The sequence below is a fragment of the Streptomyces sp. NBC_00012 genome (assembly GCF_045040875.1).
Lineage (GTDB): Bacteria > Actinomycetota > Actinomycetes > Streptomycetales > Streptomycetaceae > Streptomyces.
This window is the reverse complement of sequence record NZ_CP108309.1, coordinates 8,074,494-8,131,889: the sequence shown is the minus strand read 5'-3', so window position 1 is coordinate 8,131,889 and position 57,396 is coordinate 8,074,494. Positions and strand designations below refer to the sequence as shown.

The following is a 57,396-nucleotide window of genomic DNA, read 5'->3' as shown; positions in this document are numbered from 1 at the left end:
AGGGTGTGTCCACGGATCTCGGCGGTCACCGGACGCGTCGCCAGGCTGTACGCGAGCACGACGGCGGTCGCGATTCCGGCCGCGACGGGAACCAGCAGACGGCGCCGGGCATGCAGCGGGGCTGCGCACAGCACCCCCAGCGGGAGCCACAACGGCAGAACCGGCAGGGCGATGACGGCCCAGGCGAGAGTGGCGGGGCCGGTACCGCCGCCCGAGCGCCAGATCACCGCCTCGATGATCTGGTGGGCGCCGAGCAGCAGCGGCAGCGCCGCGAGCGGCAGATCACGCACGCGGCGCACCCTTGCGACGCACACCACCCCGATGGCTGCGATGCCCGTGCCCGCGACAAGGTCTGCGGTCGCACTCCACCACATGGTGTCCCCCATGGACCCGGCAGTACGGCATCGGCCACTTCCGTGGCAACGCTACGGGACACCCCTCGGGACTCCGGGCGGTCAACGGTTGTGACACGTGCGGCACAGTCCACCGCAGCGGCAGCGCCGGGCGAGCAGCACGGCGAGTACGGCCTCGTCGGCGGCCCGCGCGGCGCGCCCGGCCACCGGTCCGCACGCCGCACGCCGCACGCCGATCGACTCGGCCTCGCCCGACGGTGTCACCGTCGAACTCCGCCACGGCCGCGCCCGGCATGCGGTGCGCGACGCGTTCGATGTCGGGCAGGGCCCCACCAGTCCTCGTCGACCGGGACGGGCACGATCGGCGAGTTCCGCAGCCGCACGGTCCGCTCCTCGCATGAATCACACCGGTCACGAGGAAGGCCCCGGGCAGGCCGGGTCCGGGGCACGGCGGTGGATCGCCCCGGCCGTGTCCGTGAGCGGGCTGCCCGTGCCGCCCCAGCGCAGGGCCACGATCTCCGCGGCGATCGAGACGGCCACCTCCTCGGGGGTACGTGCCCCGAGATCGAGGCCGACGGGGGAACGCAGTCGGGCCAGTTCCGCTTCGCCCAGACCCGCCTCGCGCAGCCGGGCCAACCGGTCCTCGTGGGTCCGGCGGCTGCCCATGGCGCCGATGTAGGCGGCCGGGATGCGCAGCGCCACCTCCAGCAGCGGGACGTCGAACTTGGGGTCGTGGGTCAGTACGCACATCACGGTCCGCCCGTCGGTCTCCGTGGAGCTCAGATACCGGTGCGGCCAGTCGACGACGACCTCCGCACCGGCGGGGAAGCGCCGGGCGTCGGCGAAGGCGGGGCGGGCGTCGCAGACGGTGACCCGGTATCCGAGGAACGCGCCGATCCGGGCCACCGCCGCCGCGAAGTCGATCGCGCCGAAGACCAGCATCCGGGGCGGCGGGGCGAACGACTGGAGGAACACGGCGACATCGTCCTCGCGCCGTTCACCGTTCGGGCCGTAGTGCCTCAACCCCGTTGCCCCCTGGGCGAGTTCACCGCGTGCGTCGGCGGTCACGGCGGCGTCGAGGCCGCTCGCGCCCAGCGACCCCGACACGGTGTCCGGCCGGACCGCGAGGGTGGCACCGCGAGGTGCGGGTCCATCGGTCACGGTGGCGACCACCACCGGGCGGTGCCCGGCGACCGCCTCGGCGACCTCGCCGAAGGTGGGGTCGGCCGCCGCAGTCACCGGGCGTACGAGGAGCGTGATCTCACCGCCGCAGGTGAGCCCGACGGCGAAGGCGTCCTCGTCGCTGTACCCGAAGGTCTCCAGCCGGGCCCGGCCGCTCTCCACGACTTCCCCGGCGAGTTCGAAGACCGCTCCCTCGACGCAGCCGCCGGATACGCTGCCCACGACCTCGTCGTCCGGTCCCACCGCCATCGCCGCGCCGGGGCCGCGCGGCGCGCTGCGGCTGACCGCGACGACGGTCGCGAGCCCGAACGGCTCCCCCGCCGCGTACCAGCGGCCGAGGACCGGCAGGATCTCACGCATCGGACATCACCCCCCGCACCACCGCGGCCAGTTGTTCCGGGGCCACTTGTTCCGGGGCCGCTGGTTCCGGGGCCGCCAGGCTGTGTCCTTCGACGAACGCGTCCACGTGCGGCAGCACCGCCGCCATGCCCGCCGCGAGCGGTTCACGACCGGGCCGCGGCACTGGTCCGGGGGTGTGGTCGCGGGCCGTGGTCGAAGCGAACGGCGAACATCCGGTCGTACTGTTCCCGCCGTCCTGGCAGCCACACAGGATGAACCGGCCCGCCCGGTACAGGTGACCGAGATGCCGGTCATGGGTGCTCAAGGGGCTCAGGCCGTGCTGTCGGTCCATGCGTAGGGCGGGGCCACCGGGCCGCTCGCGGGTCCGGCGCCCACGGTCTCGAGGTCCGCGTCGGCGGCCTTCATCAGCTGCACGGCCACGTCCTTCATGGCGCGGCTCGCCGCGAGCTCGTCGCCAATGGCGGGTACGTCCACGTCCTGCGGGTTGCAGCGGGCGACCCCGTGCCCGGTGAGCTTCGTGGAGCCGGTGTCCAAAATCGCCTCCGCCCTGGTCGTCCCGTCGTCCTCGGTCAGACCGAGGCGGAGTCTCCACTCCAGCGTGCGGGTCATCGCGCACCTCCTGCGACCGCGTCCGGTCGCGATGCGCCGCCTCGACGCGGTCCTGCCACCAGGATCCACCCGGCCGGGCGGGTTCGCGCGTTCCGGCTCGTCCTGCGGGGAGCACACCGCCGAAATAGGATGCGGGGTGTCGAATTCCACCGGCGGCGGGCGATGGCCCGCCGCCGGCCGGGATCCGGTCCGTCGGCACCCCGGCCGGCCCCGCCGCGGCAGGCCCCATGTCGTGCCGCGCGGACGATGCAGTGCGGAGCGGCCCATGAACCGGCGTCGTCCTCCCCGTTCGGCGAGCGCCGAGGAGTTGCTCACCACGCTGCAGAAGCTCACCTCCCGGGCGCGCCGCGAGGTGGAGCAGCACCAGGCGCGGATGGAACTGGCCGAGGTGCTCCAGCGCGAGATGCTCCCGGCGGCACTGCCCGCACGACCGGGGCTCCAGACCGCTGCCCGGTACATGCCCGCCCGCAGCGGGCTGGACATCGGTGGTGACTGGTACGACGGTTTCGTGCTGCCGGACGGCGCGCTGGCCTTCGCCATCGGGGACGTGCAGGGCCACGACGTCGAAGCCGCCGCGTTCATGGGGCAGGTCCGTATCGCCATGCGGGCGATAGCCGCCACCGCCGCGGACCCCGGCGAGATCGTGGGCCGGACCAACGACCTGCTGGTCTCTGCGGGCTCAGGCCTCTTCGCGACCTGTACGTTCGTCCGCCTCGACCCGGTGTCCCGGGAGCTGCAGAGCGCCCGCGCCGGGCATGTCGCCGCGGTGTGGGCCACGGCCGACGGGCGGTCCGGCGTGACCAGTGACGAGGGCGGGCTGCCGCTGGGCATCCAGGCGCGTGAGCACTATCCGGTCACCCGGCGGCGGCTGACCGCCCCGGGCGCGTTCGTCCTGGTCACGGACGGGGTGGTGGAGGGCCCCTCGTTCCCGATCGACCGGGGTCTGGCCGCGGTGACCCGGCTGGTGCACGCAGGGGTCGGCGCCGACGCCGGCGAGCTGGCCGATGTGGTGCTGCGGGCGGCGGAGCAGACCGGTCATCAGGACGACGCCGCCGTGCTCGTGGTACGGCACGGGACCGTCCCCGGCCGGTACTGAACCGGGGACCTTCCGGGCCGAGCGTGTCAAACAGCCGCCACCCGTCCGTGGCGGTGTCTGATGAGATGCGTGATCCGCAGCGAGAGAACCAGACGTGCGGCCACGGCCGCACCACGCGTCCTGGCCGTCACCGCTGCCTACTACGCGGCCGGGGGGCTCGGCCTCATCCAGGAGGTGTCCGTCCACGGCGCGGTCGTCACACCGCTCTGGCCGCCGACGGGCATCGCGCTGGGTGCCCTGATCTACCTGGGCCTGAGCGCCTGGCCGGGGATCGCACTGGGCTCGCTCCTCGTCGTCGCCACGCTCAGCGGCTCGGTCACGCCCTCCACCTTCGCCGTCGTGGCGGGCAACACCGCGGCCCCGGTCTGCTCGTACCTGATACTCCGCAGGGCCGGCTTCCGCACCGAGCTGGACAGGCTGCGCGACGGGGTCGTGCTGGTCTTCCTCGGCGCGCTGGCCGGGATGCTCATCAGCGCGACCGTGGGCACGGGCATGCTGGCACTGAACGGGAAGCTGCCCCTGAGCGGGTTCTGGCCGGTCTGGGCGGCGTGGTGGTCGGGGGACGCGATGGGGGTGCTCGTGGTCACTCCCGTGCTGCTCGTGCTGCTCAGGCTGCGGATGCCCCGGGCCACCGACCGGTGGATGGAGGCGAGCGCGCTGCTGATCGTCTCCGTCGTGGTCTCACTGGTGGCGACCCAGAGCTCACTGGCGATGATCTACCTGGTCTTTCCCCTGCTCATCTGGGCGGCTCTGCGCTTCCAGCTGGCGGGGAGCGCGCCCTGCGCCCTGCTGGTGTCGGTCCTGGCGGCAATCGCGGGAACGGAGGGGGTGGGTCCGTTCGAGGGCCGGCCGATCCTTCATGTGATGGTCCACCTCGCCGTGCTCAACGGCTGCGTGGCGCTGACCGCGCTGCTGCTCGCGGCGGTCGTGACCGAGCAGAGCAATATCCGGCACAGGATCGAACGCGCCTGCGAGGAGCTGGCCGAAGTGGTCGATCATCTGGCGCCGGGAAGGGCGGCGGCCGCGTGGCCGTCCCGGCCCGAGGACGAACTCGAATAGCCGCTGAGCACCACACGCCCCCGGCACCACAGCACGGCACACTTCCACGCCCCCACACCCCCGCACTGCCGCACCGACGCACCGACGCACCGACGCACCGAGCGAAACAATCCGGCCAGTCGCCGTCACCACATGCGCCCTCGCTCGTTTGTTGGCCGGGGAAGGTCTCCCGACAGCGTGCTGCCGCGGACGAACCTTGTGGACACGCCGAGCAGTTGAGCGGCATACATGTCCGCACACAACCCGATTCAGGTGCATTCCAAATGCCAACACTTACTCACAGACCAAGAGATCCGGCGCGGAACGGGACGAGACCCGAGTCAGTGTGCATGTCTGAACTTCACGAGAACTCCAGCGAAATGGCACGTCTGTGGATATCGTGCACCAAGCGAGGGCGCATCCGTCAGACCATCAGATCGACGGATGCGCCGCGTTTGTGACGATGCGACTGTGACTGGGGGGTTCATGGGGCATGTCGAGCTACCCGATTCGGACAGATCAGAACCCGTGGGACTGGCGGGGGCGCCACGTCCACGCACCGTCTCGAATCGGCCTCGCGGCAACGGACTCGACGAATTATGGAGGGCACCGGCCGCACCGCGCGAGCGGTCCGGGCCGGCCGCCGCGAAGAGCAGGGCGACCCGGCGCATACCGGTGGTCGTCTGCGCCGAACTCCTCGGCCTCGGGGTTCCGGCCCTGCTCGTGCTGCGTACCGGCGGACAGTCCCGGGCCGTGGTGGCCGCGGCCGTGGCCGCCCTGGCGTGGTCCGGCCTGCGGGCCGTACGCGGCAGGTACGCCGAACGTTCCCCGGGCGGACCGCCGGGGACACTGACCACGACCGGCGACTGGCTGCTGCTCATAGGCGTGCTCGCCGTGCTGCGCACGGCGAGCGGCGATGCGCTCGACCCCGTGACGGCGGTGGTGGCGCTGGTGCCCGGCCTGCCGGCGGGCATCGCGGCGCAGGCCCTGCGGCGACTGCCATGGCCGGGGCGCCGCCCACGGATGGTCCGGCGGGTACTGGTGGTGGGCGAGGCTCCGGGCGTGGACCGCGCCGTCCGGCTGCTGGCATCCCGTGCGGGCCATCCGTACACGGTCGTGGCCGCGGTCCCGGTGGGGACCGCACCGCTGGAGTGCGGGGTTCCGGTGCCGGGCCGGCTCGCACCGGCGCCGGCCGACGACGACGTGTCGACCGTACTGGGCGGGGCGTTCGCGCAGGATGCGGACCTGGCGCTGGTGGTTCCCGGGCCCCAGCTCTCCGAGGAACGGCTGTGCCGGCTCTCCTGGGGACTGCACGACGGCGGACTCGCGCTGTCCGTACTCCCGGGGCTCTCGGGCATCGCGGCCGGCCGGGTACGAGCCACCGCCGCCGCCGGGCTCACCCTGCTGCACATCGCGCCACCGCTGCGGCGTGGGCCGCAATCGGCGCTGAAGGCCGTGATGGACCGCGTCGGTGCCGCCCTCGGCCTGCTGGTGCTGACACCCCTGCTGGTCCTGATCGGGGCGGCGGTGCGGTGCGGCTCCGACGGGCCGGTGTTCCACCGCCAGATCCGGCACGGGCAGCACAACCGGCCATTCACAATGTGGAAGTTCCGCACCATGGTGGCCGACGCAGAGAGCCACAAGGAGCGGCTTCTCGCCACGAACGAGATCGACGGACCGATGTTCAAGATGCGCCGCGATCCCCGGGTGACCGGAATCGGCCGTCTGCTGCGCCGGACGTCCCTCGACGAGCTCCCGCAGCTGCTCAATGTGCTCCGCGGCGACATGTCGCTGGTCGGCCCACGGCCTCCACTGCCGGAGGAGGTGTCCCACTACGACGAGCGCGAGTTCCGGCGGCTCGCGGTAAAACCGGGACTGACCGGTCTGTGGCAGGTCAGCGGCCGCTCGGACCTGTCCTGGCAGGAGACGGTCTCGCTCGATCTGTGGTACGTCGACAACTGGTCGGTGGCCACGGACATGGGACTCATGGCCCGTACGCTGCGCGCCGTCACCGACGGCCGCGGGGCGTACTGAGGGCGGCGGCCGCCGATGCGAGGAGCGCCGCGTGCCGGTCCTTGCACGGCCGTTCGGCCGGCACCCCGTGCCCGCTCAGAGCTGCGCGGGCTGTCGTTCCAGCCACCACGCGTAGGTCTGGGCGATCCCATCGCGCAGCGAGACCCTCGGCGCGAAGCCGAGCGACGCCAGCCGGGAGACATCGAGGAGTTTGCGCGGGGTACCGTCGGGCTTCGTCGTGTCCCATTCGACTTTGCCCTGATACCTCGTCACATCCTGGACAGTGGAAGCGAGTTCACGGATCGCCAGATCGTCCCCGCAGCCGATGTTGACCGGTTCGTCGCCGTCGTAACGCTCCAGCAGCAGCAGGCATGCGGCGGCCAGATCGTCCACATGCAGGAACTCCCGGCGCGGGCTGCCGGAGCCCCAGAGCGTGACCGTGGGCGCACCGTCCCGGCGCGCCTCGTGGAAGCGGCGGATCAGCGCGGGCAGTACGTGCGAGGACTCCAGGTCGAAGTTGTCGCCCGGACCGTAGAGGTTGGTGGGCATGGCGCTGATGTACGAGGCGCCGTACTGTCGGCGATAGGAACGGATCTGCACGATTCCGGCGATCTTGGCCAGTGCGTACGCCTCGTTGGTCGGCTCCAACGGGCCGGTGAGCAGGGCGCTTTCGGGGATCGGCTGCGGCGCGAGCCTGGGGTAGATGCAGGACGAGCCGAGGAAGAGCAGCCGCTCGGCCCCGGCGGCGTGCGCCCCGGCGACGACGCTCAGCTGGATGCGCAGATTGTCCTCCAGGAACTGCACCGGGTACGTACTGTTCGCCATGATCCCGCCGACCCTGGCGGCGGCCAGCACCACGGCATCCGGACGGACCTCGCGGAGGAAAGCCTCGGTCCGTGCGGCGTCGCGCAGATCGAGTCGGTCGCGATCGCGGGTGATCACCTCGTGCCCCTCGGCGGTGAGTCGGCGCGCCACGGCAGAACCGACCAGGCCGCGGTGGCCCGCCACGAACACGCGAGCACCGGATCGTAGGAGGGAACGGACGGATTCCTGGGGAGGGCCGGGGAGATCAGTCGTCATGGCCCGGATTCTGCCAGCACCCGCAGTCTGCGGTGATGTTTGGCCGCAGAACGCTCAATCCCGATATTTCGGCGGGAAATATTCGGTGCGGAACAACAGCCGCTGAGGCGACCAGAGAAGGGGGAGTCGTGGCGAAGACCGCGCTCATCACCGGTGTGACCGGACAGGACGGCTCGTACCTGTCCGAGCTGCTGCTCGACAAGGGGTACACGGTGCATGGCCTGATACGCCGCTCGTCGAGTTTCAACACCGAGCGCATAGACCACATCTACCAGGGACCGGAGGAGGAGAACCGCTCGTTCGTCCTGCACCACGCCGACCTCGCCGACGGGGTCGCGCTGGTGAATCTGCTGCGTGACATCCGGCCGGACGAGGTCTACAACCTGGGCGCGCAATCGCATGTCCGCGTCTCGTTCGACGCACCGCTGTACACGGGTGACATCACTGGTCTCGGCACCATCCGGCTGCTGGAGGCGGTCCGTGCGAGCGGGATCGACACCCGTGTCTATCAGGCCTCCTCGTCCGAGATGTTCGGCGCCACCCCGCCGCCTCAGAACGAGCGAACTCCGTTCCATCCGCGGAGCCCGTACAGCGTCGCCAAGGTCTACTCGTACTGGGCCACGGTCAACTACCGTGAGGCGTACGGCATGTTCGCGGTCAACGGGATCCTCTTCAACCACGAATCCCCGCGCCGCGGCGAGACCTTCGTGACCCGGAAGATCACTCGCGGGGTGGCCAGGATCAAGGCGGGCCTGCAGACCCACCTCCACCTGGGTAATCTCGATGCCGTACGCGACTGGGGGTACGCGCCCGAGTACGTCGAGGCGATGTGGCGGATGCTCCAGTGCGACGTCCCGGACGACTATGTGGTGGCCACCGGCGAGGGCGTCAGTGTGCGGCAGTTCCTGGAGTACGCCTTCGCGCACGCGGGCCTGGACTGGCGCGAGCACGTCCGCTACGACGCCAAGTACGAACGCCCCAGCGAGGTCGACGCCCTGATCGGGGACGCCGCCAAGGCCGAGGAGCTCCTCGGCTGGAAACCGGTCGTGCGGTCACGGGAGCTCGCCAGGATCATGGTCGAGGCGGACATCCGCCAGCTCTCCGACCAACTGGCCGGAGCTGCCGTGCGGGTGGACCGATGAGATCCCCCGGCACCGGTACGACCGCCAGGGCCACCGCGTTCCCGGTGGATCCGGGTGCGACCACCGGAGCCGGGTGCCCGGACCACGCCCCCACCCGCACCCGTTGCGGGACGCACCGTCCCGGCCGCCGGCCGGGCGGCACAGGAACCGCGGCGGTCCTGCCGCGGCCCGTTCTCACCTTCGGAGCTGAATGATGAACGCAACCACGGGCCGCAGACCCGTAGGCCGTGGCCGGGTACGCGCCGCTGCCGCCGCGCTCTGCCTGCTCGCCGGAGCGCTGTCCGCCGCCGCGTCCGGGGGCTCCCCGGCCGCGGCCCTCACGCCGCCGGTCTCGCTGACCGCGGACGACCTCACCACCTGGCAGACCAACGGCATCGTCTGGTCGATGGCCGCGTCGGACGCCGGTGTCGTCTACACCGGCGGCACCTTCTCCACCGTACGGCCGCCGGACGCGGCGGCCGGCACCTCGGAGCAGCCGGCGGTGAACTTCGCCGCCTTCGACGCCGCGACCGGTGCGCCGACCGGTTGCAGCCTGTCGTTCACACTCTCGTCCGGCACGGCGACCGTGAGGGCGCTGGCACTGTCACCGGACCAGAAGACCCTGTACGTGGGAGGGCGGTTCGGGTCGGTGAGCGGTGTCGGCGTGAGCAACATCGCCGCGATCGACACCGCCAGCTGCACCCCGCGCCAGGACTTCAAGGTCTCCGTCTCCGCGATGGTGCGGGCCCTCGCCGTCACCGCCGACACCGTGTACCTGGGCGGTGACTTCAACATGGTGGCCGGACAGACCAGGAACAAGTTCGCCGCGGTCACCACGGGCGCCGCGCTGAAGCCGTGGAAGGCCGACGCGGACGAGATCGGCCGGGCCGTCGAGCTGACCCCCGACCGCAAGCACGTGCTGCTCGGCGGAAACTTCTTCAAGGTCAACGGCGCCACGTCGCACGCGCTGGCGGTCGTGGACGCCACGACCGGGGCGGTGGCCAAGAGCTATCCGGCCGGGTTCATTCCCAACACCTCCACGGTGCAGGACCTCACCACGGACGCCACCGGCTTCTACACCGCCAACGAGGGCACCGGAGGCGGTGTCTTCGACGGCCGGATCGCACTGGACCTGAGCGACTTCGAGCAGCGCTGGCGGGACACCTGCCTCGGCGCGACCCAGGCCGTCCTGGTGCACAAGGGCGTGCTGTACAGCGGGAGTCACGCCCATGACTGCGCCACCATGGGCGAGTTCCCCGACCAGCCGCGCAAGCATCTGCTGGCCCAGTCCGTCGACGACCCGAAGCTGCTGCCCTGGTTCCCGGACACCAACGACGGCATCGGGGAGCCGGTCGGGCCCCGCGTGATGGCCCAGACCGACAAGGGCGGACATCACTACCTGTGGGTCGGCGGCGAGTTCACCACCGTCAACGGCTCCGCGCAGCAGGGTCTGACCCGGTTCGCCGACGGTCCCGACACCGGGGCCCCGTGGGTGCCCAACGTCACCCTGTCCACGCTCACCCCGGGGAAGGTGGTGGTCGACTGGCAGACCAGCTTCGACACCGACGACGGGGAACTCACCTACCGGATCTACAAGGACGGTGCGAGCACCCCGGTGCACACCACGACGGGCTACTCGCTGTTCTGGGACCGGCCGCAGCTGAGCTGGACCGACACGGACGTCGCGGCGGGCGAGACCCACTCGTACCGGATCAGTGCGAGCGACGGCACCAACACCAGCGCCAAGTCGACCGCCGTGTCCGCCACCGTGGCATCCGCGGCCGGGAAGTATCCCGCCAAGGTGCTCTCGGACGGTGCTTCGCTCTACTGGCGGTACGACGAGACCGCCTCGACCCTCGCGGGCGACAGCAGCGGCAGGCGTAACAACGGGTTCGTGCGCAGCTCCCCCACCCGGCGGGTGACCCCGGCCGCTGTCGCGGGCCCCTCGACAGCGATCGGCCTCAACGGCTCGACCCAGTACGCCTACAGCAACAAGCGCCACCCGCAGCCGGCCAGGTTCTCGGTGGAGACCTGGATCAGGACCACGACCACCAAGGGCGGGAAGATCATCGGCTTCGGCAATCTGACCATGCAGAACAGCACCCAGTACGACAAGCATGTGTACATGCGCGACGACGGCCGGCTCGTCTTCGGGGTGCACAGCGGAGGCACGAGGACCGTCACCACGCCCACCGCCTACAACAACGGCGCCTGGCACCACGTGGTCGCCACCCAGGGCCCGGGCGGCATGGCGCTGTACGTGGACGGGAAGCTCCGCGCCTCGAACGCCCTGTACACCGGCAACCAGAAGTACGACGGCTACTGGCGGGTCGGCGGGGACAATCTGAAGGGCTGGCCGTCCCAGCCGACGAGCAACTTCTTCGCCGGGCAGATCGACGAGACCGCCGTCTACCCGACCGCGCTGAGCAGCACGCAGGTCAGTGCCCACTACGCACTGAGGACAGCTGGATGAGGTATCCGTTCCGGGCCGGTGCCGCCGTCGTCGTACTGACGGCGGCGCTGGCCGCCTGCGGCTCGTCCTCCGAGGGGCACAACGGCGCGAGCGGCGCCGCCCCCGCGGCCACGCATGCCCCGCTCGCCGCCCCGACGGCCGGGCCGGGCACCACCGCCACCGGTGGCCCCTCGGCCCCGCGCACGAGTGAGCCGCCGAAGCTGCCCAGCGACCGCCTCACCCCGGCCACCGGTTCGTTCACCAGGAAGCAGAAGGAGTATCTGGTCGACCGGGTGCCCACGGGAATGGATCCCGCGGCGGTGCTCCAGACCGGTCAGGAGACCTGCGACCGGCTGCGGTTCCTCGTGAAGGCCGACCGGGACGTGGCGGTCGGTGCGATCGTGACGGGCGAGCTCGCCGACGCGTGGCCCGCCGTCGAGCACCTCTGCACCCAGCACCGGGACCTGCTGCGGGAAGCAGCCCGGGGATACGCGGACGGCACGTACGGCAACGAGCAGATCCGGCCGGGCCGCTACCGCGACGTCTCCCCCACCGGAGGCTGCACCTGGCGGATCACCGGCGCGGACGGCAGGACCCTGGCCTCCGGCTCCGCCGGGAAGCGGACCACGATCACGGTGCCCCGGCAGGCCGGCGCCTTCACCTCCACAGGCTGCTACGCCTGGCTGCCCGAAGGAGACCTCGGATGAGCAGACTGCCGATAGCCGTGGCGATCCCCACGAAGAACGAGGGGCTCAACATCGCCGAGGCGGTGACGTCGGTACTCGGCCATTTCGAGGCGGTCGTCGTCGTCGACTCGCACAGCACGGACGAGACGGCGAAGATCGCCGCGGAGTGCGGTGCCGAGGTGATCATGTACACCTGGGACGGAGGCCATCCGCGCAAGAAGCAGTGGTGTCTGGACCATGTCCGCACGGACCTGGACTGGATCCTGCTGCTCGACGGCGACGAGCGGATCGGTCCCGGGCTGCTGGCCGAACTGCGGCAGGTCTTCGCCGACCCGGCCGCGCCGAAGCCGGCAGCGTACGACATTCCGCTCGGTTACTGGTTCTCCGGGAAGCGGCTGCGGCACGGCTACACCATCCGGAAGCGGTCACTGACCGACCGGACCCGCTGCCGGTATCCGGAGGTGGGTGATCTGGACGCGCCGGGGATCGGTGAGGTCGAGGGCCACTACCAGCCGGTCGCGGATTCGGTCGGCTCGCTCCGCAATCCGATCGAGCACCAGGATCTCGACCCGGTCACCGCCTGGTTCGAGCGGCACAACCGCTACTCGGACTGGGAGGCGTGGCTGGAGCACCATCCCGAGGTCAAGGAGCAGGTGCGCAGGGTGAAATCGCGCCAGGGGCAGCTGTTCCACAAGGCACCGTTCAAGCCCCTGGTGTCGTTCGCCTACATGTATCTGTACCGGCGAGGGTTCCTCGACGGGCGGGCGGGGTTCGACTTCGCGCTGGCGATGAGCTTCTACCGCTGGCAGATCGCTCTCAAGTCCCGTGAAGGGAAGACCGTTTGACCCGGCCACCCCTCCTCCGACGGACCACTTCCTCGTAGGTCCGCCGGAGGGTCGCGGTCACGGCCTCGATGGTGAAGTCCTTGTTCACCAGGTCCCAGGCGGCCCTGCCCGTACGGGTGTTGGTCCCTGGTTCGAGGAGTTCCAGGATGGCGGCGGCGACCTCGATCGCGTTCTTCGCGTCCTCGCCGGCCCTGCTGTCGATCACCCGGCCCGCGCCCGCGCGGGCCACATCGGGGCCGAGTCCACAGGTGCGGGTGATGACGACGGGGGTGCCGACCGACATCGCTTCGAGGACGGACACGCCCAGGGGCTCCTCGATCGACGGCAGTACGTACACATCGGCCCGTCGGCCCGCCGCCAGGACCTCCTCGTGACCGAGCGGCCCCACGTGGTCGAGCGATCCCATCACCCCCATCCTGCGGGCGAGTTCGAGGGTCGCGGGCAGCGCGCCGGTGTCGGGGCCGGCCAGCACGAAGCGGGCGTCCGGGTGCCGGGCCAGGACCGCCGGCATCGCGGCGACGAAGTCCTGCGGGCGCTTGCGCTCCTGGATCCGGGCGAGGAAGAGGACCGTCGGCGGCCGCCCCTGCTCCCGGGCGGGCTTGATCTGCTGCGGACGTACGCCGTTGACCAGCCGTACCGTCCGGGTCAGTGGGACCGGTGCGGCGACGGCGTTCACATCGAGGCGTTCCTTCTCGGTGAGGTGCAGTACGGTGTCGGCCCCGCGCAGCACCCTGCGCACCCCGAGCAGATCGGTGAGCCGGGCGACCCGGTTCTCGGTGGGGTCCACCATGCCGTGCGTCTGGACGACGAGGGGGGTGCGTGAGGCCAGGGCGAGCAGCGCGGCGGGCAGCGTCACCAGATCGCGCATCAGATGGACATGGACGAGGTCGGCGCCGCGCATCATGCGGTACGCGGTGAGCAGGAGCGCACCGGATGTGATGCCGCTGACCTCGAACGCGGGGAGCAGATGGCGGGCCTGGAAGAGATGGGCCGGTACTCCCTCGATCTCGCGCGGGAGGGGGCCATCGAAGCCGTCGCCCAGTGCCATGACCCTGGCGTCGTCGCCGGCGGCCCGCTGGACCTTCGACAGGTTGAGCGCCACCCTGGTCGGACCGCCGAACGCGTGGTCCGGGGTGTGCAGTGTGACGACGTGCAGGATCTTCACCAGGGTTCCCCTCAACCGCGGCCGACGTTTACAGACTAGTCATCCAAACCCCCCAAGTGGGTTGATTCGTTAGAGTGTTCACAGGTCCACGGAAACGGGGAGCACATGACGTCCGTGCACGAGGCGGCGCCGTCCGCACCCGTACCGGAGCACGGCCCGCGGGAGCCGGGCCACGCGCGGGCCGAGCCCAGGTCGTGGGCGATGCTCTCGCGCGCCCTGGCCGTGCCCCTCATCCTCGCCCTGGTCTTCTTCCTGCCCGCGGTGATCGCCGCGCAGCCGGGCACCGGCGTCCGCGACACCGCGTACTGGCTGCAGCTCGTGCTGACCTGTTATGCGGGGATCCGGCTCGCGACCATGGTCCTTTCCACCCGGCGGCGCCTGTTGCAGGGCGTCTTCTGGATGTTCGTGTACATCGCGATGGGCGTGGCGCCGTTCGCCCAGGCGGTCATCGGGCAGACGCCCACCCCGATGGTCGGGCCGCGGTCGGATCTGGTGACGGCCGTCGCGCTGATCCTGGTGGGCTGTGCCGCGTTCGACCTGGGGGCCCTGCTGGCATCCAGGCGGCCGCTGCTGCGGCGGGTCACCGCGCGGTCCGGGGGCCGCCCGGCCGTGGCGCACCCGGGGCGGCTCGGGCTGCTGGTACTGCTGGCCTTCGCGGCGAGCGGCTACTACATCCTGAGGGTGGGCGGTCCGGCGGTCTTCTTCACCAGCCGTCAGGAGATCAGTGCCTCGGTCGCGGGGAGCGGGGTGGGGCCGGACGGGTCCAATGTGGGGTCGGCCTTCCTCAAGGGCTTCGGCACGGTGCCCGCGCTGCTGGCGCTGCTCTTCTTCACCCGTCGGCTGGTGACCTCGCGCCGGGCCCGGCGCTCTCCGGCGGCGGTGCTGGCCTGGACCGGACTGTTCGTCCTCAACGTGATCGTCAACAACCCTTTCACCAACGCACGTTACTGGTTCCTGACGGTGCTGGTCTCGCTGCTTTTCACCGCGTTCCCGAGCAGCGCGGCGATGTACCGCTCGGTGCTCGCCATGGGGGTGGTCGGGGCGCTGGTGCTGTTCCCCTACGCGGACCGGTTCCGGTACGACAGCGCCGGGTACCGGCCGGTGGACTCGTCGTCGATTTTCGAGCCGCTGGCCACCAAGGACTACGACCAGACGGTGATGTTCGCCAACACCATCACCTGGGTGGACACCCACGGCCACACCTACGGGCGTCAACTGGCGGGCTCGGCCCTCTTCTTCGTGCCCCGGTCGGTGTGGAGCGGCAAGCCGGAGGACACGGGGGTACGCGTCGGTCAGTGGATGGGGATGAGCATGACCAACCTGTCGGCACCGCTGTGGACCGAGCTCTGGGTCGACTTCGGTGCGCCGGGCATGGCCGGTGCTCTCGCGCTGCTCGGGTACGCCGCCGCCCGTACCGACCGGCGGTACGCGCGGGCCGTCTCCCGGGAGGGTCCGGGGCCCGGCAGCGTCCTTGCGGTCACCGCACCGCTGGTCGCCGGGTACACCTTCATCCTGTTGCGCGGTCCGCTGTTGCAGTCCGTCGGCAAACTGGCCGTCGCGGCGCTCTGTCTGCTGCTGGTCACGAGCTTTCGGCGGGACGGGCGGCACCCTCGCTGACGGGCACCCGCGCCACGTCGGTGCGGGCCCTGATCCGGGCCACCCTGGTCCAGGTGGCCACCGCCTTGCACCCGGACCCCAGGCACAGGCCCCAGGCGGCGCCCGGTACCCCGCCCAGCACATAGCCGCCGGTGAGGAAGGCGACGGCGGCGAGCGAGAAGACCACCTGGATGGCGAGCGTGGTGCGCGGGTCTAGCATCCGCAGGGCCAGCAGCCCGCAGGTGCCGACGGCCATCGCCGCGTACTGGCTGCCGGTCGCCGGGAGCAGGGCGGCCGCCGTGGGCCAGGTGTCGCCCAGCAGCCGGCGTCCGACCGGGCCGGGCAGCAGGGCCAGGGCCGTGGCCCAGGCGGCGGCACCCGTCGCCAGGACAGCCGCGAGCACGGCGGCGGCCCGTATCCTGCGCCGTTCGTCGGCGATCCTGCCCAGCAGGGGCGGGCCGAAGCCGGTGGCCGAGGTGAACAGCACGTTCAGTGGTCCGAACAGGGTGGTCGCGCCACGCAGCGCACCGACCACCAGCGGGTTGCCGACGGCACCGAGTGCGAGCACGGAGAGCTGGCCGGTGGCGTTGCCCACCGCGAACTCCACCACGAAGCGCCGCCCGAGATGGCCTCGTCGCAGCAGAGCCTTCGGCCGCACCGGTGCCCCGGCCACCCTCCGGTGCAGCAGGGCGGCCGACAGGAGCAGGGCCGGCAGTGCGGCGAGCCCCCACACCACGACGAGCCGGGCGGCCGGGGCGCCGTGAGTTTGCAGAGCCAACGCGCCCAGCACACAGACCAGTCGGAGCACGTCGCCCGCCAGCGCCAGATGCGACAGGTGCAGGGTGGAGAAGGCATAACGCATGATGTCCTGGCCCAGCACCACCGGCAGGACGAGTCCCAGCGCCATCAGGGCGTCCGCGGTGGCGCCCGGCACCAGCAGGCAGACACCGGCCAGTGTCGTACCGAGCACCGCTGCCACGAGCAGGGTGAACACCACCGCCGACCGGCAGGCACCGCGCACTTCATCGCTCCCGCCGCGCCGCAGCACGAGCGGCTGCCCGGTGTAGGCGCCGGACACGCCCAGCAGCACCGTGAAGACGAGGTAGACCGCCGAGAAGCGGGCGAACTCCGCCACGGTGGACAGCCGGGCTGCCGTCACCAGCACCAGGATGTTGGTGAGCGCGGCCACGCCCTGGTCCGCGACCGAGCAGACGATCGCGGTACGTGCCCTCATCTGTGTCCGGCGGTGGAGTCGAAGGCGCGCAGCCCCAGCGTCTCGGCGGGGTCACCGGTGTGTTCCGGCCCGTTGCCCGCGTCGTCCCCGGCCGGCCGCCCACCGCCCGGCCGGCGCCTGGCCGCCTTCCTGCGGGTCCGGCGCTCGTGTCGGCTCAGCCCGGGGTGCAGCAGCGCGCCGAGCACACAACCGCCCGCCGCCCCGATGATCTCCCGGATCCGCTCCAGGTCGCTGCGGTGCACCTCGCGCGGATCACAGACCACCACGACGCCCTCCACCCGGTCGATCAGCGCGACGGCGTCGGCGTACGACAGCACGGGCGGGGCCAGCACGATGACGACGGCACCGGGCCGGTCGCCCTCGGCGACGATCCGGCCGACGGGTGCCGACGTCAGGGCCCGCGGCACGTTGTCCGTACGCCGGCCCGCTATCAGGGTGAAGGCGCCCGACCCGGGTACGTCCACGTGCATCTGGCTGTCCGACGGCCAGGCGCGTCGGCCCCGGGTCGCCCAGCGCGGCCGGGAGCCCTGCGCCGCCGGGCCCAGGTCCCTGGCCAGTGCGGGGGTGCGCAGATCGGCCTCGACCAGGATCACGTCGCGGCCCATCTCGGCGAAGGCCGCTGCCAGGTTGGCCGCGGCGGCGGCCGCCGCCGCGCCGTCCCCGCGCGGTGCCGTGACCAGGAGCCTGCGGCGCTCGGCGAGCGACGGATCGTAGGCGAGCCGGAAGGCGACCGCGCGGTACTCCTCGGCGAGCCTGCTCCCGCTCCGCCCGATGGCCAGCGGCGAGCCGCCATACGCACGCTCCCTGGGCAGGGTGCCGAGCAGGGGCGCGCCGAGCGAACGGACCAGCTCCCGGGTCGAGCGCACGGCCGGGTCGAAGACCAGGCGTACCCAGGACAGCAGCAGTCCCAGTGCGAGACCGACGACACCGCCGAGCCCCAGCAGCAGCGGCAGTCCGGCACCGGTGGGCGCGGTCGGGGCGGCGGGCTTCTTCGTCAGGTATCCCGGGGTGGTGTCCAGCGCCTGCAACTCGGAGATCTTCCGCGTGAGTTCGGAGATCGCGACCACCAGGTTGGCCCGTGCGCTGGTCACGTCGTTGCTCCTGCCGGCCTCCGCCGCCAGTTGGTCGCGCTGTTCGGTGAGCGGGGTCAGCTGGGCGCGGTAGCCGTCGACCATGTTGGCGATGCTGTTCTCGGTGCGCTGGCGGCGGATCTCCAGGTAGGCGTCGGCGAGCGCCTGGGCCCGCGCCTTCGCCAGTGCGGGGGTGCGGCCGGTGTAGGAGAAGCGGAGCACGAGGGTGTTGGGCGGGTTGGTGACCTGGAGGCCGGAGAGCAGCGGTCCGACCTCCACCCGGTCGCCCCGTCCGGCCAGGGTGGTGACGGCCAGGGTGCCCACGGTGTCACTGACGGCGGTCTGCCGCTCGGAGCCGATGTTGATGCCCTTGTCGGCGGAGGCACCGGCGGCGAAGGGGTCCGACGCGGCGGAGCGTACGACGACCTCGCCCGTCGAGGTGTAGCTCTCCTCACCGCTCAGCGCGAGCCAGCCGCCACCGATGAGCCCGACGACCACGCCGGAGGCGAGCAGCACCCGGTAGCGCAGGAGCTGTCGGAACTGGTCCCGCAGCAGCGCGGGTTCGTCCTGGTCCTCCAGGGCGCGGATCGGCTGGTTCATCGGCGTGGTCTCCCTTTGGCGTCCGCGAGGACCTCGTTGAGCAGGGCGTCGAAGCGGGCCAGGCCCGCTTCGCGGCTCAGATGACGTGCGACGTACTGCGGTCCGTTGGCCCCGAGCGCGTCCGCCCCGGCCGGCGCCTCGACGAGCTTGCGTACGGCCGACAGCAGCGCCGCGGGGTCCTCCGGGGCGACGAGGAGCCCGGCGCCGGACCGCTGGACCTCCTGTGCGGTGCCTCCCCCCTCGGCGACCGAGGCCACGACGGGCCGGCCCGAGACGAAGTAGGAGGTGAGCTTGGAGGGGACGCTCATGTCGAGCACGGAGCCCCGCTGAGTCACCGCGAGCACATCGGCGGCGGCGAGTACGTCCGTGAACTCGGCCGCGTCGGCCGGGGGCAGGATGTCGAGGTTGCGCAGGCCCGCCGCGCGTGCCAGCAGCGCCTCGCGCTGATTCCCGTCGCCCATGAGCACCACGCGGATCTCCGGCGCGAGGCGGGCCGCGTCGACCAGGACCTCCAGGCCCTGTTTGAGCCCCATGTTCCCGGAGTGCAGGACCACCGGGGTGCCCTCGCTCCAGCCGAGACGCGCCCTGGTTCCGGCCCGGTCGGCGGAAGGGGCCCGCACATGCGACCAGTTGGGCACCGTGCGGATGCGCCCCGGGTCCACCCCATACGCGGTGACGCGGGGCACGAAGCTCTCGTGGATGACGCCGACGAGGGCCGCGGAGCACAGCGCGTACCGCTCGGCGGCCGAGGCGACGGCTGCCGCACGGCCCCCGCCCCGGATGCCGCTCTGCGCGGCGGCGGCGCCCATCAGATCCTGCACGACGGGTACGTACGGGACCCGGTGGCGGCCGGCCAGCCGGGCACCGATGACGCCCCCGGCGAGACTGGGGATCTGGGAGACCACCGCGTCGGGCGGGAGCGCGGCGGGAGGCGACAGCAGACCGTGCCCCAGCACCGTGGCCTCGAACGCGGCTCTGCGCAGGGCGGTCTGACGGGACGGCACATAGTGTCTTCGCCGGTGCACGGTGACCCCGGCCCGCTTCTCGGCGACCCGCCACACCCCCCGGTACTCCGCGTCGGTCCGCCAGGACGGATAGTGCGGCATCCCGGTCAGTACGTGGGTGTCCGCCCCGGCCGCCGCCCAGTGCTCGGCGAGCTGTGCGGCGTACGGGCCGATGCCCGTCAGCTCCGGTGCGTAGTTCGTCGAGACGACCAGCAGGGTACGGCCCTCGAACGGCTTGTGACGATCGGCATCGGACATGGACGCTCGCCTTCCCCCCGGAACATTCGCTGTTCCCCCCAAGGAACAGCCCCAAAAGTGAGCTTATCCGTTCACGTGATGCGCAAGTGGTCTTCACAGTAAGGTCGTTGCACCATCAACACCGATACCGATATCCCACCGCACCGGACGCCATGTCCGGAAAACTGCTGCGGGACACGGACATCACGTTCACCGTGGGGGGAGAGAACGGATGGTGCACAGGGTCGGCTACGCGCCGGGGGTCTACGACCTGTTCCATGTGGGGCATCTCAACATCCTGCGGCACGCCCGCAGTCAGTGCGACTATCTCGTCGCCGGGGTTGTCTCGGACGAGATGGCCGCGCTCGCCAAGGGCCATCGGCCGGTGATTCCGCTGCCGGAGCGCCTGGAGATCGTACGCAGCGTGCGCTACGTGGACGCTGCGTTCGTCGAGACGGTGCCCGACAAGGTGGAGACCTGGCAGCAGGTGAGGTTCGACGTGATCTTCAAGGGGGACGACTGGCGGGAGACGGAGAAGGGGAAACGGCTGGAACGCGACTTCGCCGAAGTCGGCGTGGAGGTCGTCTACTTTCCGTACACCGTGCACACGTCCAGCACCCAGCTGCGCCGGGCGCTGGACACACTCGTCAGTCCGCAGTCCGGAGCGCTCTGAGCTCCCTGAACCACTTGGCGAGGAACACCACCAGGAACAGCGCGTGCACGGCGGCGAGCCCCGCATAGCCGATACGGAACGCGGTGCGGTCGCCCAGGAGCAGGAACACCAGACAGAACACCCCGTAGTCGGCGGGCAACAGTGCCACGGCCCGCAGCCGCGAGACCGGGGCGGTGGCGCCGGGGCCCGACACGGGCCGGGCAGCCGCCTTTCCCAGCTGTTCACGCAGCAGCCCCGCGCAGAACGTCAGCACCGCCGTGAACAGGAAGCCCAGCGGCAGGAGCAGCCAGCCCTCGCCGGGCAGTCCGGAGAACCGCTGGAACGAGATCAGCACGGCGGTGTGCACAAGGATCATCTTGGCGCAGTCCACGACGTGGTCCAGCCACTCGCCGTCCGGGCCTCCCGCGCCGGTGAGTCTGGCCAGTTGCCCGTCGGCCGAGTCCAGGGCGAAGCCGATGACCAGCCCCGCGTACACCGCGACCGCGAGCCCGAAGGAGGGGCGGACGAGCGCCACAGAGGCGATTGCGGCGAAGGTGAACGCCGCGCTGATCAACGTGACTTGATTGGGTGTCAGTCCCATCCGGTACGCACCGGCCGCAAGGACCCGGCCGGCCGGGCGGTTCACGTACCGCGAGTAGAGCGAGACTCCCTTGGCCGACTTCTGCGCGCCGCGCAGCTCGCGCAGGACCGTGCCCTTGCTTCCCATCCGTCCCCCAGCGTCCCACTCTCGCGAGCGGCGTCGGCATCGGATCAGGGATCCGCGGACACCGCCGCCGGATCCGCATCATGGCACGCGGACCCGGTCGGGCGGGGGCACCGGTGCGCGCATCGAGACGTGATCACGCAATTCGCAGGGAGTCCTTGATCCGGATCGCGGAGGCTCGGAGACGGAGTCCAGGCGCTCAACGCGGATCGTGCTGTCGGTCATGTTCGAGATGCGTGGGGATGCCGGCCGTAGCGACGCCATCGATCCATAACGCAAAGAAAGCCCCCGCAAATTTCCGATGGGGGCGTGATCCATTGACTTCCAAGGGCTCCCCTCCGTGCAGGATCACTGACGCGGAGGGCAGTTCAGGTACCTCGGCATGCTCGGTCAGGCGTTGAGCAGTCCGGAAAATGAGTTCGTCAGAGATTACCTCGGCCGAGTTCGCCGACTCTGATCGACATGTTCACAGATGTAGCAATGTTCGCAAGCAAGAACGCACTTGCTGTAAACCTATCGAGCTCTCGGGGCTGAAGGCAAAGGCTCATTCAGTCCTGAGTCCAGAGAGATGATCTGAAATTCTAGCCGGCGGAGTTCCGGCCGTTACCTTGGGCCGCGTCCGGAAGTTCCTCCGTGTGGTCCGGAGTTTGCTCCAACTGATCTCCTTGAGTGGGCTCGGGCCGATGGGACCGCTTCGCGCGGTCCAGTTCATCCCGAACCTCCACGAAGGACCGGATCATTTTGATGATCCCTTCCTTCAACGACTCGACTCCGTCGAGTACTCGACCAAAGCCGAGCAAGGCCGCAAGGATCATCGTAACGATGGCGGTCGTGTTCACTTTTTCCCTGAAGGGTGTAGTTCCGATTGAGTCACTACACCAGCATCCAGCACCCTTGCTGTGTGCTGGCTCCCTCAACGTTACGAACGGGCACGGTTCATGGCAAGAGCCGGACGGTGATCCTTTCGGGACTTGCGGCTCGCAGGAAGTAACGCGAGCCCCCCGACCCGCGATGAGCCGGAGGGCGTTTCAGCCGAGCTGGATATGGCGTGGACATGGTCGCATTGATTCATTCACTCGAGACCGGTCCCACCTGTCGCCAAACGCACGGCTCGCGTCGGGCAGAACTGTTCGGCCATGGAGTTGCAGTGGCCTCCGGGTGGAGTCAGCCCGCTCCGGGCGGCGGTGCGCCTCAGGCGGAGGCGGTGCGGCACTCCGGGTGGCCCCAGCCGTTGGGGTTCTTGGCGATCATGTCCTGTGCCGCGTAGGGCTTTCCGCAGTGGCAGCGGCCCGCGAACCTGGCCTTGATCGTGCCACCGGAACGGGCGGGGCGTGCCGCGCCCGCCGCCTTCTTCGTCGCCGCGCCGGCCCGGCGCCCCTCGGTCGCCCGGGCGGGGGCCGGCGTCGGCAGCTGCGTGGAGCCGTGCGCGGTTCCGGCCGGCCGCTGTGCCACCGCGGCCTCGCTGGCAGCCTGGTCGGCGAGTGCGTTGAGCGGGTCGCCGTCCACCTGGTGGGCGGGGACGTAGGTGAAGCGCACGGTCCGGCCGGTGAGCCGGTCGTCGATGGCGGCCACCAGGTCACGATTGGCCACCGGCTTGCCGGCCGAGGTCTTCCAGCCGTTGCGCTTCCACCCCGGCAGCCACTTCGTCACCGCGTTCATCGCGTACTGCGAGTCCATCCGCACCTCGATCGGCACGGCGGGGTCCGTCGACTCCAACAGCTGCCGCAGCGCGGTGAGTTCGGCGATGTTGTTGGTCGCGGTGCCCAGCGGTCCCGCTTCCCAGCGCTCGGGCCGGCCCTGCGCGTCGGCCACGACCCACGCCCAGGCCGCGGGTCCCGGATTGCCCTTGGACGCCCCGTCACACGCGGCGATGATGCTCTCGTTCATGCCCTTGATCATGCCAGCGTCGCGGGACCCCTCGGGGTCTCGTCACCCTGAGTGACGATTCGAGGTGCGGTAGCCCGACGGCGCTGGTTCTCTGATGGAGCCCGCTCTTCCCAACCGCACAAGGAGCGATGATGAGCGTTGCACGTGAATCCGGTGACCGTGCGCAGCAGCTGCGTGACAAGGCCCGGCACATGACCGAGGCCGCCGAGCGCACCACCGACCCTGAGCAGCGCCAGCGGCTCCAGGAGAAGGCCCGGAAGCTGCAGGAGGAGTGCGACCAACTGGGCAACATGGGCGGCGGAAGCATTCGTCCGCCCAAGTAGCACCCGCCTCACGCCGACGGCCGATGGCTTGCCGCTCTTCCATGAGTGTGCGGCAAGCCGTCGGCCGCCGTGCCGGGCCGGCTCCGCTGCCCGCCCGGCATCCCCGGTTCCCCGGTCCTCGTCCGCTCCTTCAGTAGGGGTGATTGTTCGCCCTGTCCACCCAGGCCCGGTAGGACGTGGTCCCCAGTTCGGGATGGATCTGTTCGAGTGTGATGCTGCGCCGCTCCGGCGGCTTGGCGAAGTCCTCGTACTGGAATGCGTCGTCGAAACCGATCTCCCGGGTCGCCTTCCAGTCACAGCTGTAGTAAACAGTGCCGATGCGGGCCCAGTAGATGGCGCTCATGCACATCGGGCACGGGGCCCCGCTCGTGTAGATCGTGCACCCCTGCAGCATCCGGGCACGCTCCGGCACGACATCGGGCGAGCCCTCGGGGCGCGGCACCAGTTTGAGCGTGTACCGGTCCTGGTACGCCTCCGAGATGCTGGGCGCCTCGGGGTTGAAGACCTGAATGGCCTTGCGGATGGCTTCGACCTCGCCGTGGGCGGTCGGATCGGCGGTGAGCAGCACACGATTCTGCCCACGGGCGATGATCTCACCCTCCTTGGTGATCACCGCACCGAACGGCCCGCCCCACCCCTCCTCGACGGACTCGGTGGCCAGCCGGACGGCTTCGGCCATGAATTCCTTGTGCCCCATCGCGGAACCCCTCTTCATCCGGCGCTCGCGTCCTGGCGCGACCATCGTTCGAGGAATAAAAGCACCCTATTTGTCCGATAACTCCCTTTAGAACTAGACTACTCCGCATGAGTACCCGTGCAAGCCCCGGCCCCGGCGGCAGCGCCACGGTCGTCATCTCCCAGAGAGTCCGGGCCGGCCGGAACGACGACTACAGACGATGGCAGCAGAAGACCAATGAAGTCGTGCGGGGCTTCGACGGGTTCCAGGGGACGGAGATGTACTCACCGGCCTCCGGCGACGAGAACGACTGGGTCGTCGTATTCCGTTTCTCCCGCCTCGAACAGCTCACGCACTGGCTGGAATCGGCGGCGCGTCGGCAACTCCTGGACGAGGGTTGTCCCTTGTTCGACGGACCCGCCACCCAGGAGGTGCTCTCCGGCGGGACGCCGACCGACGACGTCGTCACGGCCGTGGTCTCGCACGATGTGCGGCCGGGGCATGAGCGGGACTTCCTGCACTGGCAGGAAAAGATCCTCAAGGAGCAGGAGAAGCAACCGGGCTTCATGGGGTCCGAGCTGTTCCGGCCAGTGAAAGGCATCCAGGACCGCTGGGTGGTGGCCTTCCGCTTCGACACCCGGGAAAACCTGGAGGCATGGCTCGGCTCCGATGCCCGCCGACGGCTCGTCGAGGAAGGGCACGGCCATTTCGACTCCTACGACGTACGCAAGATCGGCTCGGCGTTCGGCGGCTGGTTCCGCTTCGGCTCGGGACCGCAGGAAGGCGTGCCGCCCAACTGGAAACAGGCCATGTCCGTGGTGCTGGCGCTGTATCCGACGGTGATGATCCTGGAGCTGACGGCAGGCGACTGGTTCAAGGATCTGGGGGTGCCCGGGTACATCGCACTGTTCCTCAGCAATGTACTGAGCGTCAGCATCCTGACCTGGCTGCTGATGCCGCTGGTCAACCGGGCACTCGCGTTCTGGCTGCTGCCCGGCCGCGCGCGGTCCGCCCGTGTCCATGTGGCCGGGGCGGCCGTCGTGGCGGTGTGCTACCTGGTGATCATCACCGTCTTCGGCCTGACCACCGGCTGATTCCGGGGCCCGCACACGCCGGCCCTTCCGCTCCGCAGTCGCCCCGCGCCCTTGTTGACGTGCCCCGGCACAGGCCCTAGGTTGCGGTAAGCGCTTTCCAGTCACACTCAGGAGACTCCGGACATGAGCAGTCCACTGCGCATCACGCACGCCCACGGCGACCGGATCACGGTCACGGAAGAGCGCGGCGGCATCGACCTGATCAGTTACGTCTACCGTCCGGAAGCGGCCTGGGAGGCCCCCAAGCCGTACATCCATCCCATGCGCACACTGGCCGATAACGTTGTCACCGACTATCGGCCCAACGATCACCGCTGGCACAAGGGCCTCCAGATGACTGCCTCCCACCTCTCCGGTCAGAACCTGTGGGGCGGCAACACCTATGTGCACGGCCAGGACTACGTGCCGCTGCCCGAGCGGGTCGGATCGATGGCTCACATCGGATTCGACGAGGTGACGGCGGACTCCGGACGCGCGATCGTCGCGGAGCGGCTGAGCTGGCGCCACAACGACGGCACGCACTGGGCGGACGAGCTGCGCCGGATCGAACTGCACGACGTCGAGCACGCCGACGCCGGCACCACGGCGACGGACACCGGCGGCAGCTGGACACTGACCTGGTCCAGCGCGATCACCAACCGGCGCGCCGAACCGCTGCTCTTCGGCAGCCCGACGACCCACGGCCGGGAGGCGGCCGGCTACACCGGCCTCTTCTGGCGCGGGCCACGCGCCTTCCGCGGCGGCCGGATCCTCGGCCCGGTCGGGGAGGGCCCGGCGCTGATGGGGACCCAGGCCCCCTGGCTGGCCTACAGCGGCGAACACGACGGCGCCGACGGGCACGCCACCCTGATCTTCCAGCACGCCCCGGAGAACGATCACACCGGAGCGGGCGGCACCCATCCGGCGCACTGGTTCGTCCGCGACGAGCCCTTCGCCGCGGTCGCCCCCTCCTTCGCGTTCCACGAGGAGTTGGAGCTCGCCCCGGGCGACACCCTGGCCCGCCGCTACCGGGTCACCGTCGCGGACGGGAAGTGGGACCGGGAACGGATCACCGAGTACCTCGCGGAGCACCCGTGGTGAACCCGGACGAGGGCCGTGGCGGCCTGTACGTGGAGCTGTCGCTCACCGGTCCCGAGCGCGCCCACCTGCGTCAACTCGCCCCAGGGCCGGTGTGGTTCGCCGAGCCGGGAACCGACTCCGAGGCGGATGCCCGCGCCCTCGCCGCGGCCGGCACGGCGCTCGGCAATCCCCGGGCGGACCGGGTCGCGAACGCACCCGGGCTCAAGTGGCTGCAGCTCGCCTCGGTCGGGATCGACGACTATCTCGGGCTCGACTGGCCCGTCCTCGGCCGACGGCTGACCGTGACCAACCTGGGGGATGCCTTCGCCGACCCGGTGGCACAGTCCTGCCTGGCGGGAATCCTGGCGCTCCATCGCGGCATCGACCGGCTCGCCGGGCTGCGCGCCGAGGGCAGCTGGGCGAAGTCCGACGTGCGGCCCCGGCTGCGTCTGCTGACCGGGGCCCGGGTGCTCGTCCTGGGCCGCGGGTCCATCGCCCGGCGGTTCGCCGAGCTGCTCGGCCCGTTCGGCTGTCCCGTCACGCACTTCGCGCGCGGCTCCGGCGACATCCGCACCCTGGCCGAGCTCGACGAGCGGCTGCCCGGGTTCGACGTGGTGGTGGGGCTGCTGCCCGGAACGCCCGCAACGAGCGGGCTCCTCGATGCACGGCGGCTGGCCCTGATGCGGCCGGGAGCCGTTCTGGTGAATGCCGGGCGGGGATCGCTGGTGGACGAGGAGGCTCTGGTGTCCGAGCTGGCCTCCGGGCGGCTCGGCGGAGCGGTTCTGGACGTCACCGGGGAGGAGCCATTGCCCGCCGGTCACCCCCTGTGGACCTGCCCCGGTGTCGTCCTCACCCAGCACACCGCCGGTGGTTCCACGGACGAGAGCGCCCGGGTCGTCGACCTTTTCGCCGACAACTGGCGCCGTTTCCATGCCGGTTCACCACTGCGCAACCCCGTGCAGTGGTCCAGAGGATTCTGAGGACGCGACGCCATGTCCCAACCCCCCGTCCCCCACCACGGCGCACCGATCGGCGACGGAGTGCGCATCGCGGCGATCCGGCCGGTGCTGCTCAGCGCCCCGTACGCGGATCCGGAGAATCTGGAGGTGCGTCTGGCGCTGCCGGCCGGGTGGCGCACCACGGGTCTGGTCGAGGTCACCCTGGACGACGGCACCACCGGGCTCGGCGAGGGCTATCTCGCCGTCTTCGCACCGCAGGTCTTCGTGTCGACGGTCGATCTGATCGCCCCGTACCTGATCGGCCGTCCGGCCGGGGAGCTGGAGGAGCGGTACCGGGACATGGTGCTCGTGACGGGCTACTGGAGTCTCCAGGGGGCGGCCCGCCACGTCGTCTCCGCCGTGGAGGCGGCCCTGATCGACGCCCTCGGGAAGCGGGCGGGCGTGCCCGCGTACGAGTTGCTGGGCGGCCGTCGCACGGACGCGATCCGGCTCTACGCCAGCGGGGGCGACTCGACCTCCCCGTCGGCGATGGCCGCCGAGATCGCCGCCGTGGCGGCCCTCGGCATCGACACCTTCAAGATCAGGTCGCGGGGCCACGAGGCGGACAAGGCGGTGTGGACGCTGGAGCACGCGGCCGCGCACGGCGTCGGCGTCGCCGTGGACATGGCACAGAATCTGGCCGACCCGGGCCAGTCGGTGGCGGAGGCGCTGGCGTTCCTCGACGCGGTCAGGGCCGGCACCCGGTGGCCGGTGCGTTTCCTGGAGGAGCCGCTGGGGCCCGCCCGGGCCGCCGAGTACCCCGCTCTGCGGCGGGCGGCGGACTGTCCGGTGGCGGGCGGGGAGACCGTCACCACCGCACAGGAACTGGTGGAGCGCATGGCCTCGGGGTACTACGACCTGGTGCAGCCGGACGCCACGGTCGTCGGCGGCCTGCGCCAGACGCTGGCCGTCTTCGCGGGCGCGGCGGAGCACGGGGTCGACGCGGTGGTGCATTGCTGGGGCAGCGCCGTGTGCCAGGCGGCCAACTATCACGCCGCCTTCGCGGGCGGCGGGCGGCTGGCCGAGTGGCCGATGCCCCGGTATCCGCTGCGGTCCCAGCTGCTGGTCGAGCCGTTCCGTCTGGAGGAAGGGCGCCTGCTCGCCCCGCAGGCCCCGGGGCTCGGCGTCCGGCTCACTCCCGAGACCGAGCGGCGGTACGCCTTCCGGGACGACGCCGTCTACCGCTGCGCGACCCCGTTGCCCCCGGCCGTCCCGGGCCGGTGGTGCGCGGGCTGACCTCGCGGGCGGGAGGGCGCCGGTGGCCGGGTTCCTATGGTGTGCGCAATGGGAAAACGCTTTCAGTGCGGCTATCGTAGCCCCATGCAGAGCCAGGTCAATCGACGTTCAGCCCGCCCCCGCCCGTCGTCCGCCGTGACGCTCCAGCAGGTCGCGCAGGACGCCGGGGTCTCTCTCGCCACGGCTTCGCGCGTCCTCAGCGACAGCGACCGAAACGTGACCCAGGAGCTCCAGGAGCGCGTCCTGGAGGCGGCCGCACGGCTCCGCTACGTGTCCAACGCACCGGCCCGCGCGCTCGTGCAGTCCACGACGTCCATCGTCGGTCTGGTCGTGCACGATGTGAACGACGCCTACTACTCCGCCATCGCGGCCGGAGTCATGGAGGTCGCCCGCGACCACAAGCTCCTGGTGATGCTGGCGGGCACCTTCCACGAGCCCGGACTCCAGGCCGAGTACGTGGCGCGGCTGCGGGCACAGCGGGCCCGCGCCGTGGTCCTCGCCGGATCCGGCTTCACCGGCGGGAGCCCCGCCCTCACCCAGGAGCTGGAGGCATTCGCGGCACAGGGCGGCCGGGTGACCGCGGTAGCGCACCAGGACCTTCCGGTGGACACCATCCAGCCGGGCAACCGCGAGGGCGGCCGGGCGGTCGCCGAGCATCTCGCCGCCCTGGGACACACCGAGATCGGCGTCATCTGCGGACCGCTGGCGCTGGTATCCGTACAGGAGCGGCTGCTCGGCTTCCTGGAGCGGGCGGCCGAGCTGGGCGTCGTCGTGCAGGAGCACCACCGCGTCGAGGCCGACTTCACCCGGGAGGGCGGGCGGGCCGCGGCGGTGCGGCTGTTCCGCAGGTCGCCGGGGATCACCGCACTGTTCGCGCTCAACGACGCCATGGCACTGGGTGCGCTCGCCGCGCTCCGTGACGACCTCGGCAGGAGCGTTCCCTGCGACGTCTCCGTCGTCGGCTTCGACGATCTGCCCGTGGCCGGCGACGTCACCCCCGCGCTGACCACCGTGCGGCTGCCGCTGGAGGAGATCGGCCGCCGGGCACTGCTGCTGGCCCTCGGTGACGCGACGGCCTCGCCGCGCACGCTCGCCGTGCCGTCGCGCCTGGTGGTCCGGGCCAGCACGGCACCGCCGCCCCGTGCGACCGGCTGATCCCCGCCCGGCCACGACACCATCCGGAGCGGCAAGTTGACGCATCAAGGCGGCCAACCATCGGCTTGATGCACCAAGTTGCCGATCCTTTCCCTGCAACCCCCTTGAAATAATGCATTAACCCCCACCACACTGAGGTCAAAGCCGATTGACGCGTCAAATCCGAGAGGGTGGTGGCTGGATGGGTACGTCCGGGCCCAAGTACCAGCGCATCAAGGACGAGTTGCGGGCCGAGGTGGCACGTGACGAGTACGAGACCGGAGCTCCGTTCATCACTCAGAACCAGCTGCGCGAGCGCTTCCAGGTCAGCTCCACCACCGCCGTACGGGCGCTCAACGACCTTGTCGCGGAAGGGCTGTTGGTGCGCCGGAGGGGCCAGGGGACCTTTGTCGCCGATCCGGAGGACAGGGCCTCGGAGCCGGCCTCGGCGCACCGGTCCGGGGTGATCGCCTGCATCATCAGCGGCCAGGGGCCGTATCAGTCGGAGGTGCTGCGCGGGATCGAGTCCGGTTGTTCGGAGCGCGGGATGCGGCTGTTCTTCTCCGACTCCGCGGTCCATATGACCGACACGGGACACGCCTCGCACGACGCCTCACTGGCCCGCCAGGACCAGGTGCTGCGCCAGGCCGTCGAGGACCGGGTCGAGGGCATCATCCTCTACCCCGTCCAGGGCGTGCCCGATCCCGACGTCCTCGCCGAGATCAGGCACCTGCGCATCCCCATGGTCCTGGTCGACCGGTACTTCCCGGGCCTCGCCATCGACGCGGTCACCGCCGACAACTACGACGTCGGCTACCGGCTCACCGAGCATCTGCTGGCCGACGGCCACGAGCGGATAGCGACGCTCTGGGGCGAGACCCAGTGCACCAGCGTCCACGACCGGATGACCGGCCACAAGCAGGCGCTGCGCGCCCATGACCAGCCCCTGCTCCCCCAGTTGACCGCACTGCGCTCGTACACGGCGCTGTCCGAGGACGACCGCAAGGAGCTGCTGACCGACCTGCTCGGCTCGCCCGAGCCGCCGACCGCCCTGCTGTGCGCCCACGGCTTCGCCGTCGCCACCGCCGCCGCCGACCTGGCCTCGCTCGGCATCGCCGTGCCCGACGAGATCGTGCTGGCCGGCATGGACGACGCCGGCCCCTACGACCTGCTGCCGCTCACCAGCTTCGCCGCCCGGCTTCCCGCCCGGGAGATCGGCCTGCGGGCGGTCGAGCAGCTGGTCACCCGGATCGCGGAGCGCACGGCGGGCGAGGACCCGTACCGCAGCGCCGAGCAGATCGTGCTTCCCGTCCGGATCAGGACGCGCGAGTCCGTGCCGGTCCGGCTCCGTACCGTCGCCGCCCGCCGGCCCTGAGGGAGGAGACTCCTGTGTTCGCCGCCCCCACCCCCCGTACCCGCGAACTCGGGACCGATGTCCTGGTGGTCGGTGCCGGTCTCGGTGGTCTCGCCGCCGCGCTGACCGCCGTCCGGTTCGGACACCGCGTCGTACTCACCGAGGCCACCGACTGGCCCGGTGGCCTGTTCACCGCGCAGGCCGTGCCGCTCGCCGACGGACACCGCATCGAACTGGACCCCGTCTCCCCCGGCTACCGCGATCTGCGCGAGCGGATACGCGACTTCTACCGGCGCAACTATCCGCTGTGCCCCGAGCCGTTCGCCGATCCGCTGCTCGACCCCGGGCTCAGCACCACCGGCCACCTCAGCCACGAGCCGCGTGCCGCACTCGCGGTCGTCCAGGAGCTCCTCACCCCGCACCTCGCCTCCGGCAGGCTCACCCTGCTGCTCGGCCACCGTCCGGTAGCGGCCCAGACGGACGGGGACCGGGTGACCTCGGTGACCCTGGCGGCGGACGGCGAGCCGCTGACGGTCAGCGCCCCCTACGTCGTCGACGCGACGGACCTGGGCGAGCTGCTCGCCCTCGCGGACGTCGAGCACGTCACCGGCGCCGAGTCCCGCGAGGAGACCGGCGAGCCGCACGCGCCCGCCGTCGCCGATCCGCTGGACCAGCAGCCGGTCTCCTGGGTCTTCGCCCTGGACCACCGCCCCGGCGAGGACCACACCGTGGACCGCCCGGCAGGCTACGACCGGTGGTCCGACGCCTTCTCCTGGGAGACGGCGGAGCCGGGCGGCTCACCGGCCCGCTCCGTGCCGCTGTTCCTGCACGAGCCGGACGACGTCCCGCCCTGGGCGGCGCCGCCCAACGACCGCTGGCACCAGCTGCGGGCGCTGGCCCGGAGCCGGTATCTGCCCGGTACGTTCGACAGCGACATCACCCTGGTCGACTGGGAGCAGACCGCCTACAGCGGGCTCCCGCTCACCGGTTCCGGGGACGAGGTACAGGCGCGGGCCGAGCAGGAAGCACGCGAACAGGCCATGTCGTTCCTGTACTGGATGCAGACCCGCGCACCCCGGCACGACGGCGGTCACGGCTACCCCGAGCTGCGGCCCAGGCCCGATGTCACGGGCACCGACGACGGGTTCGCCAAGGCCGCGCACGTACGCGAATCCCGGCGCATCCGGGCCGAGTTCACCCTGCTGGAGCAGCATCTGACCGCCGGGGCGCGGGCCGGGGCACCGGGCGCCGAGCCGTTCCCGGACAGTGTGGGCACCCTGCGTTCGCGGATCACCCTGCGCCCCGGGACGGGGGGCGGCGCGGGGCTGGATCTGGAGTGCCTGCCGTTCCAGCTGCCGCTGGGGGCGCTGCTGCCGGTGCGGGTGGAGAATCTGCTCCCGGCCGGTCGGAACATCGGCGCCACCCATCTCAGCGCGCCCGCGCTCGGCGGGCACGCCGGCCAGTGGAGCATCGGTGAGGCGGTCGGCGCGCTGGTCTCCTACTGCCTGGAGCACCGGCTGCCGCCGCGTGCGGTCCGCGGGAGCGGGCACCGGCTCGCCTCCTTCCAGGACCGGCTGAGCTCTTCGCTCGGTCTCGCCCTCGACTGGCCGGACCGGCTCCGCACCGGACCCGTGTCCAGTGCCGGGGCCCTCTACGCCACCCTCTGACCGCACCCACTGCCCTTCCTTCGGGAAGGGCACTTTCCCGACCTGCTGGAAAACGCTTACCAACTCCGGCGGCTCACGCCCTCAGCCTGGACGGCCCTCTGTGACTGTGACTCCTTATCGTGTACTGCTCGTCGGCGCGGGCAACATCGCCCGCGCCGTCCATATGCCGGCGTTCCTCGAACTTCCCGCGGGCTTCACGGTGGTGGGCGCCGTGGACGTCGATCCCACTGCCGCCCGCTCCTTCGCCACCGACTTCGCGCTCCCCCACCACTCCACCGATCTCACCGCGTCGCTGCGCGAGCTCCGCCCGGATCTCGTCGTGATCGCCTCGCCGCCCGTCGCCCACCGGGAGCAGGTCGTCACCGCCCTGGCCGCCGGTGCCTGGGTGTGGTGCGAGAAGCCGCCCGCGCTGAGCCTGGCGGAGTACGACGCCATGACCGCCGCCGAGGGAGAGCAGGGCCCGTACGCCCCGATCGTCTTCCAGCACCGGTTCGGTTCGGGGGCCGAGCACGCCAAGACGCTCATCGCCTCCGGGGAGCTGGGGGCGCCGCTGGTCGCCCACTGCCAGACCACCTGGTACCGCGACGACGCCTACTACGCGGTGCCGTGGCGCGGGAAGTGGGCGACCGAGGGCGCGGGCCCCGCCATGGGGCTCGGCATCCACCAGATCGACCTGATGCTCGAACTGCTGGGCGACTGGGCGGAGATCCGGGCCATGGCGGGCCAACTGGCCCGTGACGTCGAGACCGACGACGTCACCACCGCCACCGTGCGCTTCGCCTCGGGCGCACTGGCCACCGTGGTCAACAGCGCCCTCTCGCCACGCCAGTCGAGCCATCTGCGCATCGATCTGCGGGACGCCACGATCGAGCTGAACCATCTCTACGGGTACGAGAACGGGGACTGGACCTACACCCCGGCGCCCGGTGTCGACCCCGGCCGGGTGGACGGCTGGAACTCCCCTGCCGAGTCCGTCCCGAGCTCGCACTCCGCCCAGCTCCGTTCTCTCCTGGCCGACATGCGGGCGGGCCGGCGTCCCCGGGCGAGCGCCGGGGACGGCCGCCGTTCCCTGGAGCTGATCACCGCGATGTACAAGGCGGCGCTCACCGGGCTCCCGGTCCGGGCCGGCGAGATCGTCCCGGGCGACCCCTTCTACACGGCGCTGCACGGCTCCGTTCCCGGCTGGGCGCCGCAGGAGCCGGGGCGATGACCGGTCGCCCGGACAGCGGCGTCGACCGTGCCCTGCTGCTCACCTTCGACGACCGGCACGTGCGCGAGTGGGCCGCGGCCGCGCCGCTGTTCACCTTGTACGACGCGCGGGTCACCTTTTTCGTCTGCGAGCCCGACCGTCTGGACCGGGACGAGGTGCGGCTGCTGCGCCGGCTCGCGGACGACGGTCACACCATCGGCTGCCACGGCCTGCGGCACGAGCGCGCACCGGAGTTCGTCGCCGCCCACGGCGCGGGCGCCTATCTCGACCGCGAAGTGGTGCCCGCCCTCGACGCGCTGCGCCGCCTCGGCTTTCCGGCCCGCAGCTTCGCCTACCCGTGCAGTGCCCGCGACGACGACACCGACCGGCTGCTCCTCACGCTCTTCGAGCGGCTGCGCGGCGGAGTACCGGCCGACCGCCGCGCTGACCCGTCCCTCGCGGCCGAACTCCACGTCCCGGCCGATGACGTCGCCGCCCGGCGGGTCCTGCCGGGCTGCTCGGTGGACTCCGGGCGCGGGAGCGTCGCGTACGGGGACGATCTGACCGGCGTCGAGGCGGCGCTACGCCGGAGCGCCGAGCACGGCGGCGTGACCACGCTCTACGCCCACTGCGTCGCCGACGCCCATGAGGCCAACCATGTGACCCCGGCCCGGCTGGAAAAGCTGCTGGCCGCGGCCGACGGGATGTCACTGCCCTGTGTGGGCTTCGACGAACTCCCGTGAACCACCGACGCGTTGCACACATTTCCTCCAGAGGGGCCCTTCACTCATGCATGACGACCGCACACTGACCGAGGAACGGCTCGACCGCGCCCTGCGCGAGCGCATCCGCCCCGCCGTCCACCCCCGTACCGCGGAGCTGGAGTTCGAGGTCTGGCACGCCCCCGGCGAGCCGGTGCCCTTCACCGAGGCGGTGGCCGCCCCGTACAAGCCGGGCGCCATCGGCGACGACTGGGGGCCGGCCTGGGGCACCAGCTGGTTCCGGGTGACCGGCCGGGTCCCGCAGGACTGGGCCGGTCAGACCGTCGAGGCGGTGATCGACCTCGGCTTCGCCAAGGACCGGCCCGGGTTCTCCGCGGAGGCGCTGGCCCACCGGCCGGACGGCAGCGTGGTCAAGGCGCTCAACCCGCGCAACACCTGGCTGCGGGTCGGCGAACCGGTGGCGGGCGGCGAGGAGTTCACGTATTTCCTGGAAGCCGCCGCCAATCCGGAGATCCTGGACGGGGTCAGCCCGCTGGGTGACCGGGAGACGGCGGGCAGCGAGCCGCTGTACCGCGTCGAGCGGATGGACCTCGCGGTCTTCGACCAGCAGGTGTGGGAGCTGGTCCAGGACCTGGAGGTGCTCGACCAGCTGATGCGGCAGCTGCCGCTCGGATCGGCGCGCCGCTGGGAGATCCTGCGCGCGGTGGAACGCTGCCTGGACGCACTGGATCTGGACGCCGTGGGGGCGAGCGCGCCCGCCGCCCGGGAGCAGTTGCGGGCCGTGCTCTCCTCCCCCGCGCACGCCTCCGCGCACCGGCTGTCGGCGGTGGGTCACGCGCACATCGACTCGGCGTGGCTGTGGCCGCTGCGGGAGACGGTACGCAAGGTCGCCCGCACCACCTCCAACGTGGTGGCGCTGATGGACGACCGCCCGGAGTTCGTCTTCGCGATGTCGCAGGCGCAGCAGCTGGACTGGCTGCGGGAGCACCAGCCCGCGCTGTATGCCCGGGTGAAGGAGAAGGTGGCCGCCGGTCAGTTCGTTCCGGTGGGCGGGATGTGGGTGGAGTCGGACACCAACATGCCCGGGTCGGAGGCGCTGGCCCGGCAGTTCGTGTACGGCAAGCGGTTCTTCCTGGAGGAGTTCGGGGTCGAGACGGAGGAGGTGTGGCTGCCGGACTCGTTCGGCTACTCGGCGGCGCTGCCGCAGCTGGTGAAGCTCTCCGGCTCGCGCTGGTTCCTCACCCAGAAGATCTCGTGGAACACGACGAACCCGTTCCCGCACCACTCCTTCCTGTGGGAGGGGCTGGACGGCACCCGGGTGTTCACGCACTTCCCCCCGGTGGACACCTATGTCGCCGAGCTGTCCGGCGAGGAACTCGCGCACGCCGAGGAGAACTTCCGGGACAAGGGTCACGCCACCCGTTCGCTGGTGCCGTTCGGCTGGGGCGACGGCGGTGGCGGCCCCACCCGCGAGATGCTGGCGCGTGCCGAGCGGCTCGCGGACCTGGAGGGCTCCCCCCGGGTGGCGGTCGAGAAGCCCGCGGACTTCTTCGCGGCCGCCGAGGCGGAGTACGACCGGCCGCCGGTGTGGCTGGGCGAGCTGTATCTGGAGCTGCACCGCGGTACGTACACCTCGCAGTCCCGGACCAAGCAGGGCAACCGGCGCAGCGAGCATCTGCTGCGGGAGGCGGAGCTGTGGGCGGCCACCGCCGCCGTGCGGACCGGATTCCCCTATCCGCACGAGGAGTTGGACCGGGTCTGGAAGAGCGTGCTGCTGCACCAGTTCCACGACATCCTGCCGGGTTCGTCGATCGCCTGGGTGCACCGCGAGGCCGAGGCGACGTACGCCCGGATCGCCGGGGAGCTCGAAGCGGTGATCGGGGCGGCGCAGCGGGCCCTGGCCGGTGCCGCGGAGGGCGGCGGCACGGTGGTGTTCAACTCCGCTCCGCACGGCCGGGCCGGCATCGCGGCGGGGGGCGCCGCGCCCGCCGGGCCGGACCACGAGCGGCCGGCCGTGGTCGCGGAGCACGGTTCCGGCTTCCGGCTGGACAACGGGGTGCTGCGGGTGACGGTGGACGCACGGGGGCTCGTGGTCTCCGTCGTCGACCTGGCGGCCGGGCGCGAGACGGTCGCGCCGGGCTCCGTGGCGAATCTGCTCCAGGTCCATCCGGATCTGCCCAACCGGTGGGATGCGTGGGACGTCGACGCCTTCTACCGCAACACGGTGACCGATCTGACCGAGGCGGACGTGGTGCGGCGCAGCGGTGACGGCGTCGAGGTGGTGCGCAGCTTCGGTTCGTCCCGCGTGACCCAGCTGCTGACGCTGCGGCCCGGGGCCCGGCGCCTGGACATCGACACCGAGGTCGACTGGCACGAGCAGGAGAAGTTCCTCAAGGCGGCGTTCCCGATCGATGTGCGCGCCGATCACTCCACGGCGGAGACCCAGTTCGGGCACGTGCAGCGGCCGACGCACACCAACACCAGCTGGGAGGCGGCCAAGTTCGAGATCTGCGCCCACCGTTTCCTGCATGTCGGCGAGCCGGGCTGGGGCGCGGCGCTGATCAACGACTCGACGTACGGGCACGATGTGACCCGTACGGTCCGCGAGGACGGTTCGACCACGACCACGGTGCGGCTCTCGCTGCTGCGGGCGCCCCGCTATCCCGACCCGGCGACCGACCAGGGGCTGCACCGGCTGCGGTACGCGCTGCTGCCGGGGGCGACGATCGGTGACGCCGTCCGTGAGGGCTGGTCCTTGAGCCTGCCCGAGCGCCGGGTTCCGGGGAGCTCGGAGGTGGCCCCGCTGGTCTCGGTCGACGACGACGCGGTGGTCGTGACGGCGGTGAAACTCGCCGACGACGGCAGTGGGGATGTGGTGGTCCGGCTGCACGAGGCGCACGGCGGGCGGGTCTCGGCCCGTCTGACGGCGGGCTTCGGGCTGGCCGGGGCGAGCGTCACGGACCTGCTGGAGCGTCCGCTCGCGGGCGAGCGGGCCGAGGTGGACGGCGATACGGTCCTGTTGGGGCTGCGGCCCTTCCAGATCGTGACGCTCAGGCTCACACCGAACGACGACGTGTGAGAGGCCTCGGGTGACCTCGGACCGGAAAGCGGACGCGGTCCGGTGCGTGCGGTTCCAGGGCGGAGGAGGGAGGCGACGCGGAGCGTCGTCGACCGACGACAACGCGGGGGCCTTGGCCCTCAAGGCCTTGGGGAGCACGTGCCGGGGGCGTGGCCGCCCGGTCGGAGGTCGCCCGGCCGCCTCTGCGGGCCACGGGGTGGTGCGTACAGCTGCGGACCCGCCCCGTACTCTCTTTTCCATGAACGCTGGGGGGCCTGTGCGCCGTGTGATCGACGACCGTTTCGAGCTGGTCGACCGGCTCGGCAGTGGCGGGATGGGCATGGTCTGGCGGGCCCATGACCTGGCGCTCCACCGCGATGTGGCGCTCAAGGAGGTGCGGCCCCCGGACCCGGCGCTCGCCGAGAACGATCCGGAGTCGGCCAGGCTGCTGCGCGAGCGGGTGCTGCGTGAGGCCCGTGCGCTGGCCCGGCTCGACCACCCGGGCGTCGTCACGGTCCACCACATCGTGGACGGCGGTGCCGGGACGTACCCGTGGATCGTGATGGAGCTGGTGCCCGGCGCCTCGCTCGCGGAGCGGCTGGCCGAGGGGACGCTCTCCCCGGTCGAGGCCGCCGGGCTGGGGCGCGGGGTACTGTCCGCGCTGCGCGCCGCCCATGCCGCCGGAATCCTGCACCGCGACGTCAAGCCCGCCAACGTACTGCTGCGGGCCGACGGGAGCCCTGTGCTCACCGACTTCGGCATCGCGGCGATCCGCGAGTCCACCAGTCTGACGGCGACCGGTTCCATCATCGGCTCCCCCGACTACATGGCGCCCGAACGCATTCGCGGCGAGGAGGACGATCCGTCGTCGGACCTGTGGTCGCTCGGCATGATGATGTACGTCGCCGTGGAAGGCCGGCACCCGCTGCGCAAGGCCACCACCCTGGCGACGCTGGCGGCAGTGCTGGACGAGGAGATACCGCCGCCCGCGCAGGCCGGTCCGCTGGCCGGGGTGCTGAACGCGCTGCTGACCCGGGACACGGCCGCCAGGCCCGGTCCCGAGGAGCTGGACCGGATGCTGGCAGCGGTGAGCGAGCCGGCCGGGTCGCGCCCCGCGGCTCCGCAGGATGCCGTACCGCCCCGTGGGGGCGCGCCCACCCGGCAGGACGCGGTGCCGCCCGGCTTCGCCCACTCCGGTCCGACCACCGTCCTGCCCACCGCCTCCGGCGGGCGCCCGGCAGGGCCCGGCCGTGGGGCGAGCACCGCTCCCCCACGGCCGGAACCCACGACGCTGGGAACCCAGGAGATCCATCGGCGGGTCCGGCGGGGCCGTGCCGTCGCGATCACCACCGCGGTCGCGGGCACCGCCCTGACCGGGGTCCTGGTGTGGTCGCTGCTGCCCGCCGACGGCACGAAGGCTCCCGGCAACCCGTCGTCCGCTGCACGCGCCTCCGGCGGCGCGTCGGCCGACAAGGCGGACCGGACGCCCGCGCCGACCGGCGAGGAGGATCAGGCACAGGGCTCGTCGCAGGCTGATGCGGAGAACCTGCTGACACCCGCCGGGGCACGGTCCGTCATCGCGGCGCTCAAGCCGGTGATGGGCACCACCAGGATCACGTCGTTCACACTGTTCGACGTGCACGCGAGCGCCGAGGCTCCGGTCGCGAAGAACAAGGCCCTGTACGACGTCTTCGCCTACCGGGACGGCAGGGCCACCCGGGAACGGGCGGGCGGCACCCTCATGTCGGGCGCCAGGTCCGTGGACCTGGAGAAGTTCAACTGGGACGCCCTGCCGGGGCTGATCCGCCGGGCGGACAAGGAGCTCGGCGTCACCGAGCCCACCACCCACTACGTGGACATCGACCCGGCCTCGCCGTTCGACGACTACCAGCCGACCCTCAGCGTCTATGTCTCGGACGAGTACGGCGGCGCCTACCTGCGGGCCGACATCGACGGCAAGGTGCTCAAGAAGTATCCGCGCAACGGCTGATCCCGGCAGGGTCAGCCGAGCAGCCGCACCAGCACCAGCAGCACGGCCGCGAGGACCACGCCCATCACCAGGGTCCAGAAACCGGCCGGGAGACCGCCGGCCCGCTCCTTGACCTCGGCCGGCGGGGCGGCGCTGTTCGCGCGGGCCAGCCATTCGCGCGGCGGGTTGTTGGCGACGACGACCCGCCAGGGCTGCTCGGGGTCGTACTCGACGACGGCCCTGGAGCTGTGCAGCAGCCCCTGGAGGTCGAGGGGGTGGCAGACCCGCACCCGGTACGCGGGGAGTCCCTCGGGCATCACGGTCAGGTCGAAGGCGAACACGGAGTCCACCGAACGCCCGTCGCGGACCGGCCGGCCGGTCTTCTTGTCCACGGTCCGCACCCCGTTGACCACGGCGGCCGCGAAGGCCCGCGGGCCGCCGGAGCGCAGCCCCGACATCGCCAGGTTCGTCCTCGACGGCTCGGCCACCTCGCCGAGAACCGTCAGGACCAGGGCCGTCGCGGGGACACCGGTCAGCAGCAGCCAGCGGGGGCCGTCCAGAGCCCCCAGGACCAGCGCGGTGACGGAGAGTCCGATGAGGAGGGCGGCCACCAGCCTCAGCGAGGAGAAGAGCACGCGCAGGGACGATATGGACCGGTTCATGAGAGACGCAGCAGCTTTCGGTGGGGAACCGCGACCCGGGTGAGAGCGGGGTCGCCGGGGCGGTCGGCGTCGTACACGGCCAGGACGTCGCGTCTGAGGGCGATACGTTCCACGACGGCCGGGACCTCGTGGCGCACCCCGGCCTCGTCGTCGAACACCACGGTGACCTCACCGTACTTGCGGCCCACCGGCCGCCAGCCCTCCAGCTCGGCGTCGGCCGTGCGGTAGCGGCGGGACAGCCTGCGCAGCCCCGCCGTGCGCCGCAGGCTCAGCGCCGCGCCCCACCAGGCGGCGAGGCAGCCCACGCCCGCGACGGACCACAGGAAGGTGAGCCATTGGGAGACGGAGAAGTCGCCGAGCGGAAGGAGGATGTGGAAGCTGGTGACGGTGTTCCGCTCGACCTGGCCCTCCGCCAGCGCGTCGTACCAGCCGACTGCGGCCGCGACGGCGCAGAGTGCGATCATCGCGCCCGGTGCCGCCCGGTGCAGGTAGCGGGCGCAGAGCAGTCCGAGGACGACGGCGAAGACGATCCCGAGCATCGGGGACATCGACGCGAGCTCGTCACTGGCACAGCCCCCGGCCAGGTCACAGGCCCATTTGACCCCTACCGCCTCGTGGCTGGCGATGTACCACATCATCCAGACCTGCCACACCATCAGCGCGCACGCGATGACGCGCATCGTCTGCGCATAGGCTTTCTGCCGCACTGTTCGCCCTTGTCCTCGCCACGTCACGGGGCATTGACGTGCCCCGGCGGACCATATACATGGTGTCCACACCCTGTCCGTGATCCACACCACGCCGGCTGCGGCGCGGCAGGGCTCAGACCTCCGGGTTCAGCGCCTTCGGCACCCAGCGGAGCTGGGCGGCCTCCTGGAACATGGCACCGCCCTCGTGTCCGTTGAACGCGTAGACCTCGATCTCCTTCTCGCCGCAGTAGGCGTTGTGGGCGGCGAAGACCGTGGACGGCGGGCAGACCTGGTCCATCAGCGCGACGGAGAAGAGCGCGGGGGCGGTGCCCCGGGCGGCGAAGGACACCCCGTCGAAGTACGAGAGGGTGCGCAGGGCGGTCTCCTCCTTGCCGCGGTGCATCTTGAGGTAGCGGGCTATCTCCGCGTACGGGTTGGAATCGGTGAGCGTGACGGCCCGTCCGAAGTGGCAGAGGAACGGGACGTCGGCGGCGATGGCGGCGAGGTCGGGGAGGAGTCCGCCGACCGCGAGGGTGATGCCGCCGCCCTGGCTGCCGCCGAGCGCGACGGTGCGGGCGGGGTCGGCGAGCGGATGCGAGCGGGCCGCTTCCACGGCGCGTACGGCGTCGGCGTAGACCCGGCGGTAGTAGTAGCTCTCCGGGTCCTCGATGCCCCGGGTCATGAAGCCCGCGTGGGAGGGGCCGGAGCCGACCGGGTCGGGGGTGTCGCCGACGTTGCCGCCGCTGCCCTGGCCGCGTACGTCCATGATGAAGTGGGCGAATCCGGCCATGGGCCACAGGCCCCAGCAGTGCGGAAGGCTGCGGCCGCCGTTGTAGCCGTGGAACTGGACGACGAGCGGTAGCGGGCCCTCGGCGTTCGCGGGGGCGGTGAACCAGCCCTTGACCGGGTGGCCGCCGAAGCCGGCGAACGTGACGTCCCAGGTACGCGTGCCGGTCAGCCCGGTATCGACGGGTTCGAAGGAGACCGCGGGGTCGTGGGCGCGGGTCTCGGCGAGGGTCTTGGCCCAGAAGGCGTCGAAGTCGTCCGGTTCGTCGATCTGCGGCCGGTAGGCGCGGAGTTCGGGCAGCGGCATGTCGAACAGGGCCATGGAGCTGGTCTCCTCACAGTGGGATTCGCGAACAGTGTGCCGTGTGGTGGTACGGCATGGAGCGGCGGGGCCGGGCGCCTGTCAGGTGCGCCCGGCCCCGCCCGTTCGGGGGTGGATCAGTCGGTCAGCTGGACGGCCCGCAGGCCGGCGGCGCTCTTGGAGTTGTTGGCGATGGATCCGCCCCACTCCGACCAGCCGCGTGCCCGGCCGTCGTTGTCGCTGTCGTTGACGACGAAGCCGAGTCCGATGGACTCGGTGGGCTTCCCGGCGAGGCCGAGCGAGGCCCACGGCACCGTCACCGTGTAGTGGGTGGTGGTGCCGTCACGGGTGATCTGCGCGGTGGCGCCGGGGGTCGGTCCTGCGGACTGGCCGGAGGGCGCCCGCCAGGTGTAGACCTGCGGCTTGCCGCCCACGAGCGAGGCGCCGAACTCTACGTACTGCTTGCTGCGGCCCGGCACCCGGGGGGTGACGGCGAACTGGATGCTGTCGCCCTGCCACATGTTCTCGGCGGTGGTGGCGGGCTGGGCCAGGGCGTTGTCCGTGATCGCACCCTTGAGCACGAGTCCGGCGTCGCTGTACTGGGGCCGGACGGCGCCGGACAGGTCGGCCGCGCCGTTGTAGCCGCCCGTGTACTTCACGGAGCCGTCACCGATGACGTCGACGGGGGTGGTGGTGTCGGTGCCGGCCGGCTGGACGGAACCCCAGCCGTTCCAGGCACCCACGGCGGTCCTGACGCCGTCGGGGGTGTTGATGTAGGCGGCGGTCCAGTAGCGCTTCCACTGCTTGATGTTGCGCGCGTCCACGGTGTACGAGGCGCTGGACTCGGCACCGACCTCGATCGGTCCGTCGATGGTGCCCCGGTCCAGGTAGTCGGTGCCCACGTTCACCTGCCAGTCCAGCTTGGTGAGTTCGAGCGGGCCGCGGACGCGGTTGTTGGTGACGGTCACCTTGAGTGCGGCGGCGAACGGGGCCGCCTTCTTCACCACCGGGTCGAAGGTGACCTGGGTCGGCGGCACCACCTCGGTGTCGGAGGTGAGGCGGGCGAGGTTCACCGGCCCGATTCCGACCGTGCCGCTGACCGTACGCGGCCCGGTGAGGGCCGAGGTGGTCAGCTCGATGTTCTTGCGGACGACCTTGCCGGGCTCGGCCCTGACCCGGTACTCCTCCCCGGCGATCCGGAAGTCGTAGCGCAGCGGCAGCGTCCGGCCCTTGGTGCCGTCCACCTGGAGCACCGCGCCGACGGTCTCCTCGGTGTTGGAGTGCTGCGGCAGCCGGAGCGAGAACACGGGGCCGCTCACGGTCGTGACCGCGCTCACCGCGCCCTTGACGTACAGCACCTTGCCGTCGATGCCGAGCTGCACCTTGCCGCCGACCGGGAGGTAGGTCCTGTCGTGGCCCATCTGGTCCGTGACGGTGACCGGACCGGTGGCCGACAGCTCAGCCGTTCCCGGTGTCGCGGCCGTGGTGTAGAGGGCCCGGACCGTATTGGTTCCGGTGCCGAAGCGGTACGAGCGGACGTCGGTGGAACCGGCGTCGTCGCGGCCCGCGTAGGCGCGGCCCGCGAGCTGCCGGATCAGCACGCCCTCGGTGACCACGGACGGCTTGGGCTGCCAGGCCTTGACCTCGGCGGTGGGGCGCTTGAAGGCGCCGAAGTTGTGTTCCTTGTTGGTGGCGTCGGTGCCGTCGTTGGTGAGGTCGTACCAGTAGTAGCGGTCGACACCGGAGGCGAACGAGAAGATCTGGGCGCGCGGCACGTAGGCGGCCTGCTGGGCGGGGGTGACGCCGTCGCCGTGGGTCGGGTAGCCGTTCTCGGTGATCCACAGCGGGAAGTCCTTGCCGCCCGCCGCGTCCAGATCGGCGCGTACCTGCGGCAGCTTCTCCAGCGCGGTCTCGGGCGGGTTCGGGTAGCCGTAGTGGTGAACGCTGAGCGCGTTCATGTACTTGAGGCCGCCGATCGCGTACAGCCGCTTCAGCCAGTCGGTCTGGAGACCGGCCAGGCCGCCGCCGACGACAGTGGCGTCCGGGACCTTGGCGTGCACCTTGCCGTAGCTCGCCTGGAGCAGCTTGAGGTAGCAGTCGGCGGTGATTCCGCAGGTGCCGTTGTTGAAGCCGGTGGAGTTGTACTCGTTGTAGATCTCGATTTCCTTCGAGTACTGCTGGTACTTCTCCACGGCGGCGGCCGTGAACTTCCCGTACGCCTCAAGGGCTTCGGCGGAGGCCGGGGTCCGGTTGCCGTCGTAATTGGTGTTCCGGTAGCCGGAGATGGGCAGGGCGGTCAGCCCCTGCGACTTGGCGTACGGGATGTGCTGGTCGGTGGAGTAGTTGCTCCAGGTGTAGCTGCCGGGGGTCTTCTCGATGGAGCCCCAGTTGATGTCGGAGCGGATCCCGTGCATGCCCATCAGCTTGACCGAACGCAGCAGCTTCTGGTCGTCGCCGTCGTTCCATCCGTAGTGGATGCCCGTGCCGAAGCGGGTGTCCTGCTGTTCCTTGCCGGTCAGCGCGGTCAGTACGCCGAAGTTGGCGGTACGGGTGGTGGTGCCGGCGGTCGCCGTGAGCGTGTAGTAACCGCTGCCGAGCTTGGTGACGTCGACGGTGGCCGAGCCGCCGGCGACCGGGGCGGTGCCCGACGCGACGGTCAGGCCCTGGTCGTCGATGGCCTTCCAGGCCACCGAGGCCTGGTCGGAGGTCAGGGTGATCTTCGCCTGTCCCTTGACGAAGATCAGGTCGGGCGAGGTGACGGTGAGGGTGCCGGCCGCGTGGGCGGCCGGGGCCGTGCCGGGCAGCGGAGCCGCCACCAGCAGACAGCCGAGCAGGGCAGCCGCACTGCCCCATGCGGCGGGCCGCCGGGAGCGACCCCTTATTCTGGCCGGAGCCAGAGGACCTGGCCGGATCGTGCCATTCTGTTCCATCGAGGCAACCTCTCGATCGGATCGGCGCGGTGCGTTTCGGTGGTTCCCGGGTGGGGGTGTGCTCCGTCGGCTGTACCCCGGCGGAGCACACCGGCCCGTGTGCCGTCGGCGCGCACCGCTGCCGCCGCCGGCCGGCGCGGACGGGGGTCCGCGCGGTGTCCGGGTGGTCTCATCCCTTGAGGCCGGTGAAGCCTCCCCCGCCGCGGACGATCTGCCGCTGGAAGATCAGGAACAGCACGACCGGGGGCAGGATGGCGAGCAGCATCCCGGCGATGAGCAGCGACTGTTCCGCCGTTTCCGCGAGGCGCGGCAGTGCGGCGGAGATGGGCTGCTTCTCGGTGTCCGGGATGACGATCAGCGGCCAGAGGAAGTCCTTCCAGGAGTTCATGACCGTCAGCAGGGTCACCACCGCGAGGATCGGCTTGGACATGGGCAGCACGATCCGGCGGAAGATGGTGAACGGCCCCGCCCCGTCGACCTTGGCGGCCTCGAAGAGTTCGCGGGGAATGCCGTCGAAGAACTTCATCACGATCAGCACGGTGAAGGCGCTGGCCGCGTGCGGCAGCCAGACGCCCCACGGGCTGTTGGCGAGCGAAATACCGAGGCCCGGCAGGTCGAGCACGGTGAGGTAGAGCGCCACCAGGGAGATGGAGCCGGGGATGAACAGGGTGGCGAGCACCATCCACCGCACGGGCGCCGCCCACTTGGGGCGCAACACGGACAGGACGTAGCCGCCGGTGGTGGCGACGACGAGGTGGGCGACGACCGAGCCGGTGACCAGGACCACGGTGTTCCAGAGGTACTGGCCGACCTGGAGTTCGCTCCAGGCGCGGGAGAGGTTGTCCCACTGCGCGTGACCGGGCCAGAGCGCCAGCGGGTCGCGCAGCAGCTCCTGGGTCGGTGAGACGGCGCCCTTGAACGTCCAGTAGAGGGGCGCCGCTCCGAAGGCGAGCAGCAGCAGGAGCGAGAGCGTCTGCACGGAGCGGAGCGAGAACCGCACGGAGGTGCGCCGCCGGTCGGCTTCGGAGATGAGTCCGCGTGCGCTCTCCTCGGGGCGGCCGGTGCGGCGGGTGCGAAGGGGGGTCTGTACGGCCATCAGTTGCTCCAGCTCCTCGTCGCCCGCAGATAGATCGCCGAGAGGACGCCGAGCACGAGGGCCAGCATCACGCTGAGCGCGGTCGCGGCTCCGAAGTCGCCGTTCTGGAAGGCGTAGTTGTAGATCAGCATCAGGATGGTGAGGGTGGAGTCCTCAGGGCCGCCGTCCGTCATCACGAAGGGTTCGGTGAAGATCTGGAGGGTGCCGATGATCTGGAGCAGCAGCATGATCAGGATGACCCCGCGCAGCGACGGCAGGGTGATGTGCCAGATCCGGCGCCAGATGCCCGCGGCGTCGATCTCGGCGGCCTCGTACAGTTCGGTCGGTACGGAGCCCAGCGCCGCCAGATAGATGATGACCGTGGAGCCGAAGCCGGCCCAGGTGGCTTCCAGCACGATCGACAGCATCGCGGTGTCGGTGGACTGGAGCCAGGGGTACGGGCCGAGGCCCACATGGGCCAGCAGTTGATTGAACAGCCCGGCGTCCGGGTCGTAGAACACCTTCCACAGCAGCACCGACACGACCGGCGGGATCGCCACCGGAAGGTAGGCGAGGATGCGGAACAGGGTGCCGCCGCGCCGGAGTTCGGAGATCAGCACGGCGAGGAAGAGCGGCACCGGAAAGCCGATCACCAGGGCGAGCGCGGCGAACAGCGCGGTGTTCTTGACGGCCTTCCACAGCAGCGGGTCGTCCAGCACGTGCTTGAAGTTGTCCAGGCCCACCCAGGTGGCTGGGTCGACCAGATTGGTCTGCTGGAAACTGAGCTGCACGCTCTGGACGATCGGCCACCACGAGAAGTAGGCGAAGCACAGCACCATCGGCAGGCCGAACAGGATAGTGGTGACACCTCCTTGCCTGACCCAGCGGACGAAGCGTTCCGACGGGCCGCCTCGGTGCGCGGCGGCGGTGCGCGGCGGCCCGTCGGGGGTCCGCGGTCGGTCCGCGGCGGGGTCGGCGGAACGTCGTTTCTTCGTCCGGTCTTTCTGGGTGCGGTTCCCGGCGGGCGCCGCAGGCGCTTGTGACCTGCTCATTGACGTCTCCTCGCCTCTCCTCGTGCTGTGCTCACTGCCTGATGTACCGGACGCTCCGCTGCCGGGAGGGACGCTAGTTCTGCGCCCGCTCCACCTGGGACTCGACCTGTGCCGCGGCCTTCTTCAGCTGCTCCGCCGGGTCGGCGTCCTGTCGGGTCAGTACGGCCTGTACGGCGCTGTCGAGGGCCTTGTAGACGTTCTGTGCCTCGACGGGCGGCTCGATGGCCAGTTCGTAGTCGCCGAGCGTGCCGCTGTACGGGGCGAAATTCCCGACCGGCACGTTGGCCTCCTTGTTGACCGCGGCGTCGACCGGGTCGGAGATGGCCGGCTTGTAGAACGGAACGGTCGGCACGCCGATGACCGCGCCGTCCTTCTTCTTGGCCACCGCGTCCTTCTCGGCGAGCGCCACGTCGTACTTGGTGGCGAGGTAGTAGAAGTCGATGAACTTCGTCGCGGCCTCGCGCTGCTGTGCGGTGGCCCTGGGACTGATCACCGCGATGGTGCCGCCGGCCAGGGTGCGCTTGTTGCCGCCGTCGACAGGCATGGCGCCGAGGCCGATGGTCTTCGGGTCGCCCTTGTACTGCTGGACGTAGTGGCCGACCATGCTCGGACCGGCGATCGTCATGCCGATCTTCCCGGCGGAGAAGTCCTTCTCCATGTCGGTGATGTTGCGCAGCTGGTTCTTGCCCATCGAGTCGTCCGTCCAGCGCATCTCCTTCAGCGCCTTCAGCGACTTCTCCGCGCCGCTGCCGGGACGGTCGAAGGTGTTGGCCCACTTGCCGCCGGACTCCTCCTGCATGCTGTCGCCGAAGGAGTACGCCATCGCGGTCAGCATCCAGCCGCCCGTGTTCTCCTTGGTCATCTGCGCGTATCCGGTGGCGTCGGTCTTCTCGGAGATCGCCTTCGCCGCCGCACGGACCTCGGGCCAGGTGGCCGGCGGCTTGTCCGGGTCGAGTCCCGCCTTCTCGAACAGGTCGCGGTTGTAGACCAGGCCGAGGGCGTACTCCTCGGTGGGGATGCCGTAGAGCTTGCCGTCCACGCCCTTCGCGGCCCCGAGCGCGACATCGTTGAAGTCCTCGCTGTGGTTCAGCGCCTTGAAGTCCGAGGTGAGATCGGCGATCTGCCTGCGCTTGATCAGACCCGACATCTCGGTCAGCGGCACCCGTACGACCGTCTCCAGGCTGCCGCCGCCCACCTTGGTCTGGAAGCTCTGCTGGTCGTACTGGTACTCGTTCGTCTTGATCTTGATCTTGGGGTTGGCCTTCTCGAATTCCGCCACCCGCGCGTCGAACGTCTTGAGCGCGGCCGCGTTGGTGGCGGGCGGACGCCCGGAGACGGTGATCGTCACGGTGCCGTCGCTCGCCGTGTCACTGCCGGAACCGGAACACGAGGCAAGCACGCAGACGAGCGCACCCGCGGTGACGCCCGTCAGGGCGATGCGCAGGGAGGGTCTCATCGGGGACTCCATTCAGGGGCAGACCGGAAACCGGCTGGAAAGCGTTTTCCAGCCGGGGTCACCTTGCACCGCCCGATATCGCCGCGTCAATGGGTTCGGTGCGGGCATCTGACCCGGAGCCCAACGAATGCCCCTTGCCGCAGCGTAGACGTCGGCTTAGCCTCTGGAAAACGTTTCCCAAGCGTTTTCCGAAGATCGTCGGCCCGACGATCGTGAGCTGGAGGACATCCCGTGCACCCTGCCTGGTCGGCCGCCGAGTACGACCGCGCCCTGCTGCGCGCAGCCCTTGCCGAGGGCGACCGCTGCTGGGACTCCGAGGCGTACCTGCTGCAGGTCGAAGCCCCGTACAACCCCATCCACACCCACATCAAGGGCGGTCTCGCCCACCCCACGCGCAACTCCCTGCACTACGCGCTCCTGTTGCTGGAACGGGGCGGCGAGGGCGATGCCGAGCGCGCCCACTCCGTGATCCGGCGGATCGCCGGGCTCCAGGACCGGGCGCCGGAGAACGACACCTACGGCATCTGGGGCTACTACGCCGAGGAACCAGCGGCCGAGATGGACCCGGCCGACTGGAACTGGGCGGACTTCCTCGGCATCGCCCTGCTGCTGGTGGACGCCCGCCACGGCGACGGTCTGCCGGCCGACGTGCGGCACGAACTGCGGGAGTCGCTTCGGCACGCGGCCGCGTCGATCGTCCGCAGGAACGTGCACCTGTCGTACACGAACGTCGCCGTCATGGGCACGTTCGTGACACTCGCCACCGGAAAGCTCCTCGACGACGAGAAGCTGTTCGCGTACGGCAAGGACCGCATGGTGCGGCTCTCTCAGGCCATCGACACCACCGGCAGCTTCACCGAGTTCAACAGCCCGTCCTACTGGGGTGTCGTGCTCCAGACCCTGACCCTGATCAGGGAGCATGTCGACGACGAGGAGGTGCTGGAGCTCAACGACCGGCTGCACGACCGGCTCTGGCTGCACTTCCTGGCCCGCTGGCACCCGCCGACCCGCCAGCTCTCCGGCCCGATGGCCCGCTGCTACAGCAACGACCTGGGGGTTCCGCCGTTCCTGGCGAAGGCGGTGCGCGGGGAGCTCGGCGCGCCGGTGCCCAGCCCGGTCCGGGGAGAGATGGCGACCGGTGTGGAGTCCTGCGTGGACTACCGGATGCCCGACTGGGTCCTGCCCCGGCTGCGGGAACTGTCGGGCGAGCACGAGCACCGGGAGCTCTTCACCCGGACCCCGTCCCCGGAGACGGGCACCACCTGGCTGGACGCCGTCACCACCCTGGGCAGCGTCAACCACCAGGACACCTGGCTGCAGCGGCGTCCGCTGTTCGGCCACTGGGTCCGCCCGGACGGGACCTCCGGGCATCTGCACGTCCATCTGATGAAGGACGACGGGGCGGAGGACTTCGACTTCGCCTCGGGTGTGCTCTCCACCGTGCAGAGCGGTCCGCACGTGGCCTGGCTGGCGGGGTTCGCCTGCCCGGCGGGCGACCGGCACCACCACCTCGACATGATCGGTCCGGGCGACCGGTTCCGGGCACGTTCGCTGCGGCTGGTGGTGGACGTGATCGGCGCACCGCCCGTGGCGGAGCCGTCCGCGATCGACGACGGCGTCGAACTCGACCTGGGGACGGCCCGGCTGGACTTCGGGCTGGCCGGCGGCGCGTTCGGCGGCCGTACACCGACGGCCCGGCTGGTGCCGCGCGCCGACGGGGTGCGGATCGAAGTGGTGCTCTTCGAGAGCGCGACCCCGGCCGAGCTGGACTGGGCGGCGCTCGGTGACACCTTCGCGGCGGGGACCCTGTCCCTGGTGCCGTCCGGCGCGCGGCGGGGCTCGGAGCCCGGTCCCGAGGTGGCGGTGGCCGGTGACCACGCCGAGGTGCGGTGGACGACCCCGCAGGGGCGCCGGCTCACGGTGCGCGGCGGCAGGTCGGTCGTCTCCCGCGAGGAGCACGCCGCGCTGCACTCCGCGACGCTGGACGGTGCCGCACCGCCGTCGCCCCGCCTGTCGGATTCGCCGCTCGTTCCGTAGGACACCGATCGCGGCCGGCCGCACGGGAAGCCCGCGGCCGTCCGCGGCCGCGCCGCGGGGGCGGGCCGACGCGGCGAACGGCGCGCCCCGGGCACGGATCGTGCCGGTGCGCGCCTGAACCGACCGGCCGGGCGGCGTCGCGGTGTGCGTGCCCGGCCGGCCGGGCCGGTGCTCAGCGGCGTACGAACTTCACCGCGTCGGCGTGCACGCACCCGGTGCCGCTCGCGGTGAGGGAGACGGCGGCACCGGTGCCCTCGGCGTACGACCGGGTGCCGAGAGAGGTCCAGCCGGAGCTGCCGGTACGTTCGTCGACGGTGCTCCTGGTCACCGTGCCGTTGTTGTCGAGTGCGACCCGGGCCGCGGGGTCACCGCCGGGCGTGGCCGTCTTGTGGACGAAGACCTCGTACGTTCCGGCGGAGCGGAGGCGGGGCCGCCAGGTCGCCGTGGCACCGGCGTCGCAGGCGTAGGTCATCGGCGAGTCCTTCGTCCATCCGGAGAGCGAACTGGCCGACCAGGTGCCGGAGGCGGAGTACCCGTAGGCGGCGGGGCCGTCGTTGTCGACGTAGTAGTCGCGCTGCCAGTAACGGACGTAGTCGAACTGCATCGCGGACGGCAGCCTGGTCGCGTCCGGCACGGTCCCGTAGGCGATGGAGGTGAGCCAGACGGCGGTGTAGTCGTGTGTCCACTGAGCGGGGGTGTACGGGGCGGTGTACTTCAGAGTGCCGTCGAGGTAGAACTTCACACCGCTCTCGGACCAGTCGATCCCGTAGGTGTGCCACTGCCGCAGGTCGAGGCCGCTGTCGTAGGTGCCGGAGCCGTAGTGCACCGGGCCGGTGACACCCGAACCCTTCCAGCTGTGCACGTTGTGGGCGAGCTTGGTGGGGTTGACCGAGTCGATCTCGAAGCCGTCGACCTCGGTTCGCTGGTCGGCGGGGAACGTGGTGCTGCCGTCGCCGCCCATCAGCCAGAACGAGGAGTGCCAGCCGCTGCCGTCGTTGATCCTGGCGCGGGTCTCGTAGTAGCCGTAACGCAGCCGCTGCTTGCTGACGACTCCGCCGCCGGTGAAGTCCTTGCCGGCGTAGGCCTCCTTCTTGAGGTTGATACTGAGGCTGCCGCCCGACTCGGTGACGTTCTCCTCGCGCTGGGCGCTGTAGGCCTTCACATCGGTGCGGAAGGTCCACTTGTCGGTGTCGACGGCCGTGCCGTCGAACTCGTCGCCGAAGGCGAGCGTCCAGCCGTTGCCGGGCGGGGACGCCTCGGCCGCCGTGGCCTGCGGGGCGATCCCACCGGCCAGGGCCAGCAGCCCGGCGGCCACGACGGCGAGCGTGCGTGGGGTGCGGGTCGCTCTCTTCATGCCGTACTCCTTCGTCATCCGATGAACCAGTTGCCGTGCGACGCGCTCAGTTTGCGCAACTCAGATGCGCAATGCAGGAAGAGTGTCCACATACTGATGCCCCGTCAAGCCTTCACGCAGCCGGATCCATGAATCCACCCCATCCGCGGGCCGGTGCAGTCATGAATGCGAATGACAATTCCACATACGGCAATTCAGATTCACCATCTGGGCCACCGGTGATCTTCCACACGAGGAGCGGGGACGGGCCAAGTGAGGTATCCCGGAAACATGGCTTCCCCGCGCTTCCTGGAGTCGGTCCGTGAGTCCCGAAGGCGCAGGAACGCGCTCCTGGCGATGACGTTCGCGCTGATCGGCGTCGTCACGGTGGTCGACGTCCTCGCACCGGCGGATGTCCATCTCGGCCCGTTCCTGGTGGCGGCGCCGGCGATGGCCGCCACGTTCACCGGGCCGCGCACGACCGCCTTCGTCGGCGTGGTCGCCGTGCTGGCACAGTCCCTGGTGGCCGCCGCGCGCGCCAGCCTCAACGACCTCAACCACACGTACCAGATCATCGCGCTCGTCCTGATCTCCGTCTGCGTCACCTTCTTCGCCCACCTGAGAGTCCGCAGCGAGCGCGCCGTGACCCAGTTGCGTTCGGTGGCCGAGGCGGCACAGCGCGTGGTGCTGCGTCCGCTGCCCGGGCGGAGCGGCCCACTGCGCATCGCCTCGGTCTATCTGGCGGCGGAGGCGGAGGCACAGATCGGCGGCGACCTCTACGCCGCCGCCCGCACCATGGGAGGCACCCGCCTGATCATCGGCGACGTACGCGGGAAGGGGCTCGCCGCGATCGGTGAGGCGGCGAGCGTCCTCGGCGCCTTCCACGCGCTCTCCCGCCAGGGGTGGCCACTGCCCGAACTGGTGGCTCATCTGGAGACGAGCATCGCGGTGTGCCCCGAGGACACGGCCGGCACGGACGCCGGCGGGGAGGACGACCCGGATCTCGGGGAGTCGTTCGTCACCGCGGCCGTGCTCGACATCCCCGACGACACCACCGAGATCCACTTGGTCAGCTGCGGTCATCCACCGCCGCTCCTGCTGCGGGCTGGTGAGGTGATCCCGCTCCGTGTCCGGACGCCGGCCCCGCCGCTCGGTCTGACACGCCTGGTGATCACCGAACACAGGGCGGAGACGTTCTGCTTCGAGGCCGGGGACACCCTGCTCCTGTACACCGACGGCGTCATCGAGTCCCGGGACCGTGCGGGGCGCTTCTATCCGCTGCTGGAACGGGCCGCTTCGCGGTCCGGTACGGGCCCCGAAGCCCTGCTGGATTCCCTGTGCACCGACCTGCTGCGGCACGCGGGCGGCAGCCTGGGGGACGATGCGGCGCTGGTCGCCATCGAGCGCCTGCCGGCCTCCCGGCGATGACGGCGGAGGCCGTGAAGCACAGGGTCCGCACCGACGGCTCGGCCGTCCGCCGGACGAGCTCGATCACGGGTGCGGCTACTCGTGCCGTCTCCTTCCCGTGCCCGCCCGTGCGCAACGTGGGCGCCCCGGCGCGGCGACACCCTTCGCACGCGGGACGCCCTCCGGCGGGGTCACGGTGCGAGGGTGTCGAGCAGTTCGGCGACCGTCGCGGTGGACCGCATCTCGTCGGCCAGGCGCTCGGCCCGGACACGGTAGGACGGTTCCTTGAGGACCAGTTCGGTGGCCGCGTGGATGGCCCGCACATCGTCGGCGCCCAGCATCGCCGGCTCGTCCTCCGGGCCGCCGGTCGGGGTGACCGCCTTCCCCGCCCCCGCGTCGGCAACCAGCAGGGCGTTAACCGGCTGGTCGGCGAAGAGGGGGACGCAGACCAACGGGACACCGGCCGCCAGTGCGCCGAAGACGGTCCCGGATCCACCGTGGGAGACCACGAGGGCGGCACTGCGCAGGACGTCCGCCTGCGGCACCCACTGCTCCACATGGACATGGGGCGGCAGCGGTCCGAGGTCCGCCGGTTCGACGAGGTGGCCCGTGGTGAGCAGTACCCGCACCGGCAGCTCGCTCACCGCCTCGACGAGCGCCCGGTACAGAGCGGCCGCGGTCGGCAGGGCGCCCGCCTCGGTGCCCAGGGTGAGGTGGACCAGCGGTTCCTCCGCGCCACCCCACCGGTCCGTCAGCACGCCCGGTCGAAGGGTCTCGTGGTAGCGGTGGGTCACGGCGTACGAAGAGGGGTCCAGGGAGGCCGGCAGCCGAGTCAGATACGGGGTGGCGAGGAGCCGTTCCACGATGCCGGTGCCGTACGGGGCGAACACGGGGGCGAGCAGGGTGTCGGTGGGCCGGGTGAACCGCGCGGCCGAGACCGCGACGCGGAGGCGCGGGATCCCGTGCCGCTCGGCGGCCACCACCGACGCGAACTCGTACGCCTCGTGCACGACGAGGTCGGGCCGCCAGTCGCGGCACGCCGCCTCCAGCGCGGGAAGCATCGCGGCGATCCCGAGCCGGCCGAACACCTCCGTGACCATCATCGAGACACCGTCGTCCGGGGACAGCGCCAGCACGGACGTCATGGCCCGCGCGATCTCCTCCTGGGGCGGCTCCCCGCCGATGCGGTACGGCTGTTTCCGGGTCGCCAGTAAGGATTCGAGTGCCGGTGGCGCGACGACGAGGACATCGTCGCCCCGCGCCGTGCACGCGTCGATGAGGGGGATGAGCGGGTGGAAGTGGCCCGATCCGCGGGTCGAGGCGAAAAGTACACGCATGGGACAGAGCCTAGAGATGTGCACCTGCCGCCCACAGGACCTCTTTCCGCCTGATCAGTTGCGTTACCGGCGCGTTTCCGACGTTCGTGCGCCACCGCCTCCGGGGGCGACGCGGTGCGGACCGCCCGTTGCCGTACCCGCCTGCCAGGCTCTCTGGCGCCGCCGCACTCGGCTCACGCGCCGCGGGCCCGGGCGGCGAGCACGGCGGCCAGGATGCCGGGCACGAGCAACAGCCCGAAGGCCGCGGCGTAGCCGACATGGTCGCTGGAGCCGCCTCCGAGGAAGGCGTTGAAGACGGCGGAGGCGACGCCCAGAACCAGGATCTGGCCCAGGTTCTGGTTGGTCTGCATCGCACTGCTGGCATAGCCCTGTCGGCCGGCCGGGGCGTGGGCGAGGGACAGCACGGTGAGAGAAGGGGCGAGCAGGCCCATGCCGACCGCCGCGACGACCATCGACGACGCCGCGGTGATCGCCGGCATCCCGGGCAGCGACCCGACGGCGGCGATCACGATCGCCACCACCTGCACCAGGGCCCCCACCACGACCAGGCGGTGACGCGGCGTCCGTTCCGGCAGGCGGCCCTGCACCCAGGAGGAGGCGGCCCACGCCACGGCGGCACCGGTGAAGGCCAGCCCCGTCACCACGGGGGCCACGTCCCGGTCGGTGACCAGCATCAGCGGTACGAGTGCCTCCAGCGTGAAGAACACTCCGGAACTCAGCCCGCGCAGCAGCACCGTGGCCGGCAGCCCGCGCGCGGCACGCCAGGTGCCCGCCGGCAGCAGCCGGGAGGCGAACAGCACCATCAGTGCGAGTCCCGCCGCCGCGAACAGCAGATGACGCGTGTCCCGGCCCGAGACTCCGTACTGGCCCAGCGCCGCACCCGCGCTCACCGCCACCGCGATCGTCAGGGCGGGGCGCGGGGCCTTCTCCTGCGACAGCACGGGCGCGGCCTTCCAGGAACGGCCGTGCAGCAGGGCCACGACCGCCAGCGCCGGAAGCGCCGTCAAAGCCGCCAGGCCGTAGAAGACCGCACGCCAGGACCACCACTCGGCCACCAGCCCCGCCATCGGAGGGCCGACCAGTGACGGAATGATCCAGCAGGCGCTCATCAGCGCAAGGGCGCGCGGCTGGAGCCGCTCGGGATACGCCTGGCCGATCGCGGTGTTGATCGCCACCGCGACCATCCCGCCCGCCACGCCGTCCACGAAGCGCCCGGCGGCCAGTTGCCAGATCGAGGTGCTGCCGGCCGAGACCAGCAGGGTGACCACGGCCAGCACCATGCCCGCGGCCAGCGGACGGTTCGCCCCCGCACGGTCCGCCCAGTGGCCGCCCAGCACCCCGCCCAGCAGACTCGCGGCCACGAAACAGCCCGCCACCAGCGGGAAGAGCGACACCCCGTCCAGATCCCGGGCGGCCGTCGGGAGCGTGGGCACCACGGCCAGCGCGGCGAGGCCGGTCAGGAACATCACCGCGGCGAAGACGGTGGTGGCCGTCGCGTACGTCCGGGAGAAAATGCCCTCTGCGGCTTCGATCCCCGAGTGCGGGAGGCCGGCTGTCGTCGTCCGCCCGCCGCCTTCCGCAGTGGCCGGTTCCGCGGACGTCGTATGCGGGTCGCGCGATGGGCTCTTCGGGGCATCGGTCACAGGCGTACAAGCTAGGCCGACCGCATGGCCGCGTGCCAGCGGATTTCCGCGCGCACCGCCACCCCACCGCCTCCCCACCCCAACCGCCCGGGGCGACGGACGTCGGACACCGTACGGCCCGCTCCTCCCGGCGGCCGGGAAGCGGACCGGAGCGCCGGGGAAGGGGGCCGACCCTCGGAGAGTCGGGGCGCAACCGGGCCACTGCCCGTACTTCGATCCTCGCCCCGGACCGCGTGCCTCGCATCCCGGTGCGAGTCGGCTCCGGGCCGGTCCGGTCCGGTGCCGGGGCGGCTCCCGGCGGCCGGAGTGGCCCGGCGCGTCCGGCGGGGTGAAAGCGCTGGACCGGCCGGTGGGCCGTGCCCCGACCGTGCGAGGCACGGCCCACCGTGAAGCGTCCGCCGTCCTGCCGCTGCCGGCGCGGGTTCGCCGGCAGCGGGTGCTCACAGGGTGCGTTCGAGGCGGTCGGCCATCAGCCTGACGAAGCGCGACGGGTCGCTCAGTTCGCCGCCCTCGGCCAGCAGCGCCAGGTCGTGGAGCAGTTCGGCCGTCTCCTGGAGTCCGGCGCCGTCGTCCTCGCCGCGTTCGGCGTGCGCCCGGTTGAGGCCGCTGACCAGCGCGTGCTCCGGGTTGAGTTCGAGGATGCGCTTGACCTGGGGAACGGGCTGGCCCATGGCGCGGTACATGTTCTCCAGGGCCGGCGTCACATCGTGCGTGTCCGAGACGATGCAGGCGGGCGAGACGGTGAGGCGCGAGGAGAGCCGTACTTCCTTGACGGTGTCGCTCAGCCGGTCCGTCATCCAGCCGAGCAGATCCGCGTACTCCTGCTGCCGTCCCTCGCGCTCGGTCGCGGCCTCCTTCTTCTCCTCCTCCGTCCCGAGGTCGACCTCGCCCTTGGCGACGGACCGCAGCTTCTTGCCGTCGAACTCCGGCTCCGCCTCGACCCACACCTCGTCGACGGGGTCGGTCAGCAGCAGCACCTCGACGCCCTTGGCGCGGAACGCCTCCATGTGCGGGGAGTTCTCGATGGCCTGACGGGACTCGCCCGTCACGTAGAAGATGTGCTCCTGGCCGTCCTTCATCCGCTCCACGTACTGCCGCAGCGTGGTCGGCTCGTCCTTGTCGTGGGTGGTGGCGAAGGACGAGACGCCGAGGATGGTCTCGCGGTTCTCGAAGTCGCTCAGCAGCCCTTCCTTGAGGACGCGGCC

Annotated in this window: 47 protein-coding genes and 1 pseudogene (2 of these 48 running past the window's edge); 23 read left to right on the top strand and 25 right to left on the bottom strand. The window is 71.1% G+C overall.

The features are described from left to right. The 5 genes and pseudogenes from OHA19_RS36615 to OHA19_RS36595 all read right to left on the bottom strand — a co-directional run. Positions 1–374, bottom strand: a pseudogene (locus OHA19_RS36615) (DUF6629 family protein); it reaches 243 nt to the left of the window's first position. An 81-nt stretch (positions 375–455) separates the two neighbouring features. Further along, positions 456–617, bottom strand: a complete 162-nt coding sequence (locus OHA19_RS36610) for a hypothetical protein (RefSeq protein ID WP_405709058.1) — start codon at positions 615–617, stop codon at positions 456–458. A 147-nt stretch (positions 618–764) separates the two neighbouring features. Then, positions 765–1,895: an XdhC family protein gene (locus OHA19_RS36605; RefSeq protein ID WP_405709061.1), complete on the bottom strand. Its 1,131-nt coding sequence runs from the start codon at positions 1,893–1,895 to the stop codon at positions 765–767. After that, entirely contained in the window at positions 1,888–2,199 is a 312-nt protein-coding gene (locus OHA19_RS36600; RefSeq protein WP_405753014.1) for a hypothetical protein, read from the bottom strand. Before OHA19_RS36600 ends, OHA19_RS36605 begins: the two co-directional genes overlap by 8 nt. 5 nt (positions 2,200–2,204) lie before the next feature. Then, the gene (locus OHA19_RS36595; protein ID WP_405709067.1) at positions 2,205–2,504 is read right to left on the bottom strand and encodes a DUF1876 domain-containing protein; all 300 of its coding nucleotides are present in this window, start codon (positions 2,502–2,504) and stop codon (positions 2,205–2,207) included. A gap of 265 nt (positions 2,505–2,769) precedes the next feature. On the opposite strand from OHA19_RS36595, the gene OHA19_RS36590 reads away from it, so the two are divergent. From OHA19_RS36590 to OHA19_RS36580, 3 genes are all read left to right on the top strand, one after another. Beyond that, positions 2,770–3,600, top strand: coding sequence for a PP2C family protein-serine/threonine phosphatase (locus OHA19_RS36590; protein WP_405709070.1), 831 nt, complete (start codon positions 2,770–2,772; stop codon positions 3,598–3,600). Positions 3,601–3,669: 69 nt separating this feature from the next. After that, positions 3,670–4,659 (top strand): MASE1 domain-containing protein, encoded by a 990-nt coding sequence (locus OHA19_RS36585; protein ID WP_405709072.1) that lies wholly within the window; start codon positions 3,670–3,672, stop codon positions 4,657–4,659. A gap of 465 nt (positions 4,660–5,124) precedes the next feature. Beyond that, positions 5,125–6,672, top strand: coding sequence for a sugar transferase (locus OHA19_RS36580; protein ID WP_405709075.1), 1,548 nt, complete (start codon positions 5,125–5,127; stop codon positions 6,670–6,672). A gap of 75 nt (positions 6,673–6,747) precedes the next feature. Here OHA19_RS36580 and OHA19_RS36575 read toward each other — a convergent pair whose 3' ends face one another. Beyond that, entirely contained in the window at positions 6,748–7,731 is a 984-nt protein-coding gene (locus OHA19_RS36575; RefSeq protein ID WP_405709078.1) for a GDP-L-fucose synthase family protein, read from the bottom strand. Positions 7,732–7,859: 128 nt separating this feature from the next. On the opposite strand from OHA19_RS36575, the gene gmd reads away from it, so the two are divergent. The 4 genes from gmd to OHA19_RS36555 all read left to right on the top strand — a co-directional run bounded on the left by gmd (position 7,860) and on the right by OHA19_RS36555 (position 12,835). Then, entirely contained in the window at positions 7,860–8,873 is a 1,014-nt protein-coding gene (gene gmd / locus OHA19_RS36570) for a GDP-mannose 4,6-dehydratase (RefSeq protein WP_405709081.1), read from the top strand. 190 nt (positions 8,874–9,063) lie between these two features. Next, entirely contained in the window at positions 9,064–11,325 is a 2,262-nt protein-coding gene (locus tag OHA19_RS36565) for a LamG-like jellyroll fold domain-containing protein (protein WP_405709083.1), read from the top strand. Further along, on the top strand, positions 11,322–12,011 hold the full coding sequence (locus tag OHA19_RS36560; RefSeq protein WP_405709086.1) for a hypothetical protein: 690 nt from the start codon (positions 11,322–11,324) through the stop codon (positions 12,009–12,011). The genes OHA19_RS36565 and OHA19_RS36560 overlap by 4 nt, the downstream gene beginning before the upstream one ends. After that, complete coding sequence (locus OHA19_RS36555; RefSeq protein WP_405709088.1) at positions 12,008–12,835, top strand: glycosyltransferase family 2 protein; 828 nt, start codon at positions 12,008–12,010, stop codon at positions 12,833–12,835. The genes OHA19_RS36560 and OHA19_RS36555 overlap by 4 nt, the downstream gene beginning before the upstream one ends. Here OHA19_RS36555 and OHA19_RS36550 read toward each other — a convergent pair. Next, positions 12,807–14,000 carry a glycosyltransferase gene (locus OHA19_RS36550; protein ID WP_405709090.1) on the bottom strand — a complete coding sequence of 398 codons (1,194 nt, stop codon included), beginning with the start codon at positions 13,998–14,000 and terminating at the stop codon, positions 12,807–12,809. The genes OHA19_RS36555 and OHA19_RS36550 overlap by 29 nt on opposite strands. A gap of 105 nt (positions 14,001–14,105) precedes the next feature. Between OHA19_RS36550 and OHA19_RS36545 the strand changes: the two genes are divergently transcribed. Beyond that, positions 14,106–15,617: a hypothetical protein gene (locus tag OHA19_RS36545; RefSeq protein ID WP_405709093.1), complete on the top strand. Its 1,512-nt coding sequence runs from the start codon at positions 14,106–14,108 to the stop codon at positions 15,615–15,617. On the opposite strand, the gene OHA19_RS36540 is transcribed toward OHA19_RS36545, so the two are convergent. From OHA19_RS36540 to OHA19_RS36530, 3 genes are read right to left on the bottom strand one after another with little or no spacing between them, the layout of a single operon-like run. Further along, positions 15,580–16,830, bottom strand: a complete 1,251-nt coding sequence (locus OHA19_RS36540) for a hypothetical protein (protein ID WP_405709096.1) — start codon at positions 16,828–16,830, stop codon at positions 15,580–15,582. The genes OHA19_RS36545 and OHA19_RS36540 overlap by 38 nt on opposite strands. Beyond that, positions 16,827–18,500 (bottom strand): lipopolysaccharide biosynthesis protein, encoded by a 1,674-nt coding sequence (locus OHA19_RS36535; protein WP_405709098.1) that lies wholly within the window; start codon positions 18,498–18,500, stop codon positions 16,827–16,829. Before OHA19_RS36535 ends, OHA19_RS36540 begins: the two co-directional genes overlap by 4 nt. Continuing rightward, a complete protein-coding gene (locus tag OHA19_RS36530; RefSeq protein ID WP_405709101.1) occupies positions 18,497–19,762 on the bottom strand; it encodes a glycosyltransferase in 1,266 nt (421 codons plus the stop codon). Before OHA19_RS36530 ends, OHA19_RS36535 begins: the two co-directional genes overlap by 4 nt. A 211-nt stretch (positions 19,763–19,973) precedes the next feature. Here OHA19_RS36530 and OHA19_RS36525 point away from each other — a divergent pair, with 211 nt between their 5' ends. Then, entirely contained in the window at positions 19,974–20,414 is a 441-nt protein-coding gene (locus OHA19_RS36525) for an adenylyltransferase/cytidyltransferase family protein (RefSeq protein WP_405709104.1), read from the top strand. Here the strand turns inward: OHA19_RS36525 and OHA19_RS36520 are convergent. The 3 genes from OHA19_RS36520 to OHA19_RS36510 all read right to left on the bottom strand — a co-directional run bounded on the left by OHA19_RS36520 (position 20,389) and on the right by OHA19_RS36510 (position 23,004). Further along, positions 20,389–21,120, bottom strand: coding sequence for a CDP-alcohol phosphatidyltransferase family protein (locus OHA19_RS36520; protein ID WP_405709106.1), 732 nt, complete (start codon positions 21,118–21,120; stop codon positions 20,389–20,391). The two genes, OHA19_RS36525 and OHA19_RS36520, sit on opposite strands and share 26 nt — an antisense overlap. Positions 21,121–21,698: 578 nt before the next feature. After that, complete coding sequence (locus OHA19_RS36515) at positions 21,699–21,956, bottom strand: hypothetical protein (RefSeq protein ID WP_405709109.1); 258 nt, start codon at positions 21,954–21,956, stop codon at positions 21,699–21,701. Between the two features lie 352 nt (positions 21,957–22,308). Continuing rightward, on the bottom strand, positions 22,309–23,004 hold the full coding sequence (locus OHA19_RS36510) for a ribonuclease H (protein WP_405709112.1): 696 nt from the start codon (positions 23,002–23,004) through the stop codon (positions 22,309–22,311). A gap of 131 nt (positions 23,005–23,135) precedes the next feature. Here OHA19_RS36510 and OHA19_RS36505 point away from each other — a divergent pair, with 131 nt between their 5' ends. Continuing rightward, positions 23,136–23,327, top strand: coding sequence for a DUF6381 family protein (locus OHA19_RS36505; RefSeq protein WP_405709115.1), 192 nt, complete (start codon positions 23,136–23,138; stop codon positions 23,325–23,327). Positions 23,328–23,457: 130 nt separating this feature from the next. Here the strand turns inward: OHA19_RS36505 and OHA19_RS36500 are convergent, their stop codons facing one another. Further along, positions 23,458–24,024, bottom strand: coding sequence for a nucleoside deaminase (locus OHA19_RS36500; RefSeq protein WP_405709118.1), 567 nt, complete (start codon positions 24,022–24,024; stop codon positions 23,458–23,460). A gap of 107 nt (positions 24,025–24,131) precedes the next feature. Between OHA19_RS36500 and OHA19_RS36495 the strand changes: the two genes are divergently transcribed. The 11 genes from OHA19_RS36495 to OHA19_RS36445 all read left to right on the top strand — a co-directional run bounded on the left by OHA19_RS36495 (position 24,132) and on the right by OHA19_RS36445 (position 39,504). Continuing rightward, positions 24,132–25,097, top strand: coding sequence for an antibiotic biosynthesis monooxygenase (locus tag OHA19_RS36495; RefSeq protein ID WP_405709121.1), 966 nt, complete (start codon positions 24,132–24,134; stop codon positions 25,095–25,097). Positions 25,098–25,220: 123 nt separating this feature from the next. Beyond that, positions 25,221–26,177 carry a PmoA family protein gene (locus tag OHA19_RS36490; protein ID WP_405753011.1) on the top strand — a complete coding sequence of 319 codons (957 nt, stop codon included), beginning with the start codon at positions 25,221–25,223 and terminating at the stop codon, positions 26,175–26,177. Next, positions 26,171–27,136 carry a D-2-hydroxyacid dehydrogenase gene (locus OHA19_RS36485; RefSeq protein ID WP_405753008.1) on the top strand — a complete coding sequence of 322 codons (966 nt, stop codon included), beginning with the start codon at positions 26,171–26,173 and terminating at the stop codon, positions 27,134–27,136. Before OHA19_RS36490 ends, OHA19_RS36485 begins: the two co-directional genes overlap by 7 nt. A 12-nt stretch (positions 27,137–27,148) precedes the next feature. Continuing rightward, positions 27,149–28,390 carry a mandelate racemase/muconate lactonizing enzyme family protein gene (locus OHA19_RS36480; protein ID WP_405709130.1) on the top strand — a complete coding sequence of 414 codons (1,242 nt, stop codon included), beginning with the start codon at positions 27,149–27,151 and terminating at the stop codon, positions 28,388–28,390. A gap of 84 nt (positions 28,391–28,474) precedes the next feature. Then, on the top strand, positions 28,475–29,545 hold the full coding sequence (locus tag OHA19_RS36475; protein WP_405709133.1) for a LacI family DNA-binding transcriptional regulator: 1,071 nt from the start codon (positions 28,475–28,477) through the stop codon (positions 29,543–29,545). Positions 29,546–29,726: 181 nt separating this feature from the next. After that, positions 29,727–30,899, top strand: a complete 1,173-nt coding sequence (locus tag OHA19_RS36470) for a substrate-binding domain-containing protein (RefSeq protein ID WP_405709136.1) — start codon at positions 29,727–29,729, stop codon at positions 30,897–30,899. 14 nt (positions 30,900–30,913) lie between these two features. Then, a complete protein-coding gene (locus OHA19_RS36465; RefSeq protein WP_405709139.1) occupies positions 30,914–32,545 on the top strand; it encodes an FAD-dependent oxidoreductase in 1,632 nt (543 codons plus the stop codon). Between the two features lie 106 nt (positions 32,546–32,651). Further along, complete coding sequence (locus OHA19_RS36460; RefSeq protein WP_405753005.1) at positions 32,652–33,755, top strand: Gfo/Idh/MocA family protein; 1,104 nt, start codon at positions 32,652–32,654, stop codon at positions 33,753–33,755. Next, positions 33,752–34,477: a polysaccharide deacetylase family protein gene (locus OHA19_RS36455; RefSeq protein ID WP_405753003.1), complete on the top strand. Its 726-nt coding sequence runs from the start codon at positions 33,752–33,754 to the stop codon at positions 34,475–34,477. Before OHA19_RS36460 ends, OHA19_RS36455 begins: the two co-directional genes overlap by 4 nt. 46 nt (positions 34,478–34,523) lie before the next feature. Beyond that, positions 34,524–37,535, top strand: a complete 3,012-nt coding sequence (locus OHA19_RS36450; RefSeq protein ID WP_405753000.1) for an alpha-mannosidase — start codon at positions 34,524–34,526, stop codon at positions 37,533–37,535. A gap of 238 nt (positions 37,536–37,773) precedes the next feature. Then, complete coding sequence (locus tag OHA19_RS36445; RefSeq protein WP_405709151.1) at positions 37,774–39,504, top strand: protein kinase domain-containing protein; 1,731 nt, start codon at positions 37,774–37,776, stop codon at positions 39,502–39,504. Positions 39,505–39,515: 11 nt separating this feature from the next. Here the strand turns inward: OHA19_RS36445 and OHA19_RS36440 are convergent, their stop codons facing one another. From OHA19_RS36440 to OHA19_RS36410, 7 genes are all read right to left on the bottom strand, one after another. Further along, entirely contained in the window at positions 39,516–40,145 is a 630-nt protein-coding gene (locus OHA19_RS36440; protein WP_405709154.1) for a hypothetical protein, read from the bottom strand. Beyond that, the gene (locus tag OHA19_RS36435; RefSeq protein ID WP_405709157.1) at positions 40,142–40,852 is read right to left on the bottom strand and encodes a hypothetical protein; all 711 of its coding nucleotides are present in this window, start codon (positions 40,850–40,852) and stop codon (positions 40,142–40,144) included. The genes OHA19_RS36440 and OHA19_RS36435 overlap by 4 nt, the downstream gene beginning before the upstream one ends. A 115-nt stretch (positions 40,853–40,967) precedes the next feature. Beyond that, positions 40,968–41,942 (bottom strand): acetylxylan esterase, encoded by a 975-nt coding sequence (locus OHA19_RS36430; RefSeq protein ID WP_405709160.1) that lies wholly within the window; start codon positions 41,940–41,942, stop codon positions 40,968–40,970. Positions 41,943–42,058: 116 nt separating this feature from the next. Then, a complete protein-coding gene (locus OHA19_RS36425) occupies positions 42,059–44,851 on the bottom strand; it encodes a hypothetical protein (protein ID WP_405709162.1) in 2,793 nt (930 codons plus the stop codon). 169 nt (positions 44,852–45,020) lie between these two features. After that, the gene (locus OHA19_RS36420) at positions 45,021–45,947 is read right to left on the bottom strand and encodes a carbohydrate ABC transporter permease (RefSeq protein WP_405709165.1); all 927 of its coding nucleotides are present in this window, start codon (positions 45,945–45,947) and stop codon (positions 45,021–45,023) included. Further along, the gene (locus OHA19_RS36415; RefSeq protein WP_405709167.1) at positions 45,947–46,978 is read right to left on the bottom strand and encodes a carbohydrate ABC transporter permease; all 1,032 of its coding nucleotides are present in this window, start codon (positions 46,976–46,978) and stop codon (positions 45,947–45,949) included. The genes OHA19_RS36420 and OHA19_RS36415 overlap by 1 nt, the downstream gene beginning before the upstream one ends. A gap of 73 nt (positions 46,979–47,051) precedes the next feature. Continuing rightward, positions 47,052–48,434 (bottom strand): extracellular solute-binding protein, encoded by a 1,383-nt coding sequence (locus OHA19_RS36410; RefSeq protein WP_405709170.1) that lies wholly within the window; start codon positions 48,432–48,434, stop codon positions 47,052–47,054. Positions 48,435–48,665: 231 nt separating this feature from the next. On the opposite strand from OHA19_RS36410, the gene OHA19_RS36405 reads away from it, so the two are divergent. Further along, positions 48,666–50,471 carry a hypothetical protein gene (locus tag OHA19_RS36405; RefSeq protein ID WP_405709173.1) on the top strand — a complete coding sequence of 602 codons (1,806 nt, stop codon included), beginning with the start codon at positions 48,666–48,668 and terminating at the stop codon, positions 50,469–50,471. 172 nt (positions 50,472–50,643) lie between these two features. Here OHA19_RS36405 and OHA19_RS36400 read toward each other — a convergent pair whose 3' ends face one another. Further along, positions 50,644–51,825 carry a family 16 glycosylhydrolase gene (locus OHA19_RS36400; RefSeq protein ID WP_405709176.1) on the bottom strand — a complete coding sequence of 394 codons (1,182 nt, stop codon included), beginning with the start codon at positions 51,823–51,825 and terminating at the stop codon, positions 50,644–50,646. Positions 51,826–52,095: 270 nt separating this feature from the next. Between OHA19_RS36400 and OHA19_RS36395 the strand changes: the two genes are divergently transcribed. Next, positions 52,096–53,232 (top strand): PP2C family protein-serine/threonine phosphatase, encoded by a 1,137-nt coding sequence (locus OHA19_RS36395; protein ID WP_405709178.1) that lies wholly within the window; start codon positions 52,096–52,098, stop codon positions 53,230–53,232. 170 nt (positions 53,233–53,402) lie between these two features. On the opposite strand, the gene OHA19_RS36390 is transcribed toward OHA19_RS36395, so the two are convergent. The 3 genes from OHA19_RS36390 to htpG form a co-directional block, all read right to left on the bottom strand. Next, entirely contained in the window at positions 53,403–54,548 is a 1,146-nt protein-coding gene (locus OHA19_RS36390) for a glycosyltransferase (protein ID WP_405752997.1), read from the bottom strand. A 173-nt stretch (positions 54,549–54,721) separates the two neighbouring features. Next, a complete protein-coding gene (locus OHA19_RS36385) occupies positions 54,722–56,191 on the bottom strand; it encodes an MFS transporter (RefSeq protein ID WP_405709184.1) in 1,470 nt (489 codons plus the stop codon). Positions 56,192–56,631: 440 nt separating this feature from the next. Next, positions 56,632–57,396: the final stretch of a molecular chaperone HtpG gene (htpG, locus tag OHA19_RS36380; RefSeq protein WP_405752995.1), read on the bottom strand. 1,167 nt of this gene lie beyond the right edge of the window; only the last 765 of its 1,932 coding nucleotides appear in the window; its start codon lies off the right edge, out of view; the stop codon is at positions 56,632–56,634.

What these genes read in the sequence shown, in the direction of transcription:
- OHA19_RS36530 (WP_405709101.1), bottom strand. Translation starts at nt 19,762, where the DNA reads ATGTCCGATGCCGATCGTCACAAGCCGTTCGAGGGCCGTACCCTGCTG.
- OHA19_RS36510 (WP_405709112.1), bottom strand. Translation starts at nt 23,004, where the DNA reads ATGAACGAGAGCATCATCGCCGCGTGTGACGGGGCGTCCAAGGGCAAT.
- OHA19_RS36590 (WP_405709070.1), top strand. Translation starts at nt 2,770, where the DNA reads ATGAACCGGCGTCGTCCTCCCCGTTCGGCGAGCGCCGAGGAGTTGCTC.
- OHA19_RS36520 (WP_405709106.1), bottom strand. Translation starts at nt 21,120, where the DNA reads ATGGGAAGCAAGGGCACGGTCCTGCGCGAGCTGCGCGGCGCGCAGAAG.
- OHA19_RS36455 (WP_405753003.1), top strand. Translation starts at nt 33,752, where the DNA reads ATGACCGGTCGCCCGGACAGCGGCGTCGACCGTGCCCTGCTGCTCACC.
- OHA19_RS36450 (WP_405753000.1), top strand. Translation starts at nt 34,524, where the DNA reads ATGCATGACGACCGCACACTGACCGAGGAACGGCTCGACCGCGCCCTG.
- OHA19_RS36390 (WP_405752997.1), bottom strand. Translation starts at nt 54,548, where the DNA reads ATGCGTGTACTTTTCGCCTCGACCCGCGGATCGGGCCACTTCCACCCG.
- OHA19_RS36560 (WP_405709086.1), top strand. Translation starts at nt 11,322, where the DNA reads ATGAGGTATCCGTTCCGGGCCGGTGCCGCCGTCGTCGTACTGACGGCG.
- OHA19_RS36480 (WP_405709130.1), top strand. Translation starts at nt 27,149, where the DNA reads ATGTCCCAACCCCCCGTCCCCCACCACGGCGCACCGATCGGCGACGGA.
- OHA19_RS36500 (WP_405709118.1), bottom strand. Translation starts at nt 24,024, where the DNA reads ATGGGGCACAAGGAATTCATGGCCGAAGCCGTCCGGCTGGCCACCGAG.
- OHA19_RS36535 (WP_405709098.1), bottom strand. Translation starts at nt 18,500, where the DNA reads ATGAACCAGCCGATCCGCGCCCTGGAGGACCAGGACGAACCCGCGCTG.
- OHA19_RS36395 (WP_405709178.1), top strand. Translation starts at nt 52,096, where the DNA reads ATGGCTTCCCCGCGCTTCCTGGAGTCGGTCCGTGAGTCCCGAAGGCGC.
- OHA19_RS36580 (WP_405709075.1), top strand. Translation starts at nt 5,125, where the DNA reads ATGGGGCATGTCGAGCTACCCGATTCGGACAGATCAGAACCCGTGGGA.
- OHA19_RS36415 (WP_405709167.1), bottom strand. Translation starts at nt 46,978, where the DNA reads ATGAGCAGGTCACAAGCGCCTGCGGCGCCCGCCGGGAACCGCACCCAG.
- OHA19_RS36555 (WP_405709088.1), top strand. Translation starts at nt 12,008, where the DNA reads ATGAGCAGACTGCCGATAGCCGTGGCGATCCCCACGAAGAACGAGGGG.
- OHA19_RS36475 (WP_405709133.1), top strand. Translation starts at nt 28,475, where the DNA reads ATGCAGAGCCAGGTCAATCGACGTTCAGCCCGCCCCCGCCCGTCGTCC.
- OHA19_RS36540 (WP_405709096.1), bottom strand. Translation starts at nt 16,830, where the DNA reads ATGAGGGCACGTACCGCGATCGTCTGCTCGGTCGCGGACCAGGGCGTG.
- OHA19_RS36605 (WP_405709061.1), bottom strand. Translation starts at nt 1,895, where the DNA reads ATGCGTGAGATCCTGCCGGTCCTCGGCCGCTGGTACGCGGCGGGGGAG.
- OHA19_RS36470 (WP_405709136.1), top strand. Translation starts at nt 29,727, where the DNA reads ATGGGTACGTCCGGGCCCAAGTACCAGCGCATCAAGGACGAGTTGCGG.
- OHA19_RS36505 (WP_405709115.1), top strand. Translation starts at nt 23,136, where the DNA reads ATGAGCGTTGCACGTGAATCCGGTGACCGTGCGCAGCAGCTGCGTGAC.
- OHA19_RS36410 (WP_405709170.1), bottom strand. Translation starts at nt 48,434, where the DNA reads ATGAGACCCTCCCTGCGCATCGCCCTGACGGGCGTCACCGCGGGTGCG.
- OHA19_RS36495 (WP_405709121.1), top strand. Translation starts at nt 24,132, where the DNA reads ATGAGTACCCGTGCAAGCCCCGGCCCCGGCGGCAGCGCCACGGTCGTC.
- OHA19_RS36545 (WP_405709093.1), top strand. Translation starts at nt 14,106, where the DNA reads ATGACGTCCGTGCACGAGGCGGCGCCGTCCGCACCCGTACCGGAGCAC.
- OHA19_RS36440 (WP_405709154.1), bottom strand. Translation starts at nt 40,145, where the DNA reads ATGAACCGGTCCATATCGTCCCTGCGCGTGCTCTTCTCCTCGCTGAGG.
- OHA19_RS36565 (WP_405709083.1), top strand. Translation starts at nt 9,064, where the DNA reads ATGATGAACGCAACCACGGGCCGCAGACCCGTAGGCCGTGGCCGGGTA.
- OHA19_RS36420 (WP_405709165.1), bottom strand. Translation starts at nt 45,947, where the DNA reads ATGGCCGTACAGACCCCCCTTCGCACCCGCCGCACCGGCCGCCCCGAG.
- OHA19_RS36430 (WP_405709160.1), bottom strand. Translation starts at nt 41,942, where the DNA reads ATGGCCCTGTTCGACATGCCGCTGCCCGAACTCCGCGCCTACCGGCCG.
- OHA19_RS36575 (WP_405709078.1), bottom strand. Translation starts at nt 7,731, where the DNA reads ATGACGACTGATCTCCCCGGCCCTCCCCAGGAATCCGTCCGTTCCCTC.
- OHA19_RS36445 (WP_405709151.1), top strand. Translation starts at nt 37,774, where the DNA reads ATGAACGCTGGGGGGCCTGTGCGCCGTGTGATCGACGACCGTTTCGAG.
- OHA19_RS36490 (WP_405753011.1), top strand. Translation starts at nt 25,221, where the DNA reads ATGAGCAGTCCACTGCGCATCACGCACGCCCACGGCGACCGGATCACG.
- OHA19_RS36400 (WP_405709176.1), bottom strand. Translation starts at nt 51,825, where the DNA reads ATGAAGAGAGCGACCCGCACCCCACGCACGCTCGCCGTCGTGGCCGCC.
- OHA19_RS36525 (WP_405709104.1), top strand. Translation starts at nt 19,974, where the DNA reads ATGGTGCACAGGGTCGGCTACGCGCCGGGGGTCTACGACCTGTTCCAT.
- OHA19_RS36425 (WP_405709162.1), bottom strand. Translation starts at nt 44,851, where the DNA reads ATGGAACAGAATGGCACGATCCGGCCAGGTCCTCTGGCTCCGGCCAGA.
- OHA19_RS36595 (WP_405709067.1), bottom strand. Translation starts at nt 2,504, where the DNA reads ATGACCCGCACGCTGGAGTGGAGACTCCGCCTCGGTCTGACCGAGGAC.